The following is a 57,671-nucleotide window of genomic DNA, read 5'->3' on the forward strand; positions in this document are numbered from 1 at the left end:
CACCTCCGGCGGCACAAATCCCGCCTCCGGCTGTTTTGAATGATCTAAAAAATCTTTTGTCTGAATGGGCTGCATGAACGGATTCGCTGCTTTTTCCTTTAAGAGCCGGCCGCCTTTTATTTCCAGCGGTACCGCGCTTTTTACGGGCAATATGCCGCCCGCAACGGCTGTTATTGTAGCACTGCTCAGTTTATGCGCCTTCCAGGAGAGCGCTACCTCAAACCCGCCGCGGGCTTTGAGGCCTTTTATTGCTCCTGCGCCCCATTTATCGGGCAGCGCCGGTAATAAATAAAGATACCCGTCATGCGACTGCAAAAGCATTTCAGCAATGCCGGCGGTGGCGCCAAAATTTCCATCGATCTGAAAAGGAGGACAGGCATCAAACAAATTGGCATAACATCCCGAACCGGAAAAAGCGGGGTCATTGTCTTTGACCAGGTGAATGAGTTTTGACAGGATGCTCAATGCCCGGTTGCCGTCATACAGCCTTGCCCAAAGGTTCACCTTCCAGCCCATGGACCAGCCGGTAGCCTGGTCGCCCCGGCGCTCCAGCACCCGCCTTACCGCGCTGGTCAATGCCGGGCTGGTTCCGGGTGTGATCTGGTTACCCGGATGAAACGGGTATAAATGCGATACATGGCGGTGGTGGATGTCCTGGTCTTTAAAATCAAACTGCCACTCCTGCAGCTGGCCAAAGGATCCTACCTGGTACGGCAGCAGCTTTTTAAGCTTTGCAGCGATCTCCGTGTTCAGATCATCCCGGATGCCCAGTATTTCCTGTGCTTCCAGGAAACGTGAAAAGCTTTCCCGGATGATCGCCATATCCATGGTGGGGCCCGGGCTCAGCGTGGCGTTCTTCCCGTCGTCATATACAAATGCATGTTCGGGCGAATGCCCTACGGGCGTAACCAGGTAGCCGTCCTTATTGGGAACAAGCCAGTCCTTATAAAACAAAGAGGCACCCCTGAGCAACGGATAGACCTTTGTTTGCAGAAAAATTTTATCTCCTGTAAAAAGATAATGCTCCCACAAATGACTCGTGAGCCACCCCGCCACCACCGGCCAGAAAGAGCAGGTGCAGATATCAATGGGGTCTGCCTTTCGCCAGATGCTCATATTGTGATTCCCCATCCAGCCCTGGTTGCCGTAGATCCGGAGCGCCGCCTCCTGCCCGTTTACAGCCAGCTCTTCCACCGCCTTAAAGAGGGGCTCATGACATTCAGAAAGATTGGCGACCTCTGCCGGCCAGTAGTTCATTTCCAGGTTGATGTTGGTGGTGTAGGCGCTGGCCCAGGGTGGAATCACTTTGTCATTCCAGATACCCTGGAGGTTTAAAGGCTGGCCGCCATTGCGCGATCCTGCAATCATCAGGTACCTGCCATATTGAAAGAAAAGTGTTACCAGGTCTTCATCCCCTCCCTTCGCATAGTTCATGATGCGCTGATCTGTCGGCTGCAATGATCGTTTGGTCTTTGCATTCAACGTAAATTCAACCCGATCGAATAAATGTTTATAATCTTCAATGTGCCGCCGGTGCAGGTCATCATAATCCAGGTGCTCCAGCTTTGCGATCTGTGCCCGGGTCCTTTCTGAAGCCAGTTTGGGAAATAACGCAGGGCTGGTTTGAAAGTCTTTATAACTGGTAGCGGCGGTGATATACAACACAAATTCGCTGACATCTTTTACGAGGAGAGCGCCCTCTTTTATATACATTTCGCCACCGGTATGTTCAAATTTTATCCTGTTTTGAAAATACATGCCCAACCCGTTGGCTTCACCGGCATATAATACCTGTTTTGCGAACGGCTTCCTGGATCCATCGAGGTTAAAGATCTCCGGGTACTTCCGCTGATCATTGGCACCCTCCACCTGTGCCAATGTTCTTCTCAATACAAAGCCCGGTGCACGGCCATTCAGCAGATACTGATCTCCTTCGGATGCCAGCTCCATGACCGGCTGGTGCGGGGTAGACAAACGGATCGTTCCATTGATCTTATCCGGACCGGCGGCGCTCATTTTCAGTACCAGCACCCTGTCCGGGTTCGATGCAAATATCCGGCGTTCGTACCGGGTATTTTTTACGGTATATGCCACACCGGCGATGGCATCGGACAGGTCCAGGTACCGGTTAAAGTTCCGGACAGTTCCTTTGTATTCAAAATCCAGGAAGAGATCGCTCATCGGCTGATAGCATTCCAATGCCCTGCCCAGCCATTGCCTCGCGATAATGCCCTGTGCTTCGGCATACTTTCCCTCCTTCATCAGCCCGGTCACTTCATTGTACTGTTCCCGGATAGAGGGCACTTTATAGTTGGTAGCCGGGTCTCCCGAATACAGGGTATTTTCATTCAGCTGGATCCTTTCCTTAACGGGATCGCCAAAGATCATAGCCCCCATAAAGCCATTCCCGACAGGTAGTGCTTCCGTCCAGGTCCTGGCGGGTTTATCATAATAAAGCTTCAGTCCGTTTTCCTGAGCAAAGGTCCGTGGTGCCCAAAAGGACCATACCGCCACGCTCATCCATAAAAATCTCATCGGTAGTTTTATTTTTGTTATCAAATATCTTCAAGCGGGGATCTTCCGTTTCACTTCATCCAGCTTATTTGCGGCCATTTGTCAACGGCATCATTTTTCTGTATGGTGCCTTTTGTACTCCTGCCTTCCCTGATATACCGGGTCAGCAAAGCCTTCAGCTCTTTTACCTTACCGGGATAGCGGCTGTACAAATTATTGGTTTCCCCGGGGTCTGATTCCAGGTCATATAACAGGAAAGGCGTTGCTGCCTGCAGACTGTCATATCTTTTATCCGGCACCCATGCGCTCCCCGCCGTTTTTTCGTTACACAAAATAAGCTTCCAGTTTTGCTGCTGTATGGCAAATTCACCTTTTATGGAATGACAGACCGTAGCCTCCCTCAGGGGATGCCTGTAGGCTGCTCCTGAGAGCAGCGGCATTAAATCATAACTGTCCTCGGCCGCATTATCCGGTACCGGGGTATGTACCATGCCGGAAACCGTAGCAAACCAGTCGGCCAGGCTGACCACCTCCGTTGTCACTGTACGCGGTATTATTTTACCGGGCCACTGTACTATCATCGGCACGCGGTGTCCTCCTTCCCAGGCATCTGCTTTATAGCCGCGGTAAATAAAGCTCGGATAATGTCCGTGGTCCTCTATAAATCGTGCATCCACATACGGGGCAAAACCGTTATCTGAAGTAAAAATGATCAGCGTATGCTCATACAGCCCCTTCTTTTTAAGCGTATTTACGATGGCACCCACGGTTTCATCTACCTGTAAACAGAAATCCAGGTAAGCATGTATGCCGCTTTTGCCCACAAAGGACGCGGCTGGCGAAATGGGTTTATGCGGCGCTGTAAGCGAAAAATAGAGAAAAAAAGGATGGGCTGCAGACTGTTCTTCTATGTATTGCTTTGCCTTCAACGTAATATCCGGCAATATGCCTTCGGGGGTAACCGCATTGGAGGCGGGTCCGGGGCGAAAAAAGCGCCCCATATCGGTACGCGTGTATTTGGGGTCTCCTTTTATCCCGTCGTACTGCTGTATGAACTTCCTGTTCTCGATATACATATACGGCGGCATATCTGCAGAAGCGGCAATACCGTAGTAATAATCAAACCCAAGATCGTTGGGGCTTTGCCTGAGCGGTTTTTCAAACGCAATATTTGTAGCGCCCGTTTTTGTATCAAACCGGGGGGCGGCCTGGTCTGTTGTTGCATACTCCAGACCGATATGCCATTTACCGATACAGGCAGTGCGATACCCTTTATTTTTTAATACATCTGCTATCGTCAACCGCGAGGAGTCGATCAGCGGCGGACCATAACCACCCAGAACCCCCTTTTTCAGCCGGCTGCGCCAGTTATATCTTCCCGTTAAGATGGAGTAGCGGGAGGGTGTGCAGACCGAAGAAGTGGTATGGGCGGCCGTAAAGCGCATCCCGTTATTTGCCAGCCGGTCAATATTCACTGTCCGGATCCTTGCATCCGGGTTATTACAGCTTACATCGCCATACCCCATGTCGTCGGCTAAAATAAAAACAATATTCGGATAACGTCCGCTCCCTGTTTGCGCCATCACCAGGCCTGCGGACAAGCCTGCTGCCAGCAACAGCACCATTTTTTTAAAAATCCTGCCTGTAAATAAATCATTCAATAATTCCATGATCTTTTATTTTTTTTCTGCTTTCGTCTGAAATACCGGTGGTCAGTCCACCGTTCCATCTATTTATATCCGGGGTTCTGCTCGATGACCGCACCGGTATTGCGTTCTATTTCGGAATACGGTATGGGCCAGAGGTTATGATAGGATTCAATCGTAAGCCCCGATTTTTCGTTGTACCGCTTGGTCCGGTCGTACAGCATCCCCATCCGGCAAAGCGTTACCATCCGCAGCTCTTCCACATACAATTCACGAAGCCGCTCATCCAGCAGAAAATCGATGGTCACCTGGGCCGCTTCTACCGGATGCGCGTTTGCCCGTTCCCTGATTACGTTAATATCCGCTGCGGCTTTCGCCGGCTCGTTGTTCTTCAGGTATGCTTCCGCGCGCAATAAATAGGTCTCTGCCAGGCGCATCAGGTACATATCCTTCTGGTACACGTCGCCACTCGAATTGAGCAGAAGCACTCCGCCGAAAGGAGCCAGCACAGGATTACCGGCGGCATTTTTTTGCCAGACCTCTTCCGGAAAATCACCTTCGGAAAGTGTTGCTTTTTTAAGGATCGGGAACCAGTTCCGGGTGGTATCGGCAAAACTGCCTGCTTTGGCCTTATACCCATCCGCAACATAATACTTACCAAAGGCATCGGAGTTTGCCGGCGGACCATCAAGACGGATATCGCGCACAATATTGTATTTGGAGTTGCGCATATCATCCGGATCATCCCATACCTCATATAAGAAATAGTTTGATGGCCGCATCCATCCTACGCCTCTTCCGGCGATCTTATCATTAAAACCCTTGATCGCCGGCTGGGAAACAGGCGCCGCTCCTCCAACCGATGCCGACACGCGCAGGTTGGACAGGAAGGGCATGATGGCCCACTGGATAACATCCCTCGTTGCAGTAGCTGCATTCTGATAATCTGCCTGTATGATGAATATGCCTTCCTTGTTGCCACTACTCCTGTTCTGGTTGTTCAGTTCAAAAAGATCCTTATACACATCCCCCTCCCGGGTGGCATGGCGCCCAAACCGGGTCTTCATCAGACCAAGACCCGGATAGGAGATCACTGCAGAAGCTGCTGCAACAGCTCCTTCAAAATCTTTTAACGAGATCAGCACTTCCGTCAAAAGATGCTGAGCCGCCTGCTTATTCACCGCACCATCAACAACGGCATCCACATTCCCCAACGTCTGGATGGCTTCGGTCAGATCCGCCTTGCATTGCGCATATACTTCATCCCTCGTGGCCCGGGTGTAATCGCGCCGGGGAGCGATCGTTTCTTCCAGCACAAGCGGAACACCACCATACAGGTTTGCCAGGAAATTATAGGCCCATGCCCTGAAGAATAACGCCTGCGCTTTAAATTTTATACGGTCTGCCTCCGGTATTACCGTAGAGGTGGTGCTGCGTGTAATGACCACATTGGCATTGCTTACGACCAGGTATAATCCCCGCCATATGGCTTCCGGAACCACGTAGGTGGGCACCATTGTATTTTTATAGTCGTTCAGTTTGGCGGGGGGCGTATAGTCCGTGGCGTTCACCGCAAAGTCTGTGGCATAACGGAGCGGAAAATATGATTCGAGGTTATAGCCGCCAAATAAAATGCTCCGCATCTGGTTGTGTAAATAGTTAATGGAAGACTGAAAGCCGGCAGCATTCTTAAAGGCATTGTCTGCGGTATAAAAATCGAGGGGCTCTTCGGTCAGAAATTTATCCCTGTTGCAGGAGAAACCGATCACTGCAACGCTCAACAGAAATATAATAATCTTTTTCATATACATACTTTATAAATCGATACTTAAACCAATTGAATAGCTTTTCATCAGCGGATAAGCGGAAACATCCAGGCCTGTGCCGGTTTCCGGATCCCATCCGTCCCAATCGGTTATTGTAAATAAGTTTTTACCGTTCAGAAAAACGCGCGCCCGTTTCAGCGCGATCCTGTTTGCAAAGGCCTGTGGCAGGTCGTAGGAAAGGGTAACATCCTGCAGGCGTATAAAACTCCGCTGTATGTACGGAGAAAAAGTCTCTCCCACAGCGGTCGTATAAAACCCGATCTGCCGGTACCGGGCATCGGGGTTTTCCGGCGTCCAGTAATCAAAATCAAAAAAGTTATTGGTCTGCATATTATCCGGGTTTGGCAGGGATGCGCCCGGCTGGCCGTAGTAGTATTTTTTTCCGCCCTGTATGGAATTAATGAACGCTTTTAATTCGAAATGCCGGTACCGCCACGTATTCAATAAGCTGATCCGGTAGGATGGATCGGTGTATCCCAGGATCTTCCGGTCGGCAGCTGCAGAATAGGCGTTGTCGCCATTTACATCCTCAACCTTGTAAGTGCCGTATGTAAAACCTGCGGGAATGATACCGGCACGGTAATCGGCCAGCTGCCACATACCTATGATATGGTAGTCATAGGCCACGCCAAAAGGCTCGCCGATAAATATCTTTGAAGCGATCAGGTCGTCCTCCCGGCCATCACCATTGGCATCAATTCCAAGGATGCTTTCCACTTTGTTCCGGTTCAGGGAAAAGTTTACAGAACCGGACCAGGTAAAATTCTGCCTGCGTATAGGATCCCCGTTCAGCACCAGCTCGATCCCCTTGTTATTCAGTTTACCGATATTCATGGGAATGCTGGTGAGCCCGTTTACCGCGGGAATATTTACGGTATACAGCAGGTCGGTTGTATTAGCATTGTACAGGTTCAGCTCCCCGGAAAGCCTGCGGTTCCACAACGAAAAATCAATGCCGAAATTCAATGTTTTCGTCGTTTCCCATCTCAGGTCCCTGTTGGCCAGCCTGGTAATATTCTGCCCCTGTTGCGCTGCTCCCCCGTCGCCAAACAGGTACCCATTTTGGAAAGAGGCCGTAAGGGTGGACAGGGTTTGATACCGCCCTACGGTCCGGTTCCCGTTCGCTCCATAGGACACCCTTACTTTAAGCTCATCCAACGATGATAATTTATCCCTTAGAAAACCTTCTTCCCGCAGGTTCCAGGCAAAGGCGGCGGAAGGAAAAGTTGCCACTTTGTTTCCCGGAGCAAACCCCGAAAACCCGTCATTTCTTAAGGTGCCCGTAAATACATACCGGCCTTTGAAGCCATAAATAAGCCGGTACATCTGATACAGGCTGGTCTCTTTCCATGCTTCCGATGAAACCCGCTGTAATTCCGCTTTCCCAAATTCAAGCCCGTTGTATCCCAGGGAAGGATTATCAAAACCGGTAGCATTGGCGGTCGTAGCTTCAAATTTGTTTATTTCATACCCATAAACAAATGTTGCGTTCAGGTCATGCGGACCAAATGCCCTTTTATAGCTAAAGATATGATCCAGGGTCTGGTTATACCTGGCGTTATTTGCCTTGCTGGCAGTGCCGGTAAAGTTCTGACCAAAAGGATTGAAATTATAGTCCCTGCCCTGGATATAATTGTTGCCGAAGTTCAGCCGGTAGTTCAGCCCTTCTACAAAAGGAATATCCAGATCGGCATATACCAATGCAAAAAGATTGTTCCGTTTATCAAAATTGTCCTGTGTGATTTCAAGCAACGGATTTAATGCGGCCCTGTTCGGCTGCTTTATGAGGGCACCTGTGGAATCTCTGTATGCCAGCTGGGGCGCCAGCAGTATCAGGTTGGACAGGCTGGGAGAAACACCGGAGTAATCGTTTACGCTGTAGGCGGATTGCATGCCCAGTTTAAACCAGCTTGCCAGTTTGCTCTCAAGATTCAGGCGAAAGCTGTACCGTTTATAGGTATCGTTGATCACCACGTTCTCCTGGTTGGTATAGCCCAGGCTGAAGTAATAGGAGGACTGCTCGGTTCTGCCGCTTATACTGATATCATGGTTCTGCAGCAGCGGCGTTTTATTGGTCAGCATATCCCACCAGTTCGTATTGACCCCTTTTTGAATGCCGTCTGCGACTTCGGCGGGAACCACCTTCAACACATCCCAACCGGGATTGGGATCCAGCAGGTCATCCCCGGTCCTGCTTTGTTCCAGGTAACGGTGCTCTCTCAACCTTAAGTACCCCCTGCTATCCAGGGGCAGCATATCGTTATTGCTTATCTTTTGAAAAGCAAGCGTGGTATTCAAAGAGATCGTAGGTCTTTTTCCTCCCGTTCCGGTCCTGGTTGTTATCAATAATACGCCGTTTGACGCCTGCGATCCATAGATGGCGGCGGCGCTTGCATCTTTAAGGATATCCACGGAGGCAATATCCGCAGGATTGATATCGCTCAGATCTCCCCGGTAGATGATCCCGTCTAAAACGACCAGCGGGCTATTGGTTCCCGATATGGAAACCCGCCCTCTTATGGAAACGGAAGGTGAGGTGCCGGCTTTGTTGACCGCACCTACATTTAACCCGGCTACCGATCCCTGGAGGGACTGCAGTACATTCACATTGGGTGATTCTTTAAATGCCTTCAGATCGGCCCGGGATACGGCACCGGTTACATCTCTTTTCCTCGCCGTTCCGTAGCCGATCACCACCAGCTCATCCATCTTTCCTTCGCTTTGGGTCAGTACGATCCTTAACGCATCTCCTTTTGAAAGCGCTTCAGCAGCGGTGATTTCCCTGCTGTCGTACCCTACAAAACTGATCACCAGCACTGCTTCCCGTCCTGTTTCGATCACAAACCTGCCATCCGCACCGGTTTGGGTCGCCGATCTTGTACCTTTTACCGTTATGGTAGCTCCCGCAAGCGGGTTTCCGGAGGCATCGGTGATCATCCCCCTGATATGGTCAGGAGGCGGAGGTGCCGGATCCGCGCTATCCATCTCCGCGTTGTGCACGGGCAACGGGGCATTGGCCTTGCTCTTGACGATAATGGTCTTATTAAAGATCTGGTAGGTCAATGGCTGGCCGGCAAAGCATTCTTTCAGCACGGTTTCCAGGGGCCCGTCCTTAACGCGGACATTCACCTTCCGGGCCTTTTTTATCAGCGCCTCATCATACAAAAAAAGATACCCGGTCTGCTTTTTGATCTCATAGAATACCTTTTCGATGGATGTGTTGACCGCATGAATGCTGACACGCTGCGCAAACCCGTTTGCATTTACTTTTAAACAGGCCACAATTAAAAAGAAGAAAGCTAAACGCATAGCAACTGTTTTAATTCGCTGCCTCAGAAAGCGGGCGCGCCAGCCGACACCCCTGGCTCCGGCCCGATCTAAGCTTGGAGGCACATTTTGGTTTTCAGAAAATGGTAATACTGAACAACAAAGAAATTTAAATGACATAACTTTGCTTATCCCGGTAACCCCGGGAACAGGTTTGGGTAAAACAATCTTAGTCCGCTGTTTTCAGCGAAGCAATCCATAGCATTGGTTTATCTGAACATTTCACCACTCCGGCTCGGACCCGGAGTGGCTTTTATTCAGAAAAATCGTTCTTTATAATAAGGCATTACTGCAATACAATCATTCCGTTTTTATTTTCAGCGTGTATCCCTGTAGCGATCTCCAGCATTTTCAATACTTCCGACAAAGGCGCGGTACGGCTGATATACCCTGTTACCTTTTTTTCTTCCATGCCGCGGTAAACGATCGTTACATTATACCAGGTACCCAGCTGCCGGGCGATAGAAGCCACATCCTCCGACCTGAACTGGAACAGCCCATTTTTCCATGCCATGACCTGGTCGATGTCTGCCGGCCCCACATCTACCTGCTCCCTGTTGCTGCGCCGGAGTACGGCCTGCTGGCCGGGCACCAATCGTACGCCTTCATTTCCTGCCGCTTTTTCCAACGCGGGTTTTACTACAACGCTTCCTTCCAGAAGCGTAACCTTTGATGCCGGCTCATCATCATAGGTATTGACATTAAAATGCGTTCCCAATACTTCAACGCTGAAACCGTTTGATGTAACGCGAAACCTGCGTGCCGCGTCCTTTGCTACTTCAAAATAGCCTTCCCCTTTTAGCGCGATCTTTCGCTCCCCGCCGATAAACATTACCGGGTAGGTTATTGAAGATCCGGCATTCAGCCACACATGCGTGCCATCGGAAAGCCGCATATCAATCACTTTGCTCCCTTTGGGATTTGTCAGTGTATTGTAGATCTCCCGGGTCTGTACGGTTCCGTCCGCACCCTGGTAAGCCAGCTGTCCGTTCGCAAGCTTTATCAATTTTATATTTCCCTGCAACGTCAGCTGTCCTGCTTCTGCACTGTCCAGATAAACCGTTCTGCCATCGCTCAGGGTAATGGTTGCCCGGCTCCGGTCCGGCGCAGGCACCGTAAGCAGGGCCCTTTTTGCGGAGGGCGCCGGCTTATACGAACGATTGAACACCATGTACCCCGCCGCTCCTGCGGAAAGAACGAGCAAAGCCGCTACAGCCCATCGTTTCCAGTTATGGGTCCTGACTTTTCGTTTTTCCGCTTCCAGCGCCTGCAGCAGTTGCTGCTCGATCCGGAAACGGGACTGATACGTCGTTTTTAAAAGATCCTCAAATTGACGGGCATCCATGAACTGCTCATATAAGGAGCGGTTGGCCGGGCTGCTATTTACCCATTCCATCAGACGCTCGTCTTCCGCCGGGGCAATTTCTTCCCTTAATTTTTTTACGATGAATGCGGCAATCGTCTGATACTGGTCCATAAAATGATCTTCCTATTGACTATACGTCAAAAAGAAAAATTGTACTCAAAAAAAAGCAGTTTTTTTTAAACTTTTCCCCAGTTTACATAAAAGGAGCAGAAAACAAGCATGCCCTTCCCTGTTAGAGAAAGCCGTAACAGTTTAAGGGCCCGGGCTTTGTGATTACGTACGGACTGGTTTTGGATCCCCAGTATGGCGGCAATTTCCTCATTGCTTTTTTCATAAAGATAGGCGAGCATGAATACTTTCTTTATTTTGGGAGGCAGCCGGTCTATTTCTGTTTGAACCAGCCGCAGCACTTCAGCCCGGATGTCCTCGTGCAGGTCTACCTGCATCTCAGTGTTGCTCAGCCTCGCCAGCGAATTGGCCCCTTCCCGGTATTTCTTCGATTTGCGCAACCAGTCTATGGAGGCATTTTTTGCGGTAACGCGAAGAAAGGCGGCGATATTGTGCCCGTTTTCGAAACGCCCCCTGTTGTTCCAGAACTTAATAAAGGTTTCCGCTGTAATGTCTTCGGCCTGGGCAGTATCCGTCACCATTTTTTTTACATAAAAGAAAACAGCAGGATAAAACTGATGGTACAGGCTGGTAAACGCAGCCGGATAACCGTTATTAAAACGGTCAATCAGTTCTCCTGTGATCTCCTCCATGCCTTGCAATAATACAAAAACTAATTTAAGGGGATCTTTGCAGGAAAGCATTTTTTCCCGGGCAAATGAACCGGACCGGAAGCCCCTCCCGGCCAGCATATGGCAACAAGTAACAGAACGGCACAGCTTTGCCGTTACATAGTACCGGGCTACAAACCTGCACAGGAAGGCTCAACGTATCCCTATAGAGAACACGATCAATAATGATCAATGGGTTTGGCGCCCATTTGTAAAACAAGCCTGCCTCCTTTTACAATACGCTCCCAGGGAACAAACGGAGCATGCAATCTTTTCCGGTCTAAAAAAATGGATTGCACATATATATTATTATCGCTGTTGTTCTTTGTTTCTATAATCCAGTCTTTACCGCTATAATACCGGGGGCTGAGCCGGATGGTGATCTTATCAAACAAAGGACTGCCCACGCCCATTTCCGGATGCCGGCCGGTTAGCCCCTTTACGTCAAACAACCCGATCGCCGCCATTACATACCAGGCGCCCAGCTGCCCCTGGTCCTCATCCTGTCCAAAACCGTAGCCGTGCACTCCTTCGATGCCATAGAACCGGTTGCAGATCGCACGCACCCATTTTTGGGAAAGAGATGGTCTTCCGGAAAAATTAAACAGCCAGGAAACATGAAGGTTGGGCTGGTTGCCATGGTTATAGATACCGGCAATGCCTGCAAAGGCATCTACAGTGGCCCCGCCGCCGAACAATGCTTTTTGAGCGACCGTAAAAACACTGTCTAACCGCCGGTTGAATGCCTGCCGTCCTATTTTGCGGATCAGCGATTCCATATCCTGCGGCACAAAATACGTGTACTGCAAGGCGTTCCCCTCCTGAAACCCACGCCATGGCTGGGCCGGATCAAAGGGCTCCACAAATTTACCATTGGCCAGCCGGGGTCTTACAAGTTTGATCCCCGGATCATAGACTTTTTCCCAGGCCTTTGATAACTGCAGGAGGGTGTCCGCATCTTTTTTTTCCCCAAGCAGCCTTGCCCACTGCCCCACCGCATAGCAACTAAATGCGTATTCCAGGGTATGGGAAACGGAGAATTGCCAGCGCTCGCCGCTGCCGGATCCTGTATCCCGGTGGTCTACATACCCGTATTTACGAAACCGGTCAAGATCCGTCTTGCCGGCGCCAAAAGGGCGGTTCCTCCATTCCAGCTCATTCTTCCGGGCCGCTTCGTACGCCTGCTTCACATCAAAATCGCGGATGCCGGCCATATATGCACCGGCAAAAACAAGCCCTACAAAATTGGTGCCCACTCCCGAAACATAGCGGCTGTTGGCAATGCCATCGCCCAGCCAGCCCGCATCCCGGTACACCAGCAGCTGGCTTTTGATAAAATCTGAATAATACTCCGGATATACCAGCGCCCACAACTGGGCAAGGTTCCAGTAAATACCCCATACAGCATCGGTGTTGTAATGCTGGTGCACAGGCTTTCCGCTTTTATCCAGCGGGATCTGCCCTATGGTACCGTCATTTTTGGGATAGGCCCCGTTCACATCACTGGCAAGCCCCCTTCCCAACAGGGCGTGGTAAAGGCCCGTATAGAACTTTACAAGGTCGGCCCGTTTTTTTCCGGTAACATCGACCCGGCCCAGGTATTGATTCCATATTTTTTTTGACTGTGCCCTTGCCTCGTCGAAGGAGAGCGCCGCAGCTTCTTCCTCCAGGTTCCGCCGTGCATTTTCAACCGAGGTATAGGAAAGGCCTGCCTTAACGGTTATGGGTTCATGATCCTTTGTGGCAAAACTCAGGTACAGGCCGGCTCCTTTTCCGTGCGCTTCTGACGCTCCGGCCTTCACCCGGTCTCCGTTAAAAACACCATACGCCGCAGGCTTTTTGCTAACCACCGCCGAAAAATACAGGGTAACCGATGCACCGGGCTGGTATTTCCGGACATATACGGGTAACGTGGTCACCCACCCTTCTACACGGCCATCCGGGAGCAAACAGACCCGGGCGTCCTTTACCGGCCCGCTTTCACCCTGGCGGTTGCCAATGTCAAATAATATATGCGCCTGCCTGTTTGCAGGAAATGTATAACGGTGAAAGGCGGTTCTTTTTGTTGCGGTCAGCTCCGCCCGGATCCGGTAATCCTTCAGCAATACCGAATAATAGCCGGCCGTGCTGATCTCGTCTTTGTGATCAAAACGGGAACGGTACCCCCCGTCCGGATCCTCCAGCCTGCCGGGAGTGGTTTGCAATGCGCCGGTAATGGGTGCGAATACCACGCCGCCGATCTGGAACTCATGAAAATTGGGAAACCCTTCAATGGACCCCTGCCGGCAATCATAGCCGGTAGCTTCCCAGCCACTTGCGTTCCCATAACTGCCGTTGGTTGAAGGTGCCGGCTTGGCCATGCCAAAGGGCAGGGCGCCCGGTGTATAATGAAACCAGCGGCAATGGGCTGTTCCGATATTGGGATCGACAAACGATGTATAGTCCCTTTGCGCGGCTAACTGTTTGCCACACAGGCTGCACCCGGTTAACAAAAAAAACGGCATGAAAAAAGAAATTCTCACAACTATTTGCTATTTGATCATTAAACGGTTCAGTCAGCAGGGACCTCCTGCTGCAATAAGGTTCCGTACCCACTGCAGGCCGCACCATATAAGGTTGCCTGCTCTCCCAGCAGGGATCGGCATACCCGTACGGCAGGAAAATGACGACGGACCTGCTCTGTGGTCTCCAGCTGAAACCAATCATAAGCCTGGGCAATATTGCCCCCGATCACCACGGCCTCCGCAGCTTTCATTTCAATAAACCGGCACAAAAAAGTACCGAGATTCCTTCCAAATTCTTTAAACAGCTGCCGGCCCCGGCTGTCTTCTTTTGCAGCAGCGGCAATTTCCCGTACGCCGTTCAGCTGTTGACCAGCCACCGTAGCATAACGCTCAACAAACCACCTTGTTGACAGATAATCTTCTGCAATGCTTTCCCCAAACGGAAGCTGCCAAAGATCAGCGCTGTGCGCATGCCCCTTCTCATAAAAGGCTGAGCCAAGTCCTGTGCCCAGTGTTACACCCACCACCCTTTCAAAACCACTGCTGGCAACACCCGTAAACACTTCTCCCTGCAAAAAACAGGCAGCGTCGTTCTTTATATAAAAACGTTCCGGCCTTATCCCCAGTTCTTTCGCAAGCACTGTTTTAATATTGAGCCCGTATAAAGCATCGTATTTTCCCTGGGCCGTCATCAGGCTGATGCCTTCGTCATAATCAAAGGGTCCCGGCATTGCCAGGCAAATTCCGGGAACAGCGGCCTGCCGGTTTACTGCGGCGATGCACTGGCTCCAGGTTTCGATGATGGCCGCTGGTCCGGCGCCCGAATCTACAGGCCTTCTTACGAGCGAAGACGTTATAAGCCTGCGCGCATCCATATCGATCAGCGCTGCGGTTATATGCGTACCGCCGATGTCTGCGGCTAAGATCAGGTTACCTGTGGCCATTACGGGTGTACTATTTTTTCTTTCGGATCATCCAATGATTCGCTCCGGGCAACACGGCCTTCCGGGGCATTGCGCTTCCACTCCGCCTCTATCTGCTCTAGCGATTTCCCTTTTGTTTCCGGAAGGAGCCGGTACACTGTAATGAATGCGATGATGCCGAAGGCAGCAAAGATCCAGAATGTGGGGCCGGTTCCCAAACCTTTTAAAAGTACCGGGGTCAGCTGGCCTACGATCGTATCGGCGATCCACATGACCATAATACTGATGGCCATTGCCCTTCCCCGGATCCTGCCCGGAAAGATCTCTGCCGCTACCACAAATTTCAAAGGACCGATCGAAAAAGCAAAACAGGCAAGAAATGCCATTACACAGATCAATAGCCAGATAGTGGTAGTGGCGCCGGTTACAAAACAAAGCCCCGTTAAAAACAGGGTGACCGTTGCACCTGCTGTGCCCCAAAGATACAGGGGCCTCCGGCCGGCACTGTCTACTTTCCACAGTGCAATCAGGGTAAAGATCATGTTGGCAAACCCGAAGATCACCTGGCTTATCAACGAATTGCTCAGCGAAACACCAGCGTTGCTGAGAATGCTCGGGCCATAATAAATAATCGCGTTAATGCCGCTGAACTGGGAGAACAGGGGAAGCAGGATCCCCAATATCAATGCTTTCCGCCACCGGGGTGAAAACAGCTCTTTATAAGCGGCGCTGCCCCCCGGAACCGGCTCCTGCAGCTGCCCGGCCTGAAGTGCGTCACCCGGCGACAGCGCATCGACAATGGCGCGCGCCTCTGCCAACCGGCCCTGCTGTGCCAGCCAGCGCGGGCTTTCCGGCACCAAAAGCAATCCGAACAAAAATAAAACAGCGGGAATCACGCCCACCCCCAGCATCCCCCGCCACACTTCGCTGCGAAAAACAAGATCGAACCAGCCGCTGCCTTCCGGCGCATGACCTGCAGAAAAACGGACCAGCCCCGCATTGGAAAGATAGGCGATCAGGATCCCCAGCGTGAGCGCAAACTGGTAAAAGGTCACCAGCCGCCCCCTGATCTTTGCCGGGGCTATTTCCGAAATGTAGAGGGGCACTACATTTGAGGCCAGCCCGATGCCGGCTCCCCCCAGAAAGCGGAAGACAAGCACCCCGGTCAATGAGGGCATTACAGCACAGCCCAATGCCGATAACAGGAAAAAAAGCGCTGCAATAAACAGGGGTTTTCTCCGGCCCAGCCGGTCGCTTAACTCGCCGGATACCGCCACACCGGCAATGCAGCCGATCAGTGCCACCGAAACGAACCAGCCTTCTTCAAAGGCAGAAAGCGTAAATTGTTTTTGCAGCAGCGGAAGTACGCCCGAAACCACGGCCATGTCAAATCCGAAGAGAAAGCCGCCCAGGGAAGCAACCAGGGTGATGATAAAGATCGAGGACCGTTTATTGTAAGCAAGCATCTGTAACTATTGAATGATTTAAGACTTTTGATTCCGTTTTGCCATTGGTCATGCTTCTTTTAAATGATCAATGGCATCCTTGATAAATACCCTTACCACTTTGGCCCGGCTTTCACCCTTGTTGATCAACGTATATTGTTTTGCCGCTTCCGGGATCACAAACGTTTCCGCATAATGATACACCTGCTCCACGGTGCCTACTCTTACCGAAACGGACCGGCCTTCCACCAGCATCAGCACATTACAGCTTTCGCCGGTAGTTAAAGAAACCTGATCATCAAACTCTACACGGTGCACATCATAAAAATGATGCGGGTGCGTGGGCAGATGGTAGGTTTCCCAACCGGCTCCGCCTGCGATCCGCCGGGGGGTGGAAATCAGTTCGCGGGCCACATAATCGCCCCGGTACTCAAAACGAAGGTTATTAAAAGCATGTTCAATATTGATGGCCCTGGGTTCCCCGTTCAGGTCTACCTGCAGCCAGTCGTACATTTTGAACGTGAAAATATAGGGCGTGGCACTGATCTCCAGCACAAGATTATTGGCTCCGGAGCTATGCACCGTTCCGTTCGGGATCAGGAAGAGGTCGTGCTTATGCGCTTTGTGCGTCTGTACAAACTGTTCTACAGGAACCACTACGTTGTTCTGGTGGCTTTTTTCCAGCACGTCGCGGAAAACATCCGGCTCCACATCCTCCTGAAAGCCGAGATAGACCCGGGCATCCTCCCTGCAATCCAGGATGTAGTAGGTTTCATCCTGGGTAATATGCTCGCCGAAATGTTTGCGTATATAGGACAGTCCCGGATGACATTGAATGGAAAGATTGCCTCCGTCCCAGGTATCCAGGAAGTCAAATCTTATGGGAAATTCGTCGCCGAAGAAAGCAGCATGCTTTCCAATAACGCCGGGTGCATTCCAGAGCATCAGAAAATCAAATGCCAGCTCCAGCAGGTAGCCGTCACTTTCCAATACAATGCCGTTCTCGGGGACGATCAATTCAAACGACCAGGCATAGTTGACTTCTTCCTGGTTAAGACCGTGCAGGTGCTTTTTCATCCACTGCCCGCCCCAGACGCCCGGCTCGAACCAGGGACGCACCCGGAAAACGGTTTGAGCCATCTGGTGCAATGCTTCGCGCACCGTTCCGGAAAAAGCCCAGTTCAAAGAATGACGCCATTGCACATCTGCGATCACGGTCATCTTATCCAGGATACTTTTTTTGTGCGCATTGTGCACCACCCAATCCACAAAATAAAAGCGCTTGTACATCCGGGCGGACAGTTCGGGTGTCTCTGCACCCAAATTAGTGATGGATCCTGCCCGCATCCGGTACTGGATCTCGTTTTTGGGCACATCCAGGTACACTACCGGTGCATCCCATTCGCACAAGGCGGCACCCGCACCGATCACGATCGTACAATCGGCCGCCGCATCCGCCTGCGCTTTTCTTAAACCATCCGTATCAAAAAAATCGGCAAGCGTATGGGAGCAGCGCCGGCCCCAGATGGCATTGTCGGCGCCCAGAAACGGCTGCACCATTTCGCCGATGCGGGCGGGCGGTTTTAAATAATCCTTTGTAAAGATCCAGCGCACAACAGCACCACAATCCCGGAATGCTTCCGCCAAACAGGCATGCACCTCCTCCCAAAGCACCCCGCTGTAGCCATCAATAACGATTTTCTGCTCCCGGAGCATCCATTGAGCCAGCGAGGCATATCCGCTGTGGATCTGGCCGGCTCCCACCGGATAAAAAGGGTATAATGAATAGGCATCCGTTTCGGCATCCTGGTTCCGCAACCGTTGCGGCATCAGGGGTTGCCCGCTTTTCCTGAACAATTGCGAGGGTTTTTCCTTTGTTTTCATATCCGTCTTTATCATTTCTGTCATAGTAAGTTCTTCTTGTTATGCTCCGTCCTGCACGGGCTGCAGCTTCCCCAGCTTACCGCAGGCAATCCGCCCTGCAAAACAACACGATCCGGCAGGCGCGGGCTGCTTTAATCGCAAATGTATATACATTATAACATATAACGAAATCTTTCCGTTTTTTCCTCGCTAAATACTCCCGGAATAAAGAGCGACCCTATCAAAGCTACGCTTCTTTGCTTCCCGGGCCACCGCACCGAGCTCAATAGAAACCCGTTTCGGTGGCGATAATTTTGTATCTTTAAAAAAATGTTTTTATGTGGGATTTCCTGGACCTGCTTTATAAGATGACCGTTTTAATAAAAGGCATTGCTGGTCTTACGCCGTTCGCAAAAAGAACGAAGGCTTTATAGTACCTGCATTCATTGGTCATTTGTAAATCTCCATATTTGTAATGTTTACAGTAATTCTGATCATCCTGGTTTTTGTCATCGTTGCGGGATATACCCAGCGCAACAAATAAGCCCTGCTTTAAGCCGTGTCTGATGCCCGCCCCTGATCCGGAAGGCGGATCGTATTTATTTCTTTGTATATTTGTTTTACAGATAAACCAGAAGGCCGCCCTTATGAAACCAGGCCCAAACAAAGTGCCCTGATACAGCCCGGAATCGCATAACAGGCGCGGTACCTACCAAACAATCCGGCAACCCGGCTGTTTCCTGCGACTATCTGCAATGCTCCATAACCAAAAAATATTTATGCGTCACCTCAAAATCCTCCTGTTTATGAAAACATTCCCCTTATTCTTTTTAAGTTGCTGGATGGGCCTGCAAACAATGGCCTCCTGCAGCAAACCGGATCCCTCTATCCAGTCGAAGCTCAATGCCGCCATACAGGAGGAACGGCTCTCACTGGAAAAATCGCTGGGCGTGCCGGTACCTTCCATCAGCGTGCTCATCGAATCGCCAAAGGGCCGCTACTTCACTTCCTCTGCCGGAAAGAACGGGAAGCCGGTTACCGCAACCACCACCTTCCGGTTTGCCAGCAACACAAAAAATTTCACGGCCACCGCTATCCTGAACATGCAGCAGGACGGCTGGCTGAATATCGAAGACAAGATCACTGCCGTGATCCCCGGCAGCGCCCTACCCTATGTGCCTTTAGATGCGAACTGGGATTTTCCGCACAAAAACGAGATCACCATCAAACAACTGTTACAGCACAATGCGGGTGTTTACGATCTTACCAATGATACCAGCCAGTACCAGGTTAACGGGGATACCTACCTGGAACATTCCATGAACCTGAACCCCGATCACCAGTTTACGACCTCCGAATATGTCAGCGTGCTTACCCAGCACCACCTTACCTACGGGTCTCCCAATACGGTGTATCATTATTCCAATACCGGCTATTCGATCCTCGGAGCGATCATTGCAAGGATCTACTCCTATCATTCGGGTAAAGCAAAGACCTATGCCGATTATATGCATGAAAAGATCACGGGTACTTCCGCCAAAGTGCCGCTTGGCGTCCGCTTTATTGAAAACGCAACGGATCAGCAGTTGCCCGCCCCCTATATCACGGGGATGATCCGCTTTCCGGATCATACAGAAATCACCGATAAAGAAAATGCCTCCGGTCACGTAGCTGAAGGCAACGGAACAGGTACCATGGCCGATCTGAATCAATACATCCGGAGCCTGATGCAGGGGCGCAATGTGCTGAAACCGGAAACCGTTGCCCTTATGCAAAACAGCGAAGGCCCGGCCAAACCACCGGGGGGCAACCGGTATGCCCTGGGCTGCTCTTATGTCGGGGGACTGGGATATGGTCACAATGGCGCTACCGTAGGCTACCTGTCCATGATGGTTTATGATCCTGCTGCTAATGTGTCTGTGGTCGTTTTATTACCTTACTGGGATCTTGGAAGTCCGGATAGATTTGCACAATGCCTCAACACCCTGGCCAGGGCCGGCCTGGCTGCCCGCAGGGCACTGGGTTACCCTGGCAAATAATACAAGGCCCGGCACCGGAACACCGGGCCGGGCTTTTACCACAACCAACACCTGCCACTTAATTGAGTTCGGTAACAAACTGTTCTTTATGCTTCCTGACCTTTTTAAGGTTTACAAGCCAGTCTTTTTCTGTATCCCGGTATCCCAGGGCAATGATCACGGTGCTGCGCAATCCCCGCCCGCGCAGGCCAAGGAGCGCATCCAGCTGTTCCGGATCAAACCCTTCCATCGGAGTTCCGTCAACACCTTCCGCCGCGGCTGCAACAATGGTCACGCCCAGCGAAAGATATGCCTGCCGGGCCGCATGGGCATATCCCCCGTCTTCATCCATGCGTCCAAAATTATTCAGTAACGACTGGCGTTGCCGTTCCAGCCGTTCCGGATCTCCGCCCCTTTCCTTTGCCGTATGGGTAATAAACCCATCGATCCGTTCCGGCGTGTACCGGTCCCAGGCGGCAAATACCAAAAGATGCGAGCAGCCGGTGACCTGCTGCTGGTCGAACGCCGCCGGGCGGATCTTCTCTTTTAATTCCTGGTTGCTGATCACAATAATTTCAAAAGGCTGTAACCCGTTGGAGGAAGGTGCCAGCCGCGCCGCCTCTAAAATCCGCCCGATCTTTTCCTGTGGAATTCTTTTCCCGTTCATCGCCTTGGTAGCGTAACGCCAGTTGAGTTGCTCAATGATTTCCATAATATCTGCTGTTATCTGAAACTGTTAAAAACAAAACGGATCCTGTGATCCTTTAAAAAGTCATCGCCCGCTATTGCCGCGGCTGCAATTCGAGGTAGATCTTTACCTCGACATCTTTTGCAACTGCCTGCCCTGTCGGATCAAAAAGGATATGATAGTCAAAGCGATTGATCTTTATTGCGGTTTGGAAGCCGATCACCTCCTTTCCCATCTGGTTCTTTGTTTTTCCGCCATAAACGGCCTCCAGGACCACCGGCTTTGTAACATCTTTAATGGTCAGGTTCCCTTTCAGGGTATAGCGGTTGCCGGATCTCTTTTTAAAACCGGTACTCACAAAACGCATTTCAGAGAATTTCTCCGCGTCAAAAAAATCCGTAGTCCGCAGGTGTTTATCGCGGGGCGCTACTCCGGTATTGACGCTGGCGGTAGCAACGGTAAAATCAATCTTTGCATCGGTAAAATCCGGCTTCGACGATTCCATCGTTCCCTGGAATTTATCAAATTTACCGGTCACAAAGCTAATGCCCATATGCCGGATCGTAAAGTTGATGGAGGAGTGCATGGGGTCTGCCGACCAGGTGGTTTGGGCCCATAACTGGATACTGAATATTGAAAGCCCGAGGAATAAGAAAACTTTTTTCATCTGTTGATAATTTTTTAAGAACATATACTGCTTTACAAATGCAGGTGCAAATCAACCACAAGTGCTGGTCTTAAAAAATAACCTAGATTAAGTGGCGGTTTACAGGGTGCGGAAAGCGTTGGCCGGAATGTTAAGTATTATATAAACAATCAGCGAATCAGTGGCTAATAAATCATTGCAGCCGCAGATGCACAGATTTAAAGATCTTAGCCATCGCTGGGGCACTCACTAAAATAGTTTTTTAGCACCCTTGCGCCTCCTACACCAAAATAATCAGCGAATCAGCGGCTAATCATCATTGCAGCCGCAGATGCGCAGATTTGGGATTCATTGTAATAAAAAAGCCACCGGGACTGATCCTGGTGGCCTTGTCAATTATATTACCGAACGGTTATCCCACCATCCGCTTGCTTTCCTCCCACTGGATCCGGCCCAGCCCGGGATGCACATGCCGGTCGCTATGGTAAGAGGAGCGCACCAGCGGGCCGCTTTCCACATAGTCCAGTCCCATTTCATAACCGGCGTCTTTATAAAAGGCAAATTCGTCCGGATGCACGAACCGCTGTACCGGAAGGTGTTTGGGAGTTGGCTGCAGATACTGCCCGATGGTAACCACATCGCATCCGTTGTCTTTCAGGTTCCGCAGGGTCTGCAGCACTTCTTCCCGGGTTTCGCCCAGTCCCAGCATAATGCCGCTCTTGGTACGGGCGCCGCCTTCTTTTAAGGTACGGATCACTTCCATGCTGCGCCAGTATTTGGCCTGGATGCGCACCTGCCGTGTCAGCCGCTCCACCGTTTCAATATTGTGCGAGATCACTTCCGGGGCTGCCGCCATTACGGTATGGATATCTTCTTTTTTTCCTTTAAAATCCGGGATCAGGGTTTCCAGCGTTGTATCCGGGTTCAGGGCCTTTACGGCCCGGATGGTGTTGTGCCATATCGAAGCACCGCCATCCTTCAGCTCGTCCCGGTCTACCGAGGTGATCACCGCATGCTTTACCTTCATCAGGTAAATGGCCTCCGCCACCCGTTGCGGCTCGTCATAGTCCACCGCTTCAGGACGTCCGGTAGCCACGGCGCAAAATCCGCAGCTGCGGGTACAAATATTTCCCAGGATCATAAAAGTGGCGGTTCCCTCCCCCCAGCACTCTCCCATATTAGGGCAGTTGCCACTTTCGCAGATCGTATGCAGTTTGTGCTGATCCACCAGGCCGCGTACGTGCTTATAGCTTTCACCAATCGGCAATTTAACACGCAGCCAGTCGGGCTTTTTTATCTTACTTGTTACCGGTAATTCGATCATTGCGCGAAAATACTACAATTTATGCTCAATACTTTTCATTTTGGGGCTATGGGCTGCAGAACAGACCCTGGCTCCGGCTCCCGCTGCTCCGGGCTGCGGCCCCCGCTTTCCGGGGGCTAAACCCTTCACATCGGGCAGCCTTTGTACTAACAACAGTTGGCATCGTTTTGTTCATAAGCCAACCCTGCGTACGACCTGCAGTCGCAGCCGGCTGTTTTATCGCCTGTGGCGATCCCAAAAAAACTATCTTTACGCTCTAAAACAATTTTTTAATGACCTCAGAAGTTTTATACAACGGCGACCTCCGCACTACCTGTACCCACTTAAAAAGCGGATCGTATTTTGAAACCGATGCCCCGGTTGATAACAACGGGAAGGGAGAACGGTTTTCCCCGACCGATCTGCTGGCTACCAGCCTGGCCGCCTGCATGATCACCGTAATGGGCATTAAAGCCCGTACCATGGACTTTGACCTGAACGATGTGCGGATCGAAGTACTGAAAAAAATGGCCACCGATCCCCGAAGGGTAAGCGGTATCGACCTGAAAGTACATATTCCTGAAAACCTGGCTGTGATCGACGCTAAAACCATCGACATCCTGAAACGGACCGGCAATACCTGTCCGGTGGCAAAAAGCCTGCACCCGGATATCGAAGTAAATATCGACTGGGGTGCCTGGGGTTGAGATTGGAGATTCCAGATTCGAGATTCGAGATATGAGATTTGAGATTTGAGATTTGAGATGCGGAACCGGAGAGGCAGGGAATCCATTACCGTTTCAGATCTGCGTTTATAGTCTGCATCCTGCTGGTTTTATTTCGCCGTGATTGTCCGGAACAAATGAAAACGATTCAAAGACTTTTTCTCTTTCTTTTTGCGACCCTGGGGGTTATTCATCAATGCCCGGCACAACAAGATCAGCCTGCATTTAAGGTTATTGCTTTTTTTACGGCCCGGAATGATCCGGCACATATCAGTTTTGTACATGAGGCCAACAGGTGGTTCCCGGCAATGGCCCGTAAATATCATTTCCGGTACGACTCCACCAATAACTGGGATAACCTCAATGATACATTTCTTGCCCGGTATCAGGTTGTACTCTTCCTGGATACCCGGCCGGAACAGCCGGAACAGCGAAAAGCATTTGAAACTTACATGCAGCGGGGTGGCGGTTGGATGGGCTTTCATTTTGCGGCCTTTGCCCTGCCGGGATCGGCCGTTCCTGATAACTGGCCCTGGTACCACAACCAGTTCCTGGGCTCCGGCAACTATGTAAGCAATACCTGGCGCCCGACTGCCGCCGTTTTAAAAACGGAATGGAAAAAACACCCGGCGTTAAAAGGAATACCGGCCTCATTCCGCACCGCGCCCAATGAATGGTACCGCTGGCAACACGACCTCCGGAAAAATCCGGACATTGATATCCTCTTGTCCATCGATTCCAGCAGTTTTCCGCTGGGCACGGGTCCCAAACCTCAGGAGATATGGCATAGCGGATATTACCCGGTGGTATGGAGCAATAAAAAATATCGTATGATGTATTTTAACATGGGACATAACGATATCGATTATGAACACCATACCAACCAGGAATTATCGTTTACATTTACAAACCCCGTACAAAATCAGCTGGTGCTCAATACGCTGCTTTGGCTGGGTGGCCAACGCAACTAGGGAGGCAAAGCCCGATAACCGGCGTGCTGCCGCAGCCTGCTTACCGGATGGTCTGCCCCCGCGTCACCCGGTAGCGGCCGGTTAATAGTTAATACTCCCGTCGATATCGTATTTCATCCCCGGGTAATCCAGGATCCGGCGCATCAGCCCGATCTGGCCAAAGAGATAATCTTCACGACCGATACACATACCCACCATATTCAGCTTATTTTCTTCAACAAATTCAACGCCCATTCCAAAAGGATACGCTTCATTTAACTCCGCATCGGTTACGGTATGCAGTTTCTGAAAAACCACGGGTGATATTTTATGCCATTCTGCTTTTAACGCGGTAAGAGTGGGATAAGTTGCCGCCGGATCCAGCGCCTTTGCATCTTTAAACAGCTGTTCGTTCGGATCCGTATCGGCCAGCCCCAGCACACTGGCCAGCCAATACCGGCAATTCACTAAATTACCGGCCATCCATACGATGTGATTGGTCCGCTCTTCGATCCTTTTTAAGGCGTCGGCCTCATTGATGCCGGCAATCGCGTTGTTGAACTGCTGGGTATGCATCCTGTATGCAGGAATGATCAGCTGCAACCGGCTAACTGTTGTTTTTTCCATTGTTTTGTATTTTAATATTAAAGGGAGGGAAGGGATCAGCTATCAGCGTCCTGAACACTGACTGCTGAAGACTAACGGCTGACGCTGCTTCCTTCCCACGGTCCCGTTTTATTTATTATGGCCTTGCTGGGCGGAGTAATTGATCATCCAATGGATCCCGAACTGATCAACAAAGCTGCCGAAGTAGTCGCCCCAGAACTGATCCTCCATGGGCATTTCTACTGTTCCTCCTGCGGACAATGCGCCAAACAACCGGTCGGCCTCCTCCCTGCTTTCAGGAAAAACACTGATATAATTGTTATTGCCAACATTTAGTTTATGCCCCATCGAAGGCACAATATCCGAGGCCATCAGCACATCTTCGCCAATGGGGAGTGCGATGTGCATCACACGCTTTTTCTCGTCTTCCGGCAGGTTTTCAGTACCCGGGGCATCGCTCATGCGCATCACTCCGCCCAGGAATTCGCCGCCGAAAACGGATCTGTAAAACTTGAATGCTTCTTCGGCTGTTCCGTCAAAGTTTAAGTAAGGGTTTAATTTTGCCATTTTATTTTGATTTATAGTTAAGCGATTTAGTGAAATGTTGAAGAGTGAAATGTGGAAAATATATTGTTTTTATTTTTCGGCCAGCGCTTTTACCGTTTCAAATCCTTTGGTAAATCCATTATCCATCATCTCTTTAAACTTTGGATCGGTATCTACCCGGGCTTCAAGTATTGTTACCCCCGCCTCTTCTTTCAGGTAATATTGTTCCAGGGCGCCGGCCCATTCCTTGACGGCATCGCTGGTGGTATCCTCCACACCGTTTACCACAGAGCCCAGATGCTCAAAGATCAATTCCTCCGGCGCCTGCATGCTGCGGATGGTACTGATCATGCCGTTTCCCTGTCCATCCAGAAAAAGGGTGCGCCCCTGCACTTTCCAGTCGGATTCCATTACCGACCCGGGTGCAAAAGCCGATGTCCATTGCCGGTACGTATCGCTGTTCCAAAGCACCTCCCATACTTTTTCGGCGGGTGCATTGATTTGCTGTTTATAAGAGTAGGTTTCCATATTTCTTTGATTAACTATTATTGAAGTTGTTTAAACTTTTTGTTGATGATACTTTCTTATAAAGAAATGTCGTCCTGAACTTGTTCCGGGACCTGTTTGGAACAAATATTTTCCGTCCAATAGTTGCTGAAACAAGTTCAGCACGACAATCATAAGGTAAGTTGCGGCCCTTTATACTTAAAACTGCCCGTTTTGTAAAGGTTTAAACAACTTCCTTAAATGAGACCGCAACGGATCACCCGTTATTGCCGTTGTAAGCCGCCTCCAGCGCTGCAATATCCAGCTTATTCATCTTCATCAGGGCCTGCATCATCCGCCCGGACGCTTCCTGGTCTCCGGCGGCCATCAGTTTGCTCAGCCGGGCCGGTATGATCTGCCAGCTGAGACCAAATCTGTCCTTCAGCCAGCCGCACCTGCTTTCTGCCCCGCCATCGGCCGTAAGCGCATTCCAGTAACGATCGATCTCTTCCTGTGTGTCACATTCCACTACCAGGGAAATGCCCTCATTAAAATCAAAATGATGATCGCGCGCGCTATCCATCGCCCCAAGCGTATAGCCGCTGATGTGGAATTGGGCATGCTGCACATTCCCCGGCGTATCTTCACCTCCCTCCGGGTATTCCAGGATGCCCTCGGTCTTGGATCCGGGAAACAACGCGGTATAAAACCCGATGGCTTCTTTTGCACGCCCGTTCTGTTTGTTTATAAACATCAGCGTAGGAATAAGATACTGAATGGTGGCACCCCGCTCCCCGGTATACAGCTGCCAGCTTACCCCAAATTTATCCTGTACCCAGCCATATCTTTTGCTGAACGGATACGTATCCAGCGGCATCAAAGCCATTCCGCCTTCGATCAGTTCATGATACAGCCGCTCTGTTTCCTGCCCGTCTTCATTTGCTATCAAAAAAGAAACGGATGGATTGGGCTGAAACACGGGGCCTCCGTTCAGCAGCATGAGCTTCTGCCCATTGCACTCGATGGTTACCACCATCTCCGAATCTGTACTGATCTTCGTATCAGGAAAGATACCGGCATAAAAAGTGGCAGCATCTTTTCCGTTTGCATCGAACCAAATACAAGGATAAATTAAATGAATCATGCGTTTATCGTTTTAGTGAGGAATTATTTTTTTGTTACCGTTTTTTTCCTGCTGCTTTCTTCCTTTTTTATTTTTGCTTTCATTGCTTCTGCCTTTGCCCTGTAGCTGATCATTTCTTTGATCAGGCTTTTGGGCAACGCCGCATCCAGAGGAAATTGTACCGCGCCCTTCGACGTCTTATAATCTGTCAGCCGGTCTGCAAATACTTTTATGGGAGATCCTGTAGGATAAAAACCAATATGACCTGCGTATCCCGCATAGTACACCAGTACGGCGCTGGTCTTTATAGCCGGCATATTGTAACTGATGACCTCGGTTGCCTCTTTAGGTGCCGCCTGCTGTACGATCTTCCGCATCTCTTCCAGCTTTTTTTTCTGAATGCCGGAGAACGCATTTATATATGCATCTACCGTGGTAAATTTTGTAGCGATCATTTCCTGGATTTTATATTTTCTGTATACGCTTTAAATCTGTTTAAGACGGCCTGACAAAAATCCCGCTGCAAGGCTTCCTCCAGACCGGCCCCCGGCTCAAACTGTTCGATCACGGCAGTTGTATCACCCGTTCCTGAAAAACAGATCAACGACTTCCGCCCGTCGGCAAGCGTATAGGCGATCTGTTCCATTGGTATCACCCGGTCATATACCCCTTTATGATCAAATCCTTCGCTGCCGTCCCGCGCCTCCATCCGGTAACAGAATGCTCCGCCTTCCCGCAATTCCATCTTCACTTTTGGCACCCACCAATGATCAAAGGGTCTATTCCATTGTGCGATAGCTGCCGGGGTTGTCCATGCTTCCCAGACTACGGCCGCCGGTTGATGCACGGTAACCTCTACATGGATCATTGCTGGTTGTGTATCCATAATCCTGCTTTTGAATTAACTCCTGAATTTTAATTTTGAGGCTGCCAGGGCTGCTTTCAAAACAGGCATGGAGGCCGGTCCCATCCCGTGCAGGCCCAGGATCTCTTTCTCGGTGTGCAAGGCCAGTTCTTCCGGGCTGCCGATACCGGCATGCTGCAGCGCTCTCCGGGCGGGAGCCGCCAGCTCCGACAGGAAACCCGTTTCCGGCCGCTTTGTCCGCTCACATTCCGGGCAGGCGGGACAATCGCTGCTTTTATAATACGGGTGCCCTTTGGCACAAATCCTGAGTGTACCTTTTGCCATAACGGGGATCATATATGGTTAAAGTAAGGCTGCATCTGCTCCAGTTGGTGGGTATGACGCCGTAAATGATAGGTCCCGAACAATACCCATTCCAGGCCGGTCATATCCCCAAGGGTCGGGAAAGGAGCACCGTTACAGATCATAGACAGGTTCTTTTTCCCGATATCCCCCGCAATCTCCGCTACAGCCTCCCCCAGGGCAGTCATTAATTGTCCGCGATCGATCTGGCCGGAGGAAGGTACTACAAATGGAGGAGCTGTTGCTTTTTTGCCGAAGTTTAAGAATATTTCCCGCAGTACCGGCTCATGCGCATCCGGCGCCCGTTCCGGTTCGGACCGTGGCAGCGTCAGCGCTCCGCTGATCCCTTTTAAAAACTTCCGGACGTGATCGCCTACCTGTGCCGGAGACCAGCTGCCCTCAAAAGGCACCCGGTTAAAAGCATCAGCAGGCACCGACCGAAGGAGGTTTATAAAGTCTTCCGCCGCCGCCGTAAAATCCCGGGGCAACTGCGCTGTATCAACCGTAACTGTTTGCATAAAATTATTTTATTAAATAAAAGGCTGCATTTTTCCAACGGCCTGTACCAGGCCCGGTCCTCAATGTAAAACATCTGCGCGATAGCCCTCTGTTTTCAGCGAAAAAGTAACCTGCCGCACATCGATCGGTACCGACGATTCTATACGCAGGATCCGGTCACAGTCGTCCAGGTCAAAGCTGATCTTCGAACCCGGAAAAAGCCGTCTCAAACTTTTCGCCAGCGCCCTTGCCGCAGTTTTGTCCAGTACATTTGTTTTAAAGACCTCGATCAGTTTCATCCTGTTTGTTTAGATCCTGCTATTACCTATTTTACCACCTTATAGTTCAGGCGCACCGTGCCGGAAGGGAACACCCTTGCGCTCAGCAATTGCAGGGCCGTCCGGTCAATGTTCCGGAAAAACGGTTTCCCGGCTCCCAGCAGCTGCGGATCCAGGATCAGGGAATACTCATCAATCAATCCCAGCCGGTGCAAGGCCATACTCACATCCCCGCTGCCCAGGATCACTACATCGCTTTTTGCGGCTTCCTTTATCGCCGTTACCGTTTCCCGGCTTATCTCCTTATGAAAACAACTGTTTTGCCACGGGCTGCTATCTACTGTAGTGGAAAATGTATGTTTTTCGGCCCCATTCATATACGCCGCTATCCCGGGGAACCGGTCCATTGCGTCCTTTGTTGGCCAAAACGCTTCCATCATCTTAAACGTAACCCGTCCAAATAAAATTGTAGCGGCCCCGGAAAGGTTCTGTAAATTTTCTTTTGTCAGCTCATCATCAGGAGTAAACCAGTCCGTTTCTCCATTCGGACCGGAAAAAATGCCATCAACAGAAATCCAGTTAACAACAGCGATCTTGTTCATAATCCTCTTTTTTCAAATGATACCAACAATGCTGTCACAAACCTACAACAGCCCCATTCATTTGTAAATACGCAAATACGACAATCTCTGGGGTTGATTACGACATTCTTCTGGTTTATCTTTGCCTGGCTAAAAAGTATGAAATGAAAAAAGTAGTCATTCTTCTCTTAAAAGGCGCCAACCTCTCGAGCATTGAAAATCCAAGGCAGGGTTTTGAGGAGGCCAACCAGTACCTCATCGCAAAGGGACGCCCGCCCCTGTTCCAGGTACAGCTTGCCGCGGCTGCGCCAAAAGTACAGCTGAACAACGGCCTTTACGAGGTACAGGCACAGCGCCTCGTTTCTGAAATAAGCCATGCGGACCTGATACTGGTGCCGGCCCTGCAGGACCCTGTTGCGCAGTACGTCCAGGAAAACCGGGGCATCATTCCCTGGCTGGTAGAACAGTATAAAGCCGGGGCGGAGATCGCCAGTCTTTGCATGGGAGCCTTTTTACTGGCAGGTACAGGATTGCTGAACAACAAGCGTTGTGTTACGCACTGGAAGGCCAGCAATGATTTTGCAAAGCTCTTCCCGGAAGTGCACCTGGTGGCCGACAGGATCCTGACCGACGAAGGCGGGGTGTACACCAGCAGCGGCGGCTTTTCTGCTTCCAACCTGGTGCTCTACCTTATTGAAAAATACGCAGGACGCGAGGTTTCGGTCTATTGCTCCAAGTACTTCCAGATCGATATCCAGCGCAGCAGCCAGTCGCCCTTTATCATTTTTTCCGGCATGCGCGATCATGGCGATGACGCGATCCGGGAGGTTCAGGATTATATTGAACAGAATTTTGAGGAGCGCATACCGGTTGATGTGCTCTGCGAGCGCTTTGCAATGGGCCGTCGCACTTTTGAACGGCGTTTTAAAAAAGCCACTACCAACACGGTGGTGGAGTACATTCAGAAAGTAAAGATAGAGGCCGCCAAAAAACTGCTGGAGCAGGGCCGCAAAACCATACAGGAAGCTATGTACCACGTGGGCTATAATGATGTAAAGGCCTTTCGCGACGTATTCAAAAGGATCACGGGAATGACACCGGTTGACTATAAGGTCAGGTATGAAAAAATACTGGTGTAGGATCAGCGGCGCTGATGCCTGAACGGCTTGCGGAAAAAAGCATCGACCCGTTTATTGAATGCGCGGCTGTGATCCACCAGGGTCGCATGCCCCGAATGCGGCACGATCCATAAGGATGCTTTACGGATACCGGCCGCTATCTGCCGGGTATGTGCCACGGGGATCAGGTCATTGTCGCCACCGATGATCAGCGCAGGACACCGGATCTTCTGCAATTCCTGCAACGCGATATGGGGTTGCTCAAAATCCAGCATAAACACTTTGTAATCGTTCTTCTCTTTTTCGCCGGTAAGCGGCATCCGTTTCTGCCACGCCTGATAATCCCGCACACCATCCCGCCATACGTCGGGCCTCAAACCTACCGAATCCGCCCAAAGATTGGCGCCTGTGCTGGCCAGCCTGATCACTTTTTCAGGGTGGCGCATTGCCAGCTCCAGGGCAATGATGCCTCCATCGCTCCAACCCAGGACATAGGCCGAAGAAATATGCATGGCCGACAACAAAGCGCTGTAATCATCGGCCATCATTTCAAAACTAAGCGAATCTGAAGGGTCTGCTGAGCGGCCGTGCGCCCGGCTATCGGCCAGGATCACTTTGTATTTTCGCGAAAAATAAGGGACATTATTGGCAAAAGCACTCATGTTGCCGCCATTACCATGGATCATTAACAGGGGCTTCCCCTTACCATAGGTTTCTGTGTACATTCGAAATCCCCGGACAGTATAATATTTTCCGATAGTGTCGTTATAATCATAAGCGATCACCCGCAAGCGGCCGCAGGCAGCGATCCCCCATAACAGCAATAGCATAAAAAGCCCCGCCCCGATCTTTTCCGATTTCATCTCCAGCAAATTTACCGATCCTATAAAAATAAGATAGTTTGATCATTTTCAGGGCCCGTACCGGCAGTGACGGCCGGGCCCGAAGATAAACGCCGTTCATTTTTTAACAATGGGTTACCAATTGCCGTTTCCTGTATTAACTGCCGCTATGCGTGTGCGGTAATTACATATCATCCCTTTTGCGATCTTCCTCCGGAACATTTTCCGGCATCGTATTTTTTATTTTCAACATCTTTTTTTAACTGTGCAAATAGATTGCACCGAAATGATCCAGTTTTGTTTTCGACAATGAAAACAACCCATTCTTATTTAAAAACACACAAATGAGCAAATTAAAAATAACCGGGAAAGCGTTAAGGCAGCTGGGATACCCCGAAGGCCCGGTGATCAGCATTGCGATGAACCTGGTGCAGAAGCACTATAAATATGCCTCCAAAGACGCGGTTTTTACTATTTTAAAAACCGTATTGCAAACTCCTTCGGATTTTGTATCCGATGCCGTGCTGGCTCCTGTTGCCGCGCAGCTGCTGCCACCGCCGGACAATAAAGACAGCAGCGTAGCCGTGTCCCTGAACCAGTCGGGGATCGCCTTTAACATCTTCGGAAGGGAGCATATAGAAGAAGGCGCCCTTGCCCAGATGTATACCGCAGCCAAATTGCCGGTTTCTGTTGCCGGCGCCCTCATGCCGGACGCACACCAGGGCTATGGATTACCCATCGGCGGAGTACTGGCCACCCGGAATGCGGTGATCCCCTATGGCGTAGGTGTGGACATCGGCTGCCGGATGTGCCTGAGCATTTTCGACATCGATCCAAAGGAGCTGACCAACCGCGAACACTATTTTGTACGGGAGATCAACGAAGCTACTTTATTCGGAAGCGGGGCCCAGTTTACACAAGCGGCAAACCATGCGGTGATGGACGATGCGGCCTTTCAGCAATTGCCTTTTTTAAAAGCGCTGCATGGCCGTGCCTGGAAGCAATTGGGAAGCAGCGGAAGCGGTAACCATTTTGTGGAATTTGGCATCGTCGAGATCCGGGAGCAGGATGAAGTGCTGCAGGTGCCTCCAGGAACATACCTGGGGCTATTGTCCCATTCCGGCTCCCGCGCGCTGGGTGCCGCCATTGCCAACCATTATACAAAGATCGCCATCAGTAAAAGGCGGTTGCCGCAGGATGCCAAAAACCTGGCATGGCTGAACCTGGATGAAGCGGAAGGACAGGAATACTGGATGGCAATGAACCTGGCGGGGGATTATGCAGCCGCCTGCCACCACGTCATTCATGCAAAAATTGCAAAGCAGCTGGGCCGCAGGCCCGTAAAGATGGTAGAAAACCATCACAATTTTGCCTGGAAGGAGCTGCTGAACGGCGAAGAAGTGATCGTACATCGCAAAGGCGCCACACCTGCCGGTAAAGACATCCTGGGCAGCATTCCGGGCAGCATGACCGCTGCAGGATTTATTGTAAAAGGCCGTGGCGAGGCAGCCGCTGTAAACTCAGCATCACATGGCGCCGGCCGGAAAATGAGCCGCAGCAGAGCCCTGCAGAGCATTACAGATGCCGATCTCAAAAAGGAACTGTCCAAACACGGGGTAACGCTGATCAGTGCCGGTCTGGACGAGGCGCCTTTCGCCTATAAAGACATCGAGGCGGTGATGAAAAGCCAAAAGGTACTGGTAGATGTGGTAGGAAAATTTACACCCAAAATTGTAAAGATGGCCGGCGACAACATAAAAAAATGGCGGGTGAAGGAATGAGGTCATCACACTACGAGCCTTATGCTGTATAAGAACCCACGGAGAAGCGGGCACGATGGCTTACCGGAACAGATCGGCACACCTTCGCACATCTCTCACTAAAAAAGGAACGGAGTTTTTTATGGCGATCTAAGAAAAGCCCGTTAATTTAGGCCCTAAATCTCAACTCATGACGTTTCCAGTAAGAAGGATCTTTTTGATCCTGGGTGTGCTCGTTTTATCCATGTGCAGCGCCATCGCGCAAAAGCTGCAATGGACCCCGGATGGCAACAGCTTTTACAGCTTCTCAGAAAACGGGATCTCCAGCATTGACCCGGTACACCCGGAAAACAATAAGGTATTCATGACCGGCCGGGAGCTGACGCCCGCAGGAACATCCCGCGCGCTCAACGTACAGAGTTTTACCATCTCCCCCGATGGCAACCGCATCCTGCTGTTTGCCAATACCCGGCGGGTGTGGCGGGAAAATACACGCGGTGATTACTGGGTATTTGACCGCGCCGCAAAAAAGCTCGTTCAGCTGGGCCAGGGACTGCCCGTCGCATCTTTGATGTTCGCCAAGTTTTCTCCCGATGGTAGAAAAGTAGCCTATGTTTCAAAGCACAACATCTATATAGAAGACCTGCAGACCCATAATCATACAGCAATAACACAGGATGGAACGGACCGGATCATCAACGGTACCTTTGACTGGGCCTATGAAGAAGAGTTCGGTTGCCAGGACGGTTTCCGGTGGTCGCCGGATGGCACCCGGATCGCTTATTGGAAACTGGATGCCCGGAACATCCGGAACTTCCTGATGATCAACAACACCGACTCCCTGTATCCATTCACCATACCGGTGGAATATCCCAAGGTAGGACAGAACCCCAGCTCCTGCACCATCTGGTTCTATGACCTCCGCAGCAAAGCAACACACCAGGCCGCTATTGAAGGAGATCCTGTTCAGCACTATATACCCCGGATGGAATGGACGCCCAAAGGGCAATCGATCATTTTGCAGCAACTGAACCGGCAGCAGAACGACAGCCGGATCTTGCTGGTGGACGCGGCCGCCGCAACATCCAAACAGATCTACCGGGAAACCGATGCGGCCTGGATCGATATCAAAAGCCGGTGGAATGATAACGATCCCAGTGGCTGGGACTGGATCAATAAGGAAGGCGAATTCCTCTGGCTCTCGGAAAAGAACGGCTGGCGCCAGATCTACAAACTGGACCTTTCGGGAAAAGAAACACCGATCACCAAAGGTGCCTATGATGTCATCCAGTTCAACCTGTACGACGCGCCAACAAAAACCATCTATTTTGCCGCCTCGCCGGAAAATGCCACCCAAAACTATCTGTACCGGACCCGCCTTAACGGTGGAAAGGCCACAAGGGTAACGCCGGACGACCTGAGCGGTACCAATAAATACACCATTTCTCCAAACGGAAAGATCGCGATCCTGAACCACAGCAGCGCTTCGGAGCTGGCCAACGGCGCCATCATCAGCCTTCCGGATCACCGGGAGCTGGCCAAAGCCAGAAAGGTGCAGGCTGCAAACCCGGGAGATCCGAAAACAACATTCTTTAAATTGACGACCACAGATGGCGTGGAGCTCGATGGCTGGATGGTAAAACCGGTACCATTTGACCCCCATAAGAAGTACCCCGTGGTATTTTACGTTTACGGCGAGCCGGCCAGCCAGACGGTGCTGGACAATTTCAACGCCGGAAAGAACTTCCTCTATAACGGCAGTATGGCCCATGACGGCTACGTGTATATTTCCCTGGAAAACCGCGGCGCACCTGCTCCCAAAGGCAGCCAGTGGCGTAAGTCGATCTACCGGAACATTGGCCGCATCAATATCCGCGACCAGGCCATGGGGGCCAAAGAGATTTTGAAATGGGATTTTATCGATTCAAGCCGTGTTGCCGTTTGGGGATGGAGCGGCGGCGGCTCTTCTACATTGAACCTGCTGTTCCAGTACCCGGAGATCTATAAAACGGGGATCGCCATTGCCGCCGTCACCAACCAGCTCCTGTACGACAATATTTACCAGGAGCGGTATATGGGGGTACCAACTGCATCCAACGAAGATTTTGTAAAAGGATCGCCCATTACCTATGCCAAAAACCTGAGGGGTAACCTGCTGTATATTCATGGCACCGGCGATGACAATGTGCATTATCAGAATGCCGAAATGCTGATCAACGAGCTCATCCGTCAGGGAAAACAATTTCAGCTGATGAGCTATCCCAACCGGACCCATTCCATCTCCGAGGGAGCAGGCACCCGCGAACATCTTTCAACGCTCTACACAAATTATTTAAAAGCGCATTGCCCGCCGGGTGGGAGGTAGGGGAAAAGTGGGGTGCACAAAGGGGACCTGGGTGACCTGTGGGACATGGCGCCGTATTCAAGCTCATTGGCCCTTGGTGCCTTAATGCCTTTGCGGCAAACACCTCACCACGTCTCTGCTTCTTTGCGCCGTTTCGGGGTTAAAGATCTTAGTGTTTCTTAGTGCCCTGGAGCCTTTGTGGTTAATTGCCAGGAAGATTAGGGAATCTTCAATATTCATATTCCCATTGCGACCGCTGCGGATCCATTGCGTTCATTGCGGTTAAAGCGAAGACCGGGCAGAAGCTTTAACGTTGGTCTTTGACAACGGGCATACACATGTGTATGCAAGCCCAGATCCTTTTTCACGGTTACTCATTTTATAAGCTAAATTTACCAGGACCAATAAAGCTTCGTAGAACATTACCAAATTTCCTTTATATACTTCTTTACCTCCTTTATAAGTAACTACCGCATCCAGCATATTCAGCAGTTCCATTTGAGCTTAAGACCCGCGGAAAGTTTTACAGAATTGGTGAATGACCTGCTGCGGGTTTTTCTTTTCCCCGGCAGTAAGCAAAACCGGGGTGTTCATTTTAGCGATCATTTTCCGCGCGTCTTTTGACAGCCCTTTTTGATGCTTTCGTTTTCTACCTGCGTTTTTTTGTTCATTCAAAACATGGAAGGCCTCTATGAGCCGGAACAGCTGTTGAATAAAATCCATCAGGTCTTCCCGTGCTCCACCTTCGTCATACGCGCTATTATCGTTACATAAGGCCTGGCGTTGCCAGCATTTCAGCTCCTGCTTCAGCTCATCCAGGTGATAGGTATCAAAGACTTCCCATAAGATGCACAACGGCCGTTTACCGGCCTGGCTCAAAAAGTGCCAGGGCTTGCAAAAACGTTTTCTGTTGGGGGTGCCGGTTTCCATAAATCAGGCGTTTTTATTGGAAAGTATTTTATAGTTCAGGCTGCAACGGAGCATTTATTAAGCGTTTTCCGGCATCGGATAAAATTTCATGAACGCGCCTGATCTTGCTGGTAAGGATTAACAACTCTTCATCCGTAATTTTATAATCGTCTTTATACCGGGTGTCTATATAGGCTTTTTGCAAAAGATTAAACAGGCGCTTGTCCCGCTCCGTTTGCCGTGGAAATATTTCCGGCAGTTGATGCGCCACAAGGCTACCATAGCGCAGCAGCCGGTCAATGCTGTGGGTATTGGCATGGTAACCGGTTCCCGCCATCAGCAGTGCCCGCAATGCCTGTTCTGCCGATTGATGCAGCATAAAAGCCGCAATCTTGTGCTGCTTGCGCACGCGGTACAGTTCCGCCCCTGCCAAAAACTCTTTGGCTTTTAATAACCCCTCCTGCCATTGCTTAGCAGCCTCTTTATTGTTGATAGATGCTTTGATCTCCGGGAAATCCTCCCGGCAAATGCGCACCGCATCAAACAGCACCGGGGCGTGTTGCCATACGGACAGGGCAAAGGGCAGACCGGCCTGCAGCCACTCCACAAAAGTGGATGTTGCCAATACAAGTGTGGTAACCGGCAGGATGTTGCTGCAAAAAACATGATTGAATTTGAAAATTTGAGTATTGACGATTATGTTAAGAATATAAAATTCATCCTTGCTGAACTACCGAGAAAAACTCAGTAGTCCCCTTTGTGAACAATTCAATCATCGTTAAGTTTTTTACTCAAATCCGGCTCCTCAACGGTTGGCAGGATGCTTTTAAGATCACCCGGATATCTTTCTTATTTTGTTTAAAACAACCGCCCCTGCACCTCTTGTTTAGGATGAAATGCACCTATAATTACAAAAGGGTTGGGTGCATTTTTAGCATGAAAAGCATAAGTGGTGCCCAGGAAAAAGTGCAGATCCTTGGTTCTTGCAAAATCATCTAAATATTTTTTCCGTACATCAGCAATGGCTTTAATTTCATCACCTTCATACTTTGCCAGTTGCTTCCAGTATAATGCACCAACTTCCCAGTCTTCAATCATCAAGTTTCTTTCCTTACCCTCACTATCCTTAAATTTGAATTTAAATTTATAGGGTAGTTTTTTTACCACTTCAAACTTGCCCGCATCATTGGTTTCGAAAAGGTTGTATTGGTTCAGCTTTTCCAATTTATCTTTAGGCCATTCACGCTCTGCGGGCTCCGCATAAAAATCCAGGATTGCTGTGGGCTTGAAAACCGCCAAGGATGTACCTATTTTTTTGTTCTTTGCCTCCGCTATTAATATATCAAGATCATTATATACTTTACCCAGGCATATTTGCTTTCTTTCTTCCCAATTATTGCTGGTATCGATATGCCCAACAACGTTTATTTCCTGATCTAAAGATTTTGGTCGGTAACTTTCCGGCCTGAAATCATTTTCGTTTTTTACAAGATCCAGCTCTATCCAGTCATATTTTTTGTATTGCTCATGGTAAGCTTTTTTCCGAAATGGGATAGGATATATTCTTATCCATGAACCATCTTCTTTAAAACCAGCGGTACATACCAGCTCTTCATATTTTGCAGATAATGTGGGATAGGTTTTAACAGTGATCAAAACTTTAGTTAAGGCCATATTTAGATGTGTTTGGTGTCATAAGCAAACCCCGGCAGGCTTTGTATAGCTTCTGCTAAATGCTTACGATGACACTGGCAAATATTTGCCTCAAAACACGTTAAAGCAATACGTTGGTGTTGTTGCAGCAGCTGGTATATTTTTTCCTGCGAGGGAATTGTTTTTGTAAGGTTGCTTTTTTTATATATTTCAAATAACTCGTCGTAATCTTTTTGGGTTTTCAGCTCCTGTCGTTGTTCCGACCGGATACCCACTTCAGGAAAATGCAGGTATTGAATATTTAAGCTCCCGCAATAACGCTTCAATTGGCTGCCGCTAAAACCATACTTCATGCTTACAGGGTTATTACGTACATCTACCAATACTTTTACATCGTTCCTGATTAGCCGGTTGAGGTATTCTTCTAAAGAAATACCCTCATATCCAATGGTAAAAAGAATGGTTCGGTTGTCTTTAGGCCTGTTTGTATGTACCTTTTGCAGTTGTTCTTCGGTAAGTATATCCGAAGCTTTTATACTGTTAATGGCCCAGTAAGGATAGTTAAGATAGGTATGGCGCATTAAAGCGTTAGCACTCATGCCGCCGTAAAGTTTTTTTATTTCCAGCAAGTGTTTTTGATCGGTTATTTGTAGTTCTTTGAAATAATCTTTTTTATCGTTACTTACTATGCAAGTGTCATTGTCTGCCAGCAAACCTTTTTTGGACATAGCTGTTACATCAGCAGTAGCAGAGTAAGAAAAACAACCATACTTATAGGGTATAAAATCGTATGCAGGTACCTGCTGTTGTCTCACCAAAAGAAACAGCAGCTTTTGGAACACAATTTTTTCAATAGTGCCTCCCATTTGCTGCAATAATGCCAGTATTATTTTCCTTCGGTAAAACATATGTAACAAAGATACAATTTTATTTCAGTTGCTAAAATAATTAGTAACACATATGCATAAAACGTAACTAATTTTTATACACTTTGACGGGTAAAATAGCCGGTTTTGTAATAGTAACCTTTACGTAAAGCCATACTAGGACTGTTTACGCTGCAGGCAAGAAAATACAAGTAACTAAAACAATGCTGCCACCTGCACCGGTGAAAAACGGAGCGTCGCAAGATGGATGTCAGGGTGTTCTTAAGATGGGCACATGAAAATAATAACGCTGTCTAACCTTACAAGCTATTGAACTATTTCCCTAGTTCCAGCATATCGCATACCACCTCTTACCGATACAGCAACGATATACGAACGATATAGCCAGAATACAGCCAGGATATAGCCAGGATACAGAAACGATATACAAAGGATATACAAACGATACAGAAAGGATACAGAAAATAGGCGTTTTGCGGTCAGGAGGGATCAGAAGGGGTCAGAAGAGATCAGAAAGGATCATAAGGGGTCAGAAGGGATCAATAGGGATCAAAAAAATAAAACAGCCCTTTAATACCCCAATTTTATGCAAGCAAGCATTCTTTTATTCATTTTTAAAAATTAAAACTATGGGCAGCGTCACCAATTCCATTTTAAGCGGCACCTCCGGCCGCACCGGGCGTGTTGTTATCGCCAACGTTCATGGGGTGGAAGTAAGCCGCATCCGGCCCGTAATGCGCAGCAGCTCCACCAAGCCGCAAACCGTTCACCGCGAGCTGTTTCGTTTTGCAGTAGCTTTTTTGGGGTTGTACAAGTCCTTTGCACGCCTGTTCTTTGGCAAGCGTAAAGAGCTGGTAACCCTCTATAACCAGGCACAGGCCATTACCGTTACCTGGACCAATAATGCACCGCCGGCCAGCACTAATGAAAGCGACCTGTGTACCGTTTTTGTGTATGTGCCATCGCGCAGGGACGGACAGCTTTTCAGCGGGGTGGCAGCGCGCCTGGCAGGCACTGCTACGGCAAACCTGCTGCCCCTTTACGCGGGCGAGGAAGTGCATGTATGGGCTACCTTTATCGATGAGGGAGCCACTGAGGCCTGTAATTCCAAATACATGGGCTCCGTAACACTTACCTGATTCTTTTTTGAAAAAAAGACCGTTGCCGGGGGTATCGTATATACCTCCGGCATTTTGCTGTATATCCATGCCGGGGTTAAAAACAATGATCACTTTACAAATTAAATAGGGCGCATTTCAATTTTTCGCCTTGACAAACTTTTTTTAATCGTCATTTATCTCCGGAACTTTTAATAAAAAAATTAACTACCTTACAATGAATTAAAATCATTACAATTCCAAAACTTTTATTATGTCAAACGAACATCAAGAAGTGGACATCCAAGACGAATCTGCATTAAAAAAAGTGGCCAACATTGCGCTATATGTAATGGCAGCCATCGGTATTGTTATATTTATCGCACTTAACGGCACCATTGGTTTTAACATTTTTGGAATGATATATGGAGGTTTAATAATCCTGAGCGGGTTTGTTATTAAAGCTACCTTATTTGTGATTGCAAATATATCTACCACATTAAAAGAGATGAAGTCATTAAAATAATTACAGCCAGCATTATTTATTCGAACGGTCCTTATAATCCGTAGCTACGCATTGCATGCAAATCATTATTGGTCTTTGGACATGCATTTGAGGTGTTGGTTATGCTGTCGCCTCAAAAGAACCATATAAGAAATGCCCTGGGCATTGCCTTTAGCATCCTCATCCCAGGAAGTGTAGACAAGGCGTTCCAAGAGGGCCAGGATGACTTGTGGGACATGGCGATATTCAACCTTAGTTCTGCTTCGTGTCTTTGTGGCAAATGACACACAACATTGCTCCGCATGAAAACTGTTGACGAATGTCATTAATTTCTAAAAAACACCTGAATAATTTTGCATCCTAAAATAAAACAAGATGAAAAAAATATTCAGTTATGCCGGTTATGGTTTTGTTTGTATTTCTGCATTAAGCCTTGCATGGGTTGCGGCAATGGCCTGGTACAATCCGCAGGCGGTTATGGACCTGGTGCATGTAACGTTGAACAATACCGATGCATTAAGTTCCATCAGGGGCGTATATGGCGGTGTGGGTTTTTCGGTGATCGCCGTATTGATCTACACCATGCGCAGGAACCTGCCTCTTGCGTTGCTTTTCCTGAGCCTGTTCTGGCTGCTGTATGCATTGTCAAGGCTTGTTACTATTTGGGCTAACGGATCATTAGGCAGCTTTGGCAGCAACTGGCTCACCATAGAAACTACATTTGGTATGATAGCGCTGGTGCTTTACCTGGGAAACAGGAAGCGGGCTTAGCTTTCGGCGGCAGAGCACCCTGGCAGCACGCAACCATCAATAAACGGGCAATAATCCCGAAAAAAAAATGTCCGCCCCTGAACGGCGGACATTTAAAATGAACAGTTCGTAGATTAATAATCATCGTTGAGCGCAAACACCGGTTTCCGGTACATCCAGTTGCCCCCGGTGAAATCCGGGAACTCAACGGTCTGGTGCCCCAGTGCGATCGATTGCTCACTAAGGGGGGTAATAACGCTCCAGGTGGCCGCATCATAAACATCCATCTGGGTAGGCTCTTTCCTTTTTGCCGATTCGATGAACGAATGGATCACAAAGAAGTCCATGCCGCCATGACCGGCCCCGGCCGCATCTTCCCCGTATTTTTTCCACAGCGGGTGGTCGTATTTATCCAGCCATACCTGGGCCTTATCCCAGGTATGGGGTTTGGATACGCCTTCCACATAAATACCGCTGTTCACATCCATCCACAGGCCTTTAGTTCCCTGTACGCGGAATCCGAGAGAATACGGACGCGGCAGGTTGGTGTCGTGCTGCAGGATCACCGTTTCACCATTGACACAATTGATCTGGGTGGTTACAATATCGCCCAGTTTAAAATTCACTTTCGCATTTTTATGGGTAGGTCCGCCAACCTCTACAATGTAATCGTGCAGGCCGCGGGTCTTTGTAGCAAACGCATTCAGGGAAAGAAAACGGTTCCCGCGGTTGATGTTGATGTAATGCGCTACCGGGCCGATGCCGTGCGTGGGATAGAGATCGCCGTTGCGCCAAACGGAATGATCCGTACGCCACCGCGATTCAGAATATCCGTCGGTATGGCCAAACTCGGCGCCTTTCCCGTACGGTGTTTTCCCGTCGTTGAATTTAACTCCGCGCAGATCGTGCTGGTAGCCTCCCTGTAAATGGATCAGCTCCCCAAACACATTCTGGCGCACCATGTTCAATACAGCCATCACATCCCTGCGGTAGCACACATTCTCCAGCATCATTACATGACCGTTGTACCTTTCGGCAGCATGCACCACATCCCAATGATCCTGCAGGGAGATGCCGAGGATCACCTCGGTTCCTACATATTTGATGCCTGCTTCCAGCGCCCCGATGATCATGGGCTTATGCAGCTCCCAGGGAGTGGCAATGATCACCGCTTCGATCCCTTTTTTCGCATACATATTCTTCCAGTCATCGGCCCCGTTGGAATAGTACACGGGCTGTTTTTTACCGGCTTTTGAAAATTTTTCTTTTGCCGCTTCAATGCAGCGGGGATCAATATCACAAACGCCTACAACCTCCACATCATCCCGCTTTAATAAAAGATCCAGGTGCCAGATACCCCGGGCACCCACTCCCACGATCGCCGCTTTCAGCCTGGTAGCTGCCGTAGGTTTTAATACTGTTTCTGATGGCAGAATCGCTACCGAAGCCATTGCCAGGCCGGCGCTTTTTACAAAGTCTTTACGTTTCATCCGTGTTTTATTTTATGCCTGTCCCACAGCTACGGGGTCAGGCGGGTTTTAATGGCGATCTCCTTTATTACCGGCAGCATTTTTTCCGGATCCGGCCGGTCTGTTCTGTGAAACTGCTGCAAGCATCGGCTGATGGTTTACCGGACGCCTAAGGTAATCTGAATCGCACATATCAAAAAGGATCCATGCCTGTTTTTAAAGAGCAACCGTTTGCGCATGCCCGCCGGGCGGCGCTTTTAGCGAACAGGACGTATCCAGTAACTATAGGCGTAGGTTCCGGGGGGGATCCAGTATTGTTTCAGCGGCATCGCGCCCCAGCTGTCAATGCCCTGCAGGCCCAGCTGTTTCAGATCCACATGCATGAATATCTTACCGGCCTTTTCAAGCTCACCCGAATGGAACTGCTTTTTCACCGGCGCCGGATCCAACTGCTCCAGGCTATAGGGCAATGCAGATGCGGAGAGCACGCTGTCGGCCATTTCAAAACGCACGCCAACACCTTTGCTGTTCTGCATGCTGATCCAGCGGACATCTGTTTTATTTCCGCTTTCCTGCGGACGGGCATATGGAAAATACTGCTGGTCGATGGTCTGACTGTAGTTGCCGATATTGCTGGCCGTATGGCGATCCCAGTAGTTTTCCCAGGGCCCGCGGCCATACCACCGGATCTTTGAGAATTCTTTTTCGAGCTCTATGTCGTTCCCGATCCGCATCACCGTTTTATAATCCCCCGCATTCAGGGTATAGTTGTTCTTAACCAGGATGTTCCCGTCTCCATACACGGTAAATACCTGCTCGGTCTTTGCCTTTCCGTTCAGGATAGCCGCGGTAAAGGTAATCCGGTATTCACTCTTGCTTACCTGCTCCGTCTTTGCCTCAATACCGGTTGCCGATTCGTAAGCGTTCCGCCAGTTGCGGAGCGAACGATTCAGACCGGCGCCGATATCATTATCGGTTGGCGCACGGTAAAATGCCGGCCGGGGGCCATTAGCGATGATCCGGGTTCCTTTTATGGAATATTCCACCAGCGTTCCCTTGGTCAGGTCAAAGCCGGCAACGAAGCCGCTTCCTTTTAACAGAAGATGGTTGCCCTCCTTTGTTGCGGTAACGGCTGCGGATGTTTCCCGGTGGTTATAGGGTACCGGCCGGCCGCTGTAAGCAAACTGTGCCGCCGCTATTTCATAGTCCTTATCCAGGAACGGCTCTTCTTTTTTTAACCGGTAGGAAAGATTGAGCAGATACTCCTTTCCAGCTTTGGTCTTTAGCTTTACCGGTAACATCAGCCGGGCCTTTGCCTGCGGTTCGATGTTCAGACCAGCAAGCGTTCCCTTTGCCACAACGGCGCCATCTTCAGTAATTGCCCAATCCAGCTTTATATTGGAAAGGTCTTTAAAAAAGAAACCGTTGACCACTTCAATTTCATTATTGCCTTTATACTGGCTTTTAATGTTCTGGTGCACTTTTTTTATTTCAATGGCCATCGGGGTCAGGTGCCGGTAAGCCGTCACCACGCCCTTTACACAAAAATCGTTATCACTGAAATTTTCATCCACCGGCCCGCTCAGCGGAAAATCCCCGCCATACGCCAGGATGCGTTTTCCGTTCTTAACGGTGTCAATGCCCTGATCGATCCACTCCCAGATATAGCCGCCCTGCGTGCCGGAAGTTGACTCAATGGCATCCCAGTATTCTTTAAAATTGCCCAGGCTGTTGCCCATGATGTGCGCATACTCGCTCATAATATAAGGCCGCCCGTCTTTTGAGTTTTTCTGCCAGGCCACATAAGAGGGAGAAGGGTATTGCGGACATACCACATCCGTATTGTAATCGTATTCCGCACGTTCGTATTGCACGGGCCGGTTGTCTTTTTTCTTCAGCCAGTCATAGCCTTCATACATATTGATCCCATTTCCGGCCTCGTTGCCCAGCGACCAGGTGATGATGGAAGGATGGTTCTTATCCCGCTCGTACATCCGCTGGATCCGCGCCAGGTGCGGCATCCGCCATTGTTTATCATTGGCGAACGTAAATTCCAGATCGTAGTACCGCCCGTGCGATTCGATATTTGCCTCGTCGATCACGTATAAGCCATATTCGTCGCAGAGTTCCAGCCAATAGGGATCCGGAGGATAATGTGAATGCCGCACCGCATTTATGTTCAGCTTCTTCATCATCTCCATATCCTTCAGCATATCGGTTTTGGTAAGCGTATGACCGGTACGGGCATTGTGCTCATGCCGGTTCACCCCTTTAAAGAATACCCGTTTACCATTTACCAGGAAATCCCTTCCTTTTATTTCGATAGTGCGGAAGCCTACACGTACGGGAACCACTTCCAGCACATCGCCGTTCTTATTCTTTAGCGTTATGAAGAGGGTATATAAATTCGGGGTCTCGGCTGTCCAGGCTTTTACTCCGGGGATGGTGGTCTTAAAAGAGAGGTCCGTTTTGTAGCGCCCCAATACGGAAAAGGCCGGCAGGGTTTCCCTGAACACCGGTTTGCCATCGTTATCTACCAGCTCCAACTCTACGGAAGCCGTATCTCTTTTCGAATGCAGGGTCTTCTTGTCGGTTTTATAACTGTTCACTTCACCCCAGAAGGTGAACGCCCCGTCTTTATAATTATTTTCCAGCGTGGAACCGATCTTAAAATCCCTCACATCCAGCAAAGGCGTTGCATACAGGTACACGTCTCTTTCAATACCGGAGATCCGCCACATATCCTGACACTCCAGGTAACTGCCATCGCTCCAGCGATACACCTGCAGCGCCACCAGGTTTTCGCCCGGCTTTATATATTTGGTAATGTCGAATTCGGCAGACAGCTTGCTGTCTTCACTGTATCCCACTTTTTGTCCGTTCACCCAGATAAAAAAGGCTGATTTTACCGCACCCAGGTGAATGAACACCTGGCGGCCGTCCCAGTCTCCCGGAATGACCACTTTTTTCCGGTAGGATCCTACGGGGTTGTTGTCTTCCGGGATGTCGAACGGCGGGTTCAGCCGGGCCCCGGTTTTTTTTCTCCCGGTAAATTCATACGGATGGTTCACATAGATCGGCAGTCCATAGCCATTCACTTCCCAGTTGGCCGGCACCGGAAAATCGTTCCATTTGCTATCATCAAAATCCGGTTTGTAAAAGTCCCGGGGTCGTTTGTTGGGGTCCTGAACCCAGTTAAAACGCCAGCTCCCGTTGAGGGAGATAAAATACTTAGACGCTTCTTTTGCTCTTTTTTCTGCCAGGGCTTTTGTTTCAAAAGCAAAGGCATGCGCCCGCATCGGCATCCGGTTCACCGAAACCACTTCGGGGGTCTGCAGCTCAGAGGGGAGCGATTGTCCCAGCATCGTTCCGGCAAACAACAGGCAAACAGCCAATGATCCTATCTTTTTCTTCATCATAAAAAACAAGTAATGGTAGGTCCAAAGGCGCTAATTTAGAAAAAGCGGGGAAAACTATGACAATTTATACATAAGCGGCGGCGGCACAGCAAGCGGAATTACAACCGGCTCAAACCGGTCAAATGCTTTACAGACAGGCATTACGGACCAACAGGTCCAAAAAGCCTTCATTCGCGCAATCGATTGTACTGTTTAAAAAATAATATCCGAAGATCCGGGTTTCTCCTCTGTACCCCAGGCATACTTTGCGGTTCAGCCATGCACTGTTATTAAAAATGCGTTTAGTTTCCTATTTCTTTTCCGGTTGTAAAACAGCCGTTACCACATTACCGCTGGAAAAGATCTTCTGAGCCGCGGCCTTTACGCTTTCCGGTGTCAGCGCATTGATGTACTTTTCGCTATTCAGGAACCGGTCCGGATCCTTTTTTTCCAGCCGCGCAGAAAGGATGTATTCCAGCCAGGTACCGTTTTGCTCTATGGCTACCTTGTTCCGCTCCAGCCATTGCTGCTTCACTTTGTCCAGGTTCTCTTTAGACGGCCCCCGGGTTTCTATATTGCGGATCTCGGCGCTCATTGCTTTTAACAAGGTATCTACCTTGGCCGGGCCGGTAGGCAACTGGGTAAAGAAGCTGTAATGTGCATATGGAAAACGATCAATGCTTACCGAAGTACCACCGCCGTAAATGCCCTGTATCTTCTCCCGCAGCTCTTCGATCACCCGGATGTTCAGCACTTCGCTTACGGCCCGCATGTTCAGGACCAGGTCCGGGCTGTACGCCAGCTCTCCTGTTACGAGGGAAAGGATCAGGCTTTTTTCGGCCTCGCCTTTATACACGGTAAGGTCCACTTTTCCTTTTACCGGGCGCACTCCGTTATCTTTAAAGGCAAACTTCTTTTTTGTTGCCGGCAAACCGCCGATGTAGGTTTCCACCAGTGGTTTCAGAACCGCTTCATCGATACTGCCTACAAAGCCAAACTGCATGCCGCTGGCATCACCGAAGTGTTCTTTATAGATCTGAACCGCCCGGCGCATATCGATCTGGTCAAAATACTCCGGACGGGGAACCGCTACCGGTGCCAGCGGATTGTTCCTGTAAACGGTCTTAAGCAGGGTATCGATAAAAACCGTTTCGGGGTTGGAAAGGATATAGGCTACGCTGGCTTTATTCTTTTGCACAAAGGAATGGAATAACGCCGTATCCACTCTTGGAGCCGTGGCTTTGAGGTACAATAGTTGCAGCATGGTTTCGAGATCCTTTACGCTGGAGCTGCCGGAAAAGCCATCTGTAGTGCCCGTCAATGATACTCCTGCCGATGCGGTCTTTCCCGCCAGGGCTTTTTGCAGATCGGTAGGCGAAAAAGCCCCGTACCCCATTGCGCCCGCTACACTCAGCGCATACTGGGCATTGTATTTATCTGCAACACCATACCCATTGGTGCCTCCGTAGCGGCGTGCACCCATCCGGATCTCATCATCCTTAAAATCCGTTTTCTTAAAGGTTACAAAAGTGCCATTGCTGAGCTCCCAGGTTTTGGTGCCCAGTTTGCTATCAATGGTCTCTTTCAGTATCTTCCCGGGTTTGGGTTTAGTGGAAAGCAGATCTGTTGCGATGATCTTTTCTTCATTGGCCCTGATGTCCGTCCTGGCCATCACGGCACCGGCGGCATTTACCAAATCCTGCGCAGCCGGCAGCTTTGCCGCAACCGGCCCGGTAAGAGTCACAAAATAATTGGATTGCTTTTGCAGCGACCGGGCAAAGGCATTGATCTCCGGGAGCGCAACTTGCGGCAATAGTTCTTTTACGTATTCCCGCTCTTTTGCAATACCGGGGATGGGCTCGCCGGTAAGGAAATTGCGGACGTATTCATTTACATAATTCGCAGACTCTGTTTTCTCCCGCTCATTATAGGCCTTATCCATCCCGGCCTCCATGGTTTTTTTTACCCGGTCCAGCTCCGCCTGGGTAAAGCCAAAACGCTTTGCTTTTTCAATTTCCTCTACCAGGGTCTCCAGTCCTTTTTTTGCATCCGCCGCTGTGGCTACTCCTGCTCCCGCATTGAACTGATCGTAATTACGGGCATAACTTCCAAAATAGGTGTATCCGTAAAGAAAGGGAGGATTGGGCTGCTGTGTCAGATCGCGCAGGCGCTGGTTCAGGATACTGGAAAAGATATTCTTGATCAGGTCCTGTTCATATTCCCCCACCGTTTGCGCCTCTTTTGAAGGAAAGGCGCTGTAAGCGATCCCTACAGAGTAGTTGGTAGCTTCTTTATCCGTTACCACCATACCGTCGTTGCTGCTGTACGGTTTTACATCGGAATAATCACGTGCACGGGGATCTGCCGGGTTTGCCATGCCACTGAAATGTTTTTTTATCAGGGCTTCGGCGGTTGCCGGCTCTACATCTCCCACAACAACAGCAGCCATGAGGTTGGGCCGGTACCAGTCTTTATAAAACTTACGGATCAGCCCGGGATCATAAGCGCGGATAATGGAGTCTACCCCTATGGGGAGCCGGTTGGCATACCGGCTTCCGGCAAACAGTTTCGGATAGATCTGCCGGAACATACGGTCGTCCGCACCCTTTCCCAGCCTGCTTTCCTCAAGGATCACGTTTCGCTCCCCGTTGATATCATCGGTGTTGTAGGTAACCTGATGCGCCCAGTCTTCAAGTATCTGAAAGCCTTTTTCGAGGTTGCCCGGTTTATCCGTGGGGATGGGTAACATATAAACGGTTTCGTCAAATGATGTATAGGCATTCAGATCATTTCCAAAGCCCACTCCAATACTTTGCAGAAAGCTTACAATATCATTCTTTTTAAAATTGCGGGTGCCGTTAAATGCCATATGCTCTGCCATATGGGCGAGGCCCTGCTGGTCATCATCTTCAAGGATAGAGCCGGCATTGACCACCAGCCGCAGCTCCACTTTATTCCCCGGCTTCCTGTTCTGCCTGATATAATAAGTAAACCCGTTTGGCAGGGTTCCGATCGTTACTTTGGGATCCAGTGGAATGGAATCGGTTAGCTTTACCTGGGCAGTCAGTACAAGGCCAGCTGATAAAAGAAACAACAGGGCGATTCCTTTTATCAAGATCCGTTTTTGCTTCATAGAACGTTTTCTTGTTTTAAAGTAAAAATAATAAACAGTCGTTAGCAAAAATAAGGGATAAAGCCGTATGCCGGTTATTTATCGGCACCTTTAACCACGATCACGATTTCACCCCTGACCGTTTTTTGTGAAAAATAGGCGGCAACATCGGTCAGCGTACCCCGGTGGGTCTCTTCAAAAAGTTTGGTCAGCTCCCGGCTCACACTGCATTCCCTGCCGGGACCAAAATAACCTGCCAGGTCATTGAGCGTTTTCACAAGCCGCAGGGGCGATTCGTAAAAGATCATGGTCCGTTCTTCGGTCTTCAGGCTTTCCAGCAGGCTGTGCCGGCCTTTTTTGAGGGGAAGAAACCCTTCAAAGCAAAAACGGTTGGCGGGCAGGCCGCTGTTCACAAGCGCCGGAACAAAAGCAGTGGCCCCGGGTAGGGAAGTTACGCCCACCCCGGCCTTTACACAGGCCCTTACCAAAAGAAAAGCGGGATCCGAGATCCCCGGGGTACCGGCATCCGTAACCAGGGCCATTTTCCGCCCGGCCAGCAACTGGTCTACAAGATGGTCCGTTATCTTGTGCTCATTGTGCTGATGGTAAGGAGTGAGCGGCTTGCTGATCTGGTAATGGTTCAGCAAATGCGCCGTATTGCGGGTATCCTCCGCGAGGATCAGGTCCACGTCCTTTAACACCTCCAACGCCCGGAACGTGATGTCCTTTAAATTACCAATGGGTGTGGGAACAAGGTAAAGCATTTGGGAATGTAAAAGCGGAATATTAAATAAGAAATGTAAAACAGGCGGCCGGGATTCCAGGAACCAGATCCTCAATTCTGGATTCTGGATTCTCGATTCCCGACTACAGTACCGTTACCTCAAAATACTCCATTACCGCATTGGCCAGCAGTTGTTTTGCTGCTTGCTCACCAATACCCTTCGCTTCCTCCGGGGAAGCAGCATCGACCTGCAGCGTGATGTTTTTTCCAACCCGCACATCCGTAACGGCTCCAAGACCCAGATTGGCCAATCCACCCAGAACGGCTTTTCCCTGCGGGTCCAATAATTCTTTTAACGGCATGATCACCACCTGTACTGTATAACTCATACGCTTTCTTGTAAATTTTATTAAATTGCTTTTGCCAGGCCGGGTTCCCTGCCGGTGCAGCTTACACCCGCCCGGATCGCGGCAATATAAAAATTGTCACGCCCGGTCCGGCTTAAAAATCAAAGATACAATAACATAAGCTACAAATACCACGGGCACCGCGATCCATTTAAAAAAGACAGCGGCCAATATCGCAATGAACACCAGTAATAACTTGTCTTTATTGGCTTTCAGCGTATATTTTTTAAACTTCAGGCTGATGATGGGCAGGTTGCTCACCATCAGTCCGCTGATGATCAGGATCGCCGGATAAACCAGGAGCGGGTGAAAAACAAGCTGGCCGACGGCGGGCGAACCGGTATATGCGATCACGGGTAAGGACGCTACGGTGAGCGCTGCAGCTGGTGTTGGGATGCCTTTAAAATAATAGTGTTGCTCTTTATCCAGATTAAACTTTGCCAGGCGCCATACGGCAGCGCAGGGAAAAAGAACTGCCGGCAGGTACCACCAGCCGGTAACCGCGGCATTGTTGGCCCATCCGATCTGCAGCAGGCGATACAGGATCATGCCGGGCGCTACGCCAAAGCTTACCGCATCTGCCAGTGAATCCAATTGCGCACCCATCTGCGAGGTGGCTTTGAAAAGCCGGGCCACAAACCCATCCAGGAAATCGACAACAGCAGCGCACAGCAGCAAAAAGCTGCCCACCAGCATGCCCGTGGTGAGCGATAGCGGGGAGGCCCACAAAAAAGCACTTTCCGGCTCCAGAATAAATTTGATCGCCAGGCAGCCAAACACCAGGTTTAACAGGGTAAATAAATTGGGGATCTGTTTCATAATCGTCAGGTTAACCGGGCGGCTAACTGGTCGTTTATCTTTTTATATAAATGATACGGCTTGTACACCCGCCAGTTATTTATTTCCATCAGCTCGATGAACTGGTTCAGTTTGGCCTGCTTAAAATCATACTGGGTTTGCGAAGGCATGTTCAGGCATACGATCCAGCCGTCTGCATCGCTCAGCTCCTCGTGCAGCTCTTCATAATAGTCCCGGTCGCCGCTGTGAAAATTCAGCACATTCTCCGCGATCAGAATAAATTTATAAATGCCTTCATTCATAAATACTTCCAGCACATCCCGTTTGAGGGTCATGATGTCATTCTCTACGGCATCATTCCACTCCCCGATGAGCTCGATGACGGCATACCCTTCCTCATAATCGGCCATCAATACCTTCAGGTAAAGCGTGCGGCTGCCAAAATAATCCCATTGCGGATGAATATAGTAGTTGTACACGGCATCCTTGTATTCAAACTGGGAGTGCTCGACCCCGTAAAAGGGGGAAAGTTCATCTTCTTCGCTCAGATAAATATGCTGCCAATTGTAATATGGTTCAATATCATGCACGGTGCGAATTTACTGTTTTTTAAAAATTTGAATCTGCTGATTTATTATTTTAACTTTATAGGGGAACCGCCGGAGATGAAGGTGTTATCTGCGAACCGTTCCTTTTAAAATATTCAACCCTGTAAAGCAGACCGGGCGGGTTTTATCCGGTCCATAAAAATCATTTTTCCGGACCATTCGTTAAAACATGCGTTATGAGAACAAGCCTCGTTTGCGCCCTGGTCAGTTGCCTTTTTTTATGCTGTAAACAAAAGAACCGGCCACCAACGGCGGCCCAGATCGGATCACTGGAGCTTAAAAGAGGACCGCTTATTTCCTGCGGTCCGCCCGAACTGCAACTGGGTGCTGCGGTATTTGAGACCGGCTGTTCTACTGTAAAGGACGATTTTAATCTTGGTATTCAATTACTGCACTCATTTGAATATGAAGAAGCGGAGAAGGTATTCGCCGGCATCATTGACAAAGAGCCCGGTTGCGCCATGGGTTACTGGGGTATTGCCATGTCGAACTTTCATCCGCTATGGACCGCCCCAACTCCCGAAGAACTGAAAAAAGGAGCCGCAGCCATCGGTCTGGCACGCTCGCTCCCTGCTTCCGGCAGGGAAAAAGAATACATCGCTGCTATCGGGGCCTATTACGATCATTGGGAAACCGCCGGCCACCGCACCCGTGCGCTGCGCTTTGAGCACGCTATGAAAAAGCTTGCCGGTCAGTACCCGCAGGATAAGGAAGCAAGGATCTTTTATGCCCTTGCCCTTGATGCGGCGGCGGATCCTGCCGACAAAACCTTTCGCCGGCAACTGCAGGCCGCGCAGCTCCTGCAGGCTCTCTATCCCGGCCAGCCGGAACACCCGGGTATTGTGCATTACCTCATCCATACCTATGATTACCCCGAGCTGGCACAACGGGGGCTGGCCGCTGCACGGAAATATGCATCGATCGCACCTTCTTCCGCCCACGCCCTTCACATGCCCTCACATATCTTTATACGGCTGGGACTTTGGGATGAAGCCATCCGCTCCAATCTCGCCTGTATTGCCGCTGCCCTGTGCTATGCTGAAGCAACCAATATGAAGGGCCACTGGGATGAAGAGCTGCACGGACTGGATTATCTTGTTTACGGATACCTGCAAAAAGGACAGAATGATTCCGCCCGGAGCAAACTCGAATACCTCAGGCATATTACCGAAGTATATCCGGTAAACACCAAAGCGGCTTATTCTTTTGCCGCCATACCCGCCCGCTATGTGCTGGAAAATAAACAATGGGAAGCGGCCGCCGCACTCAAGCCCGCGTTTGAAAATATCAACTGGAACCGTTTTCCCTGGCAGGCCGCCATTACCCGTTTTACCCGCGCTTTGGGCCATGCACGTACAAGACGGCCAGGACCGGCCCGGGAAGAGCTGAAAGAACTGAACCGGCTGCAGGCCCTCCTTATTAAACAAAAAGACACTTACGCGGCCAACCAGGTAGCCATCCAGGCAAAAGCCGCCGAAGCATGGATCCTGTTTATAGAGGGGAAAAACGGGACAGCGCGGCCGTTGATGCAGCTTGCTGCAGATATGGAGGATCGTACCGGGAAACATCCGGTTACACCCGGAGAAGTTTTACCGGCCCGCGAGTTATTCGGCGATATGCTTCTGGAAATGAACCAGCCGGAAGCTGCACTGGCGGCATACGAAACTGCCTTAACCACCCATCCCGGGCGGTTCAATGCGCTCTACGGTGCCGGTCAGGCAGCCATCAGATCGGGAAAAACAGAAAAGGCAGCCGCCTACTTTCAACAGCTGTTGGCAATAACGGATAGCGGCCGGTCGGCCCGGCCGGAAATAACCCGGGTCAAAAAATACCTGAAAACCTTATGAACGCGTACCTCACTGCCACAAACGCTTAGCCGTTCGTGAGGTATTCTTTGAACGCCGCATAGTCCGGCTGTAGCTCCACGGCCTGCTTCGGCTGCAGCATCAGCTCCTGCAATATTTCCGGAATTACAACATCGGCACCAGTAGCCTGTTTTACAGCATCCGGAAACTTTACGGGATGTGCCGTTTCGAGGATCAGTCCTTTTTCTCCCGGGTGTCCGTTCAGGTACTGTTCCAGCGCCCGGTACGCCACGGCCCCATGCGGGTCGAGCGTATAACCGGTTTCCTGAAAAACCGTTTGAATGGTTGCGATCGTATCGGCATCCGATATGCTGGCGGCCGACAGGTTGTCTTTTAATTTCAGGAATTGCTGATCAAACAATTCCATAATGCGGACAAAATTGCTGGGATCGCCCACGTCCATGGCGTTGGACAATGTGGCTACTGCTTTTTTGGGCTTCCAGTCTTCTGTTTGCAAAAATGCCGGCACCACATCATTGGCATTACAGGCCGCAATAAAATGGCCCAGTGGTAAGCCGCCCGCTTTTGCGAGGAGCCCTGCACAGATATTTCCGAAATTGCCGCTGGGTACCGTAACCACAGGCGCCAGGGTCTTGTCCGCCCATTGCTTGTAGGCGAAGAAATAATAAAACTGCTGCGGCAGCCAGCGTGCTACGTTGATGGAATTGGCAGAGGTGAGGAACCGCTTCGCCCGGATGTCTTCATCGGTAAAAGCCTGTTTTACCAGGCGCTGGCAGTCATCAAAGCTGCCGGCCACTTCCAGCGCGGTAATGTTCTTCCCCAGCGCTGTCAGCTGTTTTTCCTGCACCGGGCTTACCCTGTCTTTGGGGTACAGGATCACTACCTGAACACCCTCTACATCATAAAATCCACTTGCCACCGCGCCTCCCGTGTCTCCGGAAGTGGCCACCAGCACGGTCACCTCTTTTTGCTCACCGCTCAAAAAATAACCCAGACAACGGCTCATAAAACGGGCGCCCACATCTTTGAACGCCAGGGTGGGACCATGAAATAATTCGAGCGATGCAATCCTGTCCGTAACCGGTTTTAACGGGAACGGGAAATTCACCGTTTGGGAAACGATCTCAAAAAGGGTTTCTTCGGGGATAGATGTTCCGACATAGGGCCGGATAACGCGGAATGCAATTTCTTCCTCAGAAAGGGATCCGATATTTTTTAACAGGTCAGCCTCCGCGGCGGGCAGCACTTCGGGGAAGTATAACCCCCTATCCGGTGCCTGTCCCTGTATGGCGGCCTCTTTAAACGTTACCTTCGGCGACTGATGATTTAAACTATAGTATTGCATGCGATTTTAGACGTTAGATTTTAGACCTTAGATATTAGACCTTAGACGTCCCGGCCCTGACAGATCCGGGTGTACTTTGAGGTTCGGTATCCGCTCCCCTATTCACCATTGACTATTCACCATTGACTACCTCCACCCCTTTATTGTTGATGGTTGTTACATAAACATAGTTCTCAATACCGATGCGGTCATAGATGCTGCTCATGATACCCGCCACGTTCTTTGCCACCGCTTCCGTTTCACTCAGCATAAAAATAGACGGCCCGGATCCGGATATGCCTCCACCCAGGGCGCCGGCCTCCCGGCACCGGCTCTTTACTTCGTCAAACCCGGGAATCAGGATGCTTCTTACCGGCTCGATGATCACATCCTCCAGCGAGCGGCTGATCAGCGTTTTGTCGTTCCGCATAAAGCCAGCCACCAGGCCGGCTATATTTCCCCATTGTTTGATCGCATCCTTCAGCAACACTTTTTGTTTCAGGATCTGGCGGGCGTCGGCAGTGCGTACCTCTATCTGCGGGTGCACCACCGTAACAAAAAGATCGGGGGCCGCCAGCGGAACGATGTCGATCGGGTGGATCGACCGGATGAGGGTGACCCCTCCCAAAATACAGGGGGTAATATTGTCTGCATGTTTTACACCACTGGCCAGCTTTTCGCCGATCATCGCCAGCTGTACCAGCTCATCCGTGGTAAACCGGTTACCGAGCAACAGGTTGGCCCCCACGGCCGCACCTGCAGCGCTGGCCGCGCTGGATCCTAACCCGCTGCCGGGTTTGATCCGTTTTTGTATGGTTACCTCAAACCCGATATTGCCGCCGGCCTTTTCGATGGCGGCCAGCAATACCACCCCTGCTACATTCTGTTCCGGATCCGTTGGCAAACCAAAATGATCCCTGTTCCGGATGATGACGCGCGGCTCATCCAGCAAACGGAATTCCATGATATCATACGGATCGTTCAGGGCAAGGCCCAGGATATCAAATCCGCAGACCAGGTTGGCCACAGTGCCCGGGGATTTTATTTTTACTTGTTTCATCTGAGAGGTAGTAAACGATTGATTTGTGAGATAATTGTGATGCGCTATGCCGCAATAAGTATAAGCGAACGAGGACCAGGGCTGCCGGAAACGTCCGTTGCCTCCGATCATCTTTGCTTCTTATTCATTTACCGCGCGCATAATATCGGCAAATACGCCGCTGGCGGTTACATCGGCGCCGGCGCCGGCGCCTTTCACCACAAGGGGCTGCTCCGGGTAGCGGGCCGTATAGAACAGCACCACGTTGTCTTTGCCATATAAATGGTAGAGGTCATTCTCCGGCCGTATATGCCGCAGTCCGACGGATGCTTTCCCGTCGTTGAACGTGGCCACAAATTTCAGTTTGCAATTCTCCGCCAATGCAGCATCCAGCAAACCTTTAAAATGCGCTTCCTCTTTTTCCATCGCCTTATAAAAAGCCTCTACAGAACCTTCCATGCAGGAAGGGGGCATAAAGGAGTCGTTCTGAATATCCTCCATTTCCATTTCAAACCCGGATTCCCTTGCCAGGATCAGTATCTTGCGCATCACATCCACCCCGCTCAGATCCAAACGGGGATCCGGCTCGGTATATCCTTCCTCCTGTGCCTGTTTTACCACATCGGCAAATGGCCGGGATCCGTCATAATGATTAAATACAAAATTGAGGGTACCACTCAGCACCGCTTCAATGCGGCGGATCTCATCACCGCTCCGGCGCAGGTCGTTCAGCGTGGCGATCACCGGCAGGGCGGCTCCTACATTGGTTTCAAAAAGGAATTTGGCGTTGAACACATGCGCCAGCTCTTTTAATTTTTTATATTCGGGAAACGGGGAAGCCGCGGCGATCTTATTGCAGGCCACCACCGAGATGCTTTTCTGCAGCATCTTATCATAAACCTTCGCCACGTCTTTATTGGCCGTTATATCCACAAAAATAGAGTTCCGCATATTCCGCCGGATGATCTCATTGGCAAACTCGGAAATGGACGCAGATTCGCCGCCCGCCAGGGACTCCTTCCAGCCGCTTAGGGAAATGCCTCTTTCCTTAAAGATCATTTTACGGCTGTTGCTGATCCCTACCACACTTACATTTAATTTCAAATGCTGGATCAGGAAGGAGTGCTGCTGTTTTAATTGTTCCATCAGCTTGGCTCCCACATTCCCCAGTCCTACAATAAACAGATTGAGCTGTTTTTGTATGGTTTCGAAAAATTCTTCGTGCAATACATTAATGGCTTTGCCTACATCAT

48 protein-coding genes (2 of these 48 running past the window's edge) are annotated in these 57,671 nt (G+C 50.0%); 10 read left to right on the forward strand and 38 right to left on the reverse strand.

Translation table 11 applies throughout. The annotated features are described in order from the left end of the window. The 10 genes from B160_RS0127315 to B160_RS0127365 form a co-directional block, all read right to left on the reverse strand. On the reverse strand, positions 1–2,535 hold the 5' portion of the coding sequence (locus B160_RS0127315; RefSeq protein WP_157558261.1) for a glycoside hydrolase family 95 protein. Its footprint begins 57 nt before the window's first position; only the first 2,535 of its 2,592 coding nucleotides appear in the window; its start codon is at positions 2,533–2,535; its stop codon lies beyond the left edge, outside the window. 50 nt (positions 2,536–2,585) lie between these two features. After that, complete coding sequence (locus B160_RS0127320; protein WP_018631160.1) at positions 2,586–4,184, reverse strand: sulfatase family protein; 1,599 nt, start codon at positions 4,182–4,184, stop codon at positions 2,586–2,588. Positions 4,185–4,243: 59 nt separating this feature from the next. Continuing rightward, positions 4,244–5,965 (reverse strand): RagB/SusD family nutrient uptake outer membrane protein, encoded by a 1,722-nt coding sequence (locus B160_RS0127325; protein ID WP_018631161.1) that lies wholly within the window; start codon positions 5,963–5,965, stop codon positions 4,244–4,246. A gap of 9 nt (positions 5,966–5,974) precedes the next feature. Next, complete coding sequence (locus B160_RS0127330) at positions 5,975–9,295, reverse strand: SusC/RagA family TonB-linked outer membrane protein (protein ID WP_018631162.1); 3,321 nt, start codon at positions 9,293–9,295, stop codon at positions 5,975–5,977. A 304-nt stretch (positions 9,296–9,599) separates the two neighbouring features. Next, positions 9,600–10,790 (reverse strand): FecR family protein, encoded by a 1,191-nt coding sequence (locus B160_RS30320; protein WP_018631163.1) that lies wholly within the window; start codon positions 10,788–10,790, stop codon positions 9,600–9,602. 65 nt (positions 10,791–10,855) lie between these two features. Then, positions 10,856–11,440, reverse strand: a complete 585-nt coding sequence (locus tag B160_RS0127340; RefSeq protein ID WP_018631164.1) for an RNA polymerase sigma factor — start codon at positions 11,438–11,440, stop codon at positions 10,856–10,858. Between the two features lie 197 nt (positions 11,441–11,637). Then, complete coding sequence (locus B160_RS0127350) at positions 11,638–13,962, reverse strand: GH92 family glycosyl hydrolase (RefSeq protein WP_018631166.1); 2,325 nt, start codon at positions 13,960–13,962, stop codon at positions 11,638–11,640. Positions 13,963–14,009: 47 nt separating this feature from the next. After that, complete coding sequence (locus B160_RS0127355; RefSeq protein ID WP_018631167.1) at positions 14,010–14,906, reverse strand: ROK family protein; 897 nt, start codon at positions 14,904–14,906, stop codon at positions 14,010–14,012. Beyond that, positions 14,906–16,351: a sugar porter family MFS transporter gene (locus tag B160_RS0127360; protein ID WP_018631168.1), complete on the reverse strand. Its 1,446-nt coding sequence runs from the start codon at positions 16,349–16,351 to the stop codon at positions 14,906–14,908. The genes B160_RS0127355 and B160_RS0127360 overlap by 1 nt, the downstream gene beginning before the upstream one ends. A gap of 48 nt (positions 16,352–16,399) precedes the next feature. Beyond that, positions 16,400–18,214, reverse strand: a complete 1,815-nt coding sequence (locus B160_RS0127365; RefSeq protein WP_018631169.1) for a class I mannose-6-phosphate isomerase — start codon at positions 18,212–18,214, stop codon at positions 16,400–16,402. 785 nt (positions 18,215–18,999) lie between these two features. On the opposite strand from B160_RS0127365, the gene B160_RS30325 reads away from it, so the two are divergent. Beyond that, positions 19,000–20,232, forward strand: a complete 1,233-nt coding sequence (locus B160_RS30325; protein WP_169540161.1) for a serine hydrolase domain-containing protein — start codon at positions 19,000–19,002, stop codon at positions 20,230–20,232. A gap of 58 nt (positions 20,233–20,290) precedes the next feature. Here the strand turns inward: B160_RS30325 and B160_RS0127385 are convergent, their stop codons facing one another. The 3 genes from B160_RS0127385 to lipA all read right to left on the reverse strand — a co-directional run bounded on the left by B160_RS0127385 (position 20,291) and on the right by lipA (position 22,869). Next, positions 20,291–20,923 (reverse strand): NAD(P)H-dependent oxidoreductase, encoded by a 633-nt coding sequence (locus tag B160_RS0127385; protein ID WP_018631173.1) that lies wholly within the window; start codon positions 20,921–20,923, stop codon positions 20,291–20,293. A 70-nt stretch (positions 20,924–20,993) separates the two neighbouring features. Continuing rightward, positions 20,994–21,566 carry a YceI family protein gene (locus B160_RS0127390; RefSeq protein WP_026310068.1) on the reverse strand — a complete coding sequence of 191 codons (573 nt, stop codon included), beginning with the start codon at positions 21,564–21,566 and terminating at the stop codon, positions 20,994–20,996. A gap of 391 nt (positions 21,567–21,957) precedes the next feature. Then, entirely contained in the window at positions 21,958–22,869 is a 912-nt protein-coding gene (gene lipA, locus B160_RS0127395; protein WP_018631175.1) for a lipoyl synthase, read from the reverse strand. 272 nt (positions 22,870–23,141) lie between these two features. Between lipA and B160_RS0127400 the strand changes: the two genes are divergently transcribed. Both B160_RS0127400 and B160_RS0127405 read left to right on the forward strand, forming a co-directional pair. Further along, positions 23,142–23,555, forward strand: a complete 414-nt coding sequence (locus tag B160_RS0127400) for an OsmC family protein (RefSeq protein WP_018631176.1) — start codon at positions 23,142–23,144, stop codon at positions 23,553–23,555. Between the two features lie 155 nt (positions 23,556–23,710). Then, a complete protein-coding gene (locus B160_RS0127405; RefSeq protein WP_018631177.1) occupies positions 23,711–24,544 on the forward strand; it encodes a ThuA domain-containing protein in 834 nt (277 codons plus the stop codon). Between the two features lie 81 nt (positions 24,545–24,625). Here the strand turns inward: B160_RS0127405 and B160_RS0127410 are convergent, their stop codons facing one another. From B160_RS0127410 to B160_RS0127455, 10 genes are all read right to left on the reverse strand, one after another. Further along, a complete protein-coding gene (locus tag B160_RS0127410; protein ID WP_018631178.1) occupies positions 24,626–25,150 on the reverse strand; it encodes a hypothetical protein in 525 nt (174 codons plus the stop codon). Between the two features lie 108 nt (positions 25,151–25,258). Then, entirely contained in the window at positions 25,259–25,696 is a 438-nt protein-coding gene (locus tag B160_RS0127415) for a VOC family protein (protein ID WP_018631179.1), read from the reverse strand. Positions 25,697–25,765: 69 nt separating this feature from the next. Then, a complete protein-coding gene (locus B160_RS0127420) occupies positions 25,766–26,203 on the reverse strand; it encodes an SRPBCC family protein (protein WP_018631180.1) in 438 nt (145 codons plus the stop codon). 235 nt (positions 26,204–26,438) lie between these two features. After that, complete coding sequence (locus B160_RS0127425) at positions 26,439–27,305, reverse strand: VOC family protein (RefSeq protein WP_018631181.1); 867 nt, start codon at positions 27,303–27,305, stop codon at positions 26,439–26,441. Positions 27,306–27,328: 23 nt separating this feature from the next. Continuing rightward, on the reverse strand, positions 27,329–27,739 hold the full coding sequence (locus B160_RS0127430; protein WP_018631182.1) for an iron chaperone: 411 nt from the start codon (positions 27,737–27,739) through the stop codon (positions 27,329–27,331). Continuing rightward, positions 27,736–28,170 carry an SRPBCC domain-containing protein gene (locus tag B160_RS0127435; RefSeq protein WP_040680597.1) on the reverse strand — a complete coding sequence of 145 codons (435 nt, stop codon included), beginning with the start codon at positions 28,168–28,170 and terminating at the stop codon, positions 27,736–27,738. Before B160_RS0127435 ends, B160_RS0127430 begins: the two co-directional genes overlap by 4 nt. Positions 28,171–28,185: 15 nt before the next feature. After that, entirely contained in the window at positions 28,186–28,473 is a 288-nt protein-coding gene (locus B160_RS0127440) for a helix-hairpin-helix domain-containing protein (protein ID WP_157558263.1), read from the reverse strand. An 8-nt stretch (positions 28,474–28,481) separates the two neighbouring features. Beyond that, positions 28,482–29,009, reverse strand: coding sequence for a DinB family protein (locus tag B160_RS0127445; RefSeq protein WP_018631185.1), 528 nt, complete (start codon positions 29,007–29,009; stop codon positions 28,482–28,484). 60 nt (positions 29,010–29,069) lie between these two features. After that, on the reverse strand, positions 29,070–29,288 hold the full coding sequence (locus B160_RS0127450) for a hypothetical protein (protein ID WP_018631186.1): 219 nt from the start codon (positions 29,286–29,288) through the stop codon (positions 29,070–29,072). A 26-nt stretch (positions 29,289–29,314) separates the two neighbouring features. Continuing rightward, a complete protein-coding gene (locus tag B160_RS0127455; RefSeq protein ID WP_018631187.1) occupies positions 29,315–29,869 on the reverse strand; it encodes a dihydrofolate reductase family protein in 555 nt (184 codons plus the stop codon). Between the two features lie 143 nt (positions 29,870–30,012). Between B160_RS0127455 and B160_RS0127460 the strand changes: the two genes are divergently transcribed. Continuing rightward, positions 30,013–30,987, forward strand: coding sequence for a GlxA family transcriptional regulator (locus B160_RS0127460; RefSeq protein WP_018631188.1), 975 nt, complete (start codon positions 30,013–30,015; stop codon positions 30,985–30,987). Between the two features lie 2 nt (positions 30,988–30,989). Here B160_RS0127460 and B160_RS0127465 read toward each other — a convergent pair whose 3' ends face one another. Beyond that, positions 30,990–31,829 carry an alpha/beta fold hydrolase gene (locus tag B160_RS0127465; RefSeq protein ID WP_071597080.1) on the reverse strand — a complete coding sequence of 280 codons (840 nt, stop codon included), beginning with the start codon at positions 31,827–31,829 and terminating at the stop codon, positions 30,990–30,992. A gap of 323 nt (positions 31,830–32,152) precedes the next feature. Between B160_RS0127465 and B160_RS0127470 the strand changes: the two genes are divergently transcribed. Both B160_RS0127470 and B160_RS0127475 read left to right on the forward strand, forming a co-directional pair. Then, entirely contained in the window at positions 32,153–33,589 is a 1,437-nt protein-coding gene (locus B160_RS0127470) for an RtcB family protein (RefSeq protein ID WP_018631190.1), read from the forward strand. A gap of 169 nt (positions 33,590–33,758) precedes the next feature. Continuing rightward, on the forward strand, positions 33,759–35,933 hold the full coding sequence (locus tag B160_RS0127475; protein ID WP_018631191.1) for a S9 family peptidase: 2,175 nt from the start codon (positions 33,759–33,761) through the stop codon (positions 35,931–35,933). 483 nt (positions 35,934–36,416) lie between these two features. Here the strand turns inward: B160_RS0127475 and B160_RS0127485 are convergent, their stop codons facing one another. From B160_RS0127485 to B160_RS0127505, 4 genes are all read right to left on the reverse strand, one after another. Continuing rightward, positions 36,417–36,842 carry a hypothetical protein gene (locus B160_RS0127485; RefSeq protein WP_018631193.1) on the reverse strand — a complete coding sequence of 142 codons (426 nt, stop codon included), beginning with the start codon at positions 36,840–36,842 and terminating at the stop codon, positions 36,417–36,419. A 28-nt stretch (positions 36,843–36,870) separates the two neighbouring features. Then, the gene (locus tag B160_RS0127490; RefSeq protein ID WP_018631194.1) at positions 36,871–37,446 is read right to left on the reverse strand and encodes a HEPN domain-containing protein; all 576 of its coding nucleotides are present in this window, start codon (positions 37,444–37,446) and stop codon (positions 36,871–36,873) included. Positions 37,447–37,679: 233 nt separating this feature from the next. Beyond that, positions 37,680–38,495: a hypothetical protein gene (locus B160_RS0127500; protein ID WP_018631195.1), complete on the reverse strand. Its 816-nt coding sequence runs from the start codon at positions 38,493–38,495 to the stop codon at positions 37,680–37,682. Positions 38,496–38,497: 2 nt separating this feature from the next. After that, complete coding sequence (locus B160_RS0127505; RefSeq protein WP_245562295.1) at positions 38,498–39,340, reverse strand: DUF488 domain-containing protein; 843 nt, start codon at positions 39,338–39,340, stop codon at positions 38,498–38,500. A gap of 650 nt (positions 39,341–39,990) precedes the next feature. On the opposite strand from B160_RS0127505, the gene B160_RS0127510 reads away from it, so the two are divergent. From B160_RS0127510 to B160_RS0127525, 3 genes are all read left to right on the forward strand, one after another. After that, positions 39,991–40,500, forward strand: a complete 510-nt coding sequence (locus B160_RS0127510; RefSeq protein WP_018631197.1) for a DUF6266 family protein — start codon at positions 39,991–39,993, stop codon at positions 40,498–40,500. A gap of 232 nt (positions 40,501–40,732) precedes the next feature. Further along, positions 40,733–40,984 (forward strand): hypothetical protein, encoded by a 252-nt coding sequence (locus tag B160_RS0127515; protein ID WP_018631198.1) that lies wholly within the window; start codon positions 40,733–40,735, stop codon positions 40,982–40,984. Between the two features lie 354 nt (positions 40,985–41,338). Continuing rightward, positions 41,339–41,734 carry a DUF4345 domain-containing protein gene (locus tag B160_RS0127525; RefSeq protein ID WP_018631200.1) on the forward strand — a complete coding sequence of 132 codons (396 nt, stop codon included), beginning with the start codon at positions 41,339–41,341 and terminating at the stop codon, positions 41,732–41,734. Between the two features lie 113 nt (positions 41,735–41,847). Here B160_RS0127525 and B160_RS0127530 read toward each other — a convergent pair whose 3' ends face one another. The 7 genes from B160_RS0127530 to B160_RS0127570 all read right to left on the reverse strand — a co-directional run bounded on the left by B160_RS0127530 (position 41,848) and on the right by B160_RS0127570 (position 52,211). Beyond that, positions 41,848–43,203 carry a Gfo/Idh/MocA family protein gene (locus B160_RS0127530; RefSeq protein WP_018631201.1) on the reverse strand — a complete coding sequence of 452 codons (1,356 nt, stop codon included), beginning with the start codon at positions 43,201–43,203 and terminating at the stop codon, positions 41,848–41,850. 236 nt (positions 43,204–43,439) lie between these two features. Continuing rightward, positions 43,440–46,601: a glycoside hydrolase family 2 TIM barrel-domain containing protein gene (locus B160_RS0127540; RefSeq protein WP_245562291.1), complete on the reverse strand. Its 3,162-nt coding sequence runs from the start codon at positions 46,599–46,601 to the stop codon at positions 43,440–43,442. Between the two features lie 289 nt (positions 46,602–46,890). Continuing rightward, positions 46,891–49,713 (reverse strand): M16 family metallopeptidase, encoded by a 2,823-nt coding sequence (locus tag B160_RS0127550; protein WP_018631205.1) that lies wholly within the window; start codon positions 49,711–49,713, stop codon positions 46,891–46,893. A gap of 74 nt (positions 49,714–49,787) precedes the next feature. Continuing rightward, positions 49,788–50,456 (reverse strand): 16S rRNA (cytidine(1402)-2'-O)-methyltransferase, encoded by a 669-nt coding sequence (gene rsmI / locus B160_RS0127555; RefSeq protein ID WP_018631206.1) that lies wholly within the window; start codon positions 50,454–50,456, stop codon positions 49,788–49,790. A gap of 103 nt (positions 50,457–50,559) precedes the next feature. Then, complete coding sequence (gene purS, locus B160_RS0127560) at positions 50,560–50,805, reverse strand: phosphoribosylformylglycinamidine synthase subunit PurS (RefSeq protein WP_018631207.1); 246 nt, start codon at positions 50,803–50,805, stop codon at positions 50,560–50,562. A 96-nt stretch (positions 50,806–50,901) separates the two neighbouring features. After that, positions 50,902–51,642 carry a CDP-alcohol phosphatidyltransferase family protein gene (locus tag B160_RS0127565; RefSeq protein ID WP_018631208.1) on the reverse strand — a complete coding sequence of 247 codons (741 nt, stop codon included), beginning with the start codon at positions 51,640–51,642 and terminating at the stop codon, positions 50,902–50,904. 5 nt (positions 51,643–51,647) lie between these two features. Then, positions 51,648–52,211: a hypothetical protein gene (locus B160_RS0127570; RefSeq protein WP_018631209.1), complete on the reverse strand. Its 564-nt coding sequence runs from the start codon at positions 52,209–52,211 to the stop codon at positions 51,648–51,650. A 194-nt stretch (positions 52,212–52,405) separates the two neighbouring features. Between B160_RS0127570 and B160_RS0127580 the strand changes: the two genes are divergently transcribed. Further along, positions 52,406–54,076, forward strand: coding sequence for a tetratricopeptide repeat protein (locus B160_RS0127580; RefSeq protein ID WP_018631211.1), 1,671 nt, complete (start codon positions 52,406–52,408; stop codon positions 54,074–54,076). A 25-nt stretch (positions 54,077–54,101) separates the two neighbouring features. On the opposite strand, the gene thrC is transcribed toward B160_RS0127580, so the two are convergent. The 3 genes from thrC to thrA all read right to left on the reverse strand — a co-directional run. Further along, complete coding sequence (gene thrC, locus B160_RS0127585) at positions 54,102–55,400, reverse strand: threonine synthase (protein WP_018631212.1); 1,299 nt, start codon at positions 55,398–55,400, stop codon at positions 54,102–54,104. Positions 55,401–55,512: 112 nt separating this feature from the next. Beyond that, a complete protein-coding gene (locus B160_RS0127590; protein WP_018631213.1) occupies positions 55,513–56,439 on the reverse strand; it encodes a homoserine kinase in 927 nt (308 codons plus the stop codon). Positions 56,440–56,559: 120 nt separating this feature from the next. Next, positions 56,560–57,671, reverse strand: partial view of a bifunctional aspartate kinase/homoserine dehydrogenase I gene (thrA, locus tag B160_RS0127595; protein ID WP_018631214.1) — the 3' end only. 1,345 nt of this gene lie beyond the right edge of the window; only the last 1,112 of its 2,457 coding nucleotides appear in the window; its start codon lies beyond the right edge, outside the window — the gene reads right to left on this strand; the stop codon is at positions 56,560–56,562.

Origin of the sequence: Niabella aurantiaca DSM 17617, from assembly GCF_000374125.1 — a bacterium.
GTDB lineage: Bacteria > Bacteroidota > Bacteroidia > Chitinophagales > Chitinophagaceae > Niabella > Niabella aurantiaca.

What these genes read in the sequence shown, in the direction of transcription:
- B160_RS0127440 (WP_157558263.1), bottom strand. Translation starts at nt 28,473, where the DNA reads ATGGCAAAAGGTACACTCAGGATTTGTGCCAAAGGGCACCCGTATTAT.
- B160_RS0127385 (WP_018631173.1), bottom strand. Translation starts at nt 20,923, where the DNA reads ATGGAAATCATTGAGCAACTCAACTGGCGTTACGCTACCAAGGCGATG.
- B160_RS0127405 (WP_018631177.1), top strand. Translation starts at nt 23,711, where the DNA reads ATGAAAACGATTCAAAGACTTTTTCTCTTTCTTTTTGCGACCCTGGGG.
- B160_RS0127565 (WP_018631208.1), bottom strand. Translation starts at nt 51,642, where the DNA reads ATGAAACAGATCCCCAATTTATTTACCCTGTTAAACCTGGTGTTTGGC.
- B160_RS0127325 (WP_018631161.1), bottom strand. Translation starts at nt 5,965, where the DNA reads ATGAAAAAGATTATTATATTTCTGTTGAGCGTTGCAGTGATCGGTTTC.
- lipA (WP_018631175.1), bottom strand. Translation starts at nt 22,869, where the DNA reads ATGATCGAATTACCGGTAACAAGTAAGATAAAAAAGCCCGACTGGCTG.
- B160_RS0127465 (WP_071597080.1), bottom strand. Translation starts at nt 31,829, where the DNA reads ATGAAATCGGAAAAGATCGGGGCGGGGCTTTTTATGCTATTGCTGTTA.
- B160_RS0127470 (WP_018631190.1), top strand. Translation starts at nt 32,153, where the DNA reads ATGAGCAAATTAAAAATAACCGGGAAAGCGTTAAGGCAGCTGGGATAC.
- B160_RS0127475 (WP_018631191.1), top strand. Translation starts at nt 33,759, where the DNA reads ATGACGTTTCCAGTAAGAAGGATCTTTTTGATCCTGGGTGTGCTCGTT.
- B160_RS30320 (WP_018631163.1), bottom strand. Translation starts at nt 10,790, where the DNA reads ATGGACCAGTATCAGACGATTGCCGCATTCATCGTAAAAAAATTAAGG.
- B160_RS0127590 (WP_018631213.1), bottom strand. Translation starts at nt 56,439, where the DNA reads ATGAAACAAGTAAAAATAAAATCCCCGGGCACTGTGGCCAACCTGGTC.
- B160_RS0127420 (WP_018631180.1), bottom strand. Translation starts at nt 26,203, where the DNA reads ATGGAAACCTACTCTTATAAACAGCAAATCAATGCACCCGCCGAAAAA.
- B160_RS0127580 (WP_018631211.1), top strand. Translation starts at nt 52,406, where the DNA reads ATGAGAACAAGCCTCGTTTGCGCCCTGGTCAGTTGCCTTTTTTTATGC.
- B160_RS0127515 (WP_018631198.1), top strand. Translation starts at nt 40,733, where the DNA reads ATGTCAAACGAACATCAAGAAGTGGACATCCAAGACGAATCTGCATTA.
- B160_RS0127500 (WP_018631195.1), bottom strand. Translation starts at nt 38,495, where the DNA reads ATGGCCTTAACTAAAGTTTTGATCACTGTTAAAACCTATCCCACATTA.
- B160_RS0127530 (WP_018631201.1), bottom strand. Translation starts at nt 43,203, where the DNA reads ATGAAACGTAAAGACTTTGTAAAAAGCGCCGGCCTGGCAATGGCTTCG.
- B160_RS0127505 (WP_245562295.1), bottom strand. Translation starts at nt 39,340, where the DNA reads ATGGGAGGCACTATTGAAAAAATTGTGTTCCAAAAGCTGCTGTTTCTT.
- thrC (WP_018631212.1), bottom strand. Translation starts at nt 55,400, where the DNA reads ATGCAATACTATAGTTTAAATCATCAGTCGCCGAAGGTAACGTTTAAA.
- B160_RS0127460 (WP_018631188.1), top strand. Translation starts at nt 30,013, where the DNA reads ATGAAAAAAGTAGTCATTCTTCTCTTAAAAGGCGCCAACCTCTCGAGC.
- B160_RS0127330 (WP_018631162.1), bottom strand. Translation starts at nt 9,295, where the DNA reads ATGCGTTTAGCTTTCTTCTTTTTAATTGTGGCCTGTTTAAAAGTAAAT.
- B160_RS0127525 (WP_018631200.1), top strand. Translation starts at nt 41,339, where the DNA reads ATGAAAAAAATATTCAGTTATGCCGGTTATGGTTTTGTTTGTATTTCT.
- B160_RS0127540 (WP_245562291.1), bottom strand. Translation starts at nt 46,601, where the DNA reads ATGATGAAGAAAAAGATAGGATCATTGGCTGTTTGCCTGTTGTTTGCC.
- rsmI (WP_018631206.1), bottom strand. Translation starts at nt 50,456, where the DNA reads ATGCTTTACCTTGTTCCCACACCCATTGGTAATTTAAAGGACATCACG.
- B160_RS0127435 (WP_040680597.1), bottom strand. Translation starts at nt 28,170, where the DNA reads ATGGATACACAACCAGCAATGATCCATGTAGAGGTTACCGTGCATCAA.
- B160_RS0127510 (WP_018631197.1), top strand. Translation starts at nt 39,991, where the DNA reads ATGGGCAGCGTCACCAATTCCATTTTAAGCGGCACCTCCGGCCGCACC.
- B160_RS0127485 (WP_018631193.1), bottom strand. Translation starts at nt 36,842, where the DNA reads ATGGAAACCGGCACCCCCAACAGAAAACGTTTTTGCAAGCCCTGGCAC.
- B160_RS0127320 (WP_018631160.1), bottom strand. Translation starts at nt 4,184, where the DNA reads ATGGAATTATTGAATGATTTATTTACAGGCAGGATTTTTAAAAAAATG.
- B160_RS0127415 (WP_018631179.1), bottom strand. Translation starts at nt 25,696, where the DNA reads ATGGCAAAATTAAACCCTTACTTAAACTTTGACGGAACAGCCGAAGAA.
- purS (WP_018631207.1), bottom strand. Translation starts at nt 50,805, where the DNA reads ATGAGTTATACAGTACAGGTGGTGATCATGCCGTTAAAAGAATTATTG.
- B160_RS0127550 (WP_018631205.1), bottom strand. Translation starts at nt 49,713, where the DNA reads ATGAAGCAAAAACGGATCTTGATAAAAGGAATCGCCCTGTTGTTTCTT.
- B160_RS0127390 (WP_026310068.1), bottom strand. Translation starts at nt 21,566, where the DNA reads ATGAAAAAAGTTTTCTTATTCCTCGGGCTTTCAATATTCAGTATCCAG.
- B160_RS0127455 (WP_018631187.1), bottom strand. Translation starts at nt 29,869, where the DNA reads ATGAACAAGATCGCTGTTGTTAACTGGATTTCTGTTGATGGCATTTTT.
- B160_RS0127450 (WP_018631186.1), bottom strand. Translation starts at nt 29,288, where the DNA reads ATGAAACTGATCGAGGTCTTTAAAACAAATGTACTGGACAAAACTGCG.
- B160_RS0127425 (WP_018631181.1), bottom strand. Translation starts at nt 27,305, where the DNA reads ATGATTCATTTAATTTATCCTTGTATTTGGTTCGATGCAAACGGAAAA.
- B160_RS0127430 (WP_018631182.1), bottom strand. Translation starts at nt 27,739, where the DNA reads ATGATCGCTACAAAATTTACCACGGTAGATGCATATATAAATGCGTTC.
- B160_RS0127400 (WP_018631176.1), top strand. Translation starts at nt 23,142, where the DNA reads ATGACCTCAGAAGTTTTATACAACGGCGACCTCCGCACTACCTGTACC.
- B160_RS0127410 (WP_018631178.1), bottom strand. Translation starts at nt 25,150, where the DNA reads ATGGAAAAAACAACAGTTAGCCGGTTGCAGCTGATCATTCCTGCATAC.
- B160_RS0127445 (WP_018631185.1), bottom strand. Translation starts at nt 29,009, where the DNA reads ATGCAAACAGTTACGGTTGATACAGCGCAGTTGCCCCGGGATTTTACG.
- B160_RS0127365 (WP_018631169.1), bottom strand. Translation starts at nt 18,214, where the DNA reads ATGAAAACAAAGGAAAAACCCTCGCAATTGTTCAGGAAAAGCGGGCAA.
- B160_RS0127340 (WP_018631164.1), bottom strand. Translation starts at nt 11,440, where the DNA reads ATGGAGGAGATCACAGGAGAACTGATTGACCGTTTTAATAACGGTTAT.
- B160_RS0127350 (WP_018631166.1), bottom strand. Translation starts at nt 13,962, where the DNA reads ATGCCGTTTTTTTTGTTAACCGGGTGCAGCCTGTGTGGCAAACAGTTA.
- B160_RS0127360 (WP_018631168.1), bottom strand. Translation starts at nt 16,351, where the DNA reads ATGCTTGCTTACAATAAACGGTCCTCGATCTTTATCATCACCCTGGTT.
- B160_RS0127355 (WP_018631167.1), bottom strand. Translation starts at nt 14,906, where the DNA reads ATGGCCACAGGTAACCTGATCTTAGCCGCAGACATCGGCGGTACGCAT.
- B160_RS30325 (WP_169540161.1), top strand. Translation starts at nt 19,000, where the DNA reads ATGAAAACATTCCCCTTATTCTTTTTAAGTTGCTGGATGGGCCTGCAA.